Below are 57,671 nucleotides of genomic sequence, written 5' to 3' on the forward strand. Positions count from 1 at the left end.
ATGGCCGCAGCGTTATCACCATCGATAGATCCAAAGTTCCCTTGACCATCAACGAGAGGATATCTCATTGAGAAGTCTTGAGCTAGACGAACAATCGTGTTGTATACAGCTGAATCACCGTGCGGGTGATACTTACCGATAACGTCACCAACAACCCTTGCAGATTTTAAGAATGGTTTATTGTGATAGTTTCCTAGAGTATGCATAGCATACAGACATCTTCTGTGTACCGGCTTCATTCCATCGCGTACATCTGGAAGCGCACGTCCAACAATAACGGACATTGCATAGTCGAGATAACAGTTTTTCATCTCGTCTTGGATGGCGATTGGAGCTATTTTACCGTGGTTATGTTCTTCTGGTGTGTTGTTATTTTCATCACTCATAATTTAATCCAAATTCCTTCTAATTAAACGTCAAGGTTTTTAACGTTAAGAGCATTTTGCTCTACAAACTGTCTTCTTGGCTCAACTTGATCACCCATAAGAACAGAGAATACTTGGTCAGCTTCAATTGTATCTTCAATCTTAACTTGCAGGAGTGTTCTGTTATCAGGATTCATCGTTGTTTCCCAAAGCTGCTCAGGGTTCATTTCTCCAAGACCCTTGTAACGTTGGATGTAAGCACCTTGCTTACCATCAGCGAGGACAAATTCAGCAAAATCTGAAAGGCTATCAAATTCTTTAGATCCAACTTTCTCTCTTTCGAAAATAAATTTAGAACTTACGAACTTTTTAATTCCTTCAAATAAGTTAATTAGATCTGCATATTCTGGAGAATCTAAGAAGTAGCTATTCAATTTAAACTTCTTCGTTCTTGCGGTTGTCTTAACAACAATCTTAACAAGATTTGTATTGTGAGCTGGATCTTCTTCGATTACAAAACTGTAATTTCTTAAAGTTTCCGTTTCGATACTTTTAAAATACTCAGTAAGACTATCTAGTTCTTTTTGAAGAGCTACTTTGTCTTTCATTAATTCACTACTAAGTTCTGTATTTTCAATTAATCTCTTTAGTAAGTGACTATCAAAATGAATATCGTAATCAGTGATTGTTTTCTTATAACTAATATATTTTTTAATCAGTGAAATTACCGCTTCATCTTCTGGTTTTTCACCATCAATTTTAATCGCTGAACCATCAACAGAGTTTGCTACAAGAAATTCCTCAAGTGCTTTTTCATCCTTGATGTAATCTTCTTTTTTACCTTTCTTATATTTATAGAGAGGTGGCTGAGCGATATAAACATAACCTTGCTCAATAAGCTCTGGGAATTGTCTATAGATCAACGTAAGAAGAAGCGTTCTAATGTGTGAACCATCAACATCGGCATCAGTCATAATAACGATCTTATGATATCTAAGTCTTGAGATATCAAAGTTTCCTTTTCCAACACCAGTTCCAAGTGCTTGAACGATCATTTTAATTTCGTTATTTGCTAACATTTTATCGTAACGAGCTTTTTCAACGTTTAGAATCTTTCCCTTGAGTGGAAGAACAGCTTGATGCTTTCTATCACGTCCTTGCTTAGCAGAACCACCGGCAGAGTCACCCTCAACGATATAGATTTCGCATTTAGCTGGATCTTTTTCCTGACAATCGGCCATCTTCCCTGGAAGACCACCCATTTCAAGAGCAGTTTTTCTTCTCGTCAATTCTCTTGCTCTACGAGCAGCTTCTCTGGCAGCAGCAGCATCAACAGACTTTCTAATAATTGTTTTTGCTGTATTAGGATTTTCTTCAAAATATTTTTTGAGAGATTCACCGACAAGTGAGTTAACAATCCCTTCTACTTCAGAGTTACCAAGTTTATCTTTTGTCTGACCTTCAAATTGAAGTTCAGGAAGCTTGATAGAAATAATAGCAGTAAGACCTTCTCTCATATCATCACCAGTTAAGTTGGTTTTGATACCCTTCAGAAGATTATTCTCTTTCGCGTAAGCATTAAGTACACGTGTAAGAGCTGTCTTAAATCCTGAAATATGTGTTCCACCACCTGGAGTGGAAATCGCGTTTGCATATCCAGAAAGTACTTCACTATATGAATCAGTCCACTGTAGAGAGATTTCTACTTCATAATCTTCTCTCGACTCTGAAACATAAATTGGCTTTTTATGAATTACAGTTTTAGCTCTGTTTAGATATTCAACAAATTCAACAAGACCACCCTCGTAATGAAAAGTTTCTTTCTTTTCAGACCTTTCATCTTTGAGAGTAATTTTTAGACCTTTATTTAGGAAGGCCATTTCTCTAAATCTATTAGCTAAAGTGTCATAGTTAAATTCATGAATTTCAAAAATTTCATTATCTGGTTTAAATGTTACAGCAGTTCCAGTTTCAGCTTCATCTTTCAAATCACCTAGAACTTCAAGTGGCTTAGTTGCAACACCTCTTTCAAATTTAAGCCCGTGAACTTTTCCAGACTTTTTAATTTCAAGCTTTACCCATTTAGATAGAGCGTTAACAACAGCGGCACCAACACCGTGTAGTCCACCTGAAACTTTATACGCACTTCCTTCTTCGTTGAACTTTCCACCAGCATGCAGTTTTGTGTAAACAAGTTCAGCTGCAGAAATTTTTTCAACAGGGTGAATATCAACAGGGATCCCACGTCCGTTATCAACTACTGTAACTGAGTTATCTACGTGAATAATAACTTTAATTTCGCTACAGTAACCTGCTAGTGCTTCATCGACTGCGTTATCAACGATTTCATAAACGCAATGGTGAAGACCTCGAAAAGCAGTATCACCAATGTACATACCTGGTCTTTTTCTTACCGCTTCTAGTCCTTCAAGGACTTTAATTTGTGACGCTTCGTACTTACTTCCGACTTTGGAAATAGATTCTGATTGATTTTCCAAGGAAACTCCTAGTGTAAAATTCCTTTTAAACAAGCAACCTCATCAGTGAAGTTATTGCTCAAAGATTGAACCACTTTTGACAAAAATTTGTTTTGCACCCTCAATTTTTTCAAGCTCTTCTTTAAACTTCTCATTGGCAGTCGTTATTAGAACTTGAAATTGACTTTGTTCTAGGTGAGATACAAGCTTCATCCAGCGAAACTTATCTAGCTCTCCAGAGACGTCATCAATTAGTACAATGGGGTACGCCCTAAATTTATACCTAAAGAGCTCTATATAGGCAAATAAGAGGCTCAGATAGCTCATTTTTTGTTGGCCTAGAGAACAAAATTCGAATGAATTGAGGCCATCAAAAAGAAGCACATAGTCATCTTTGTGAACACAATACGTCGTATGCCCAACAATTACGTCCTTTTCAAGACGTTGTTGCAACATATCAAAGATCTGTTGTTGAGAATAACCAGCAACTCTTGTATCGAGAGTTATATCGAGTTCGTGTTGCTCAGAGAAGATCTTTTGGAAAGTATCGCCAATTAATGGAGACACTTCTTGCAGAAATAATAATCTCTTGTCTGTGATGCTTTTAGCATTTTTCGACAATTCAATATCAATAACTTTTATCTGCTCTAAATATTTATTTGGTTTTTTAGACAAGAGAGTATTTCTAAACCTCAAACCTGAATTATAACGGCTGAGAGTTTTTTTATATTCTGGATCCAGCATGGATAGGTGAGTATCTATCCAGTTTCTTCTAAAACTTGATGTATTGTGAAACCCATAAGAATCAAAGGGATTAATAAATACTGTATTAATACCAATTTTTCTTTTTGCTGGTTGGCCATTTAAATACCAATTAGCTGCACCGTTTTCGAGTTTACCTGAATAACTCACAAGTTCATTGTCTTCAGTGTTAAGAACAGAAGAAAATATTATTTCAGGTTTCTCACCATCAATCCCGAGGAATTGTGGAAAACTTGTATTTTTACGAAATGATTTTCTATTTGCTAATACGTAAATTGCTTCCAGAATATTTGTCTTACCATTTCCATTTTCTCCAAGAATACAATTTATCTTTGGTGAGAATTCTATGATGTCTGGTTGCAAGTTTCTAAAGTTTGTAACTTGCAGTTTAGCAATTTTATAATTAGCCATAACCTACAGCTTAAGCGGCATTATAATCCCAAGATAATTTGGTACTGAATTAGAACGAATTATCACTGGGCTAAGTTCGTTGTTAAGTTCTAGAGAAATTTCACCTTCTTCGATAGTTTGAAGTGAATCTAGTAAGAACTTAGCGTTGAATCCAACTTCCATTGGATTACCATTGAAATCTACAGGAATTGTTTCTTGAGCATCACCAAGGCTTGGGTGATTAGCTGTTATTGTCATTTCTTTTTCTTTGATTTGAATTCTTAATCCATTCGATTTCTCATTCGACATGATTTTAATTCTTCTAACAGCATCAAAGAATGATGATCTCTCAACATTTACAACGTATGTAGTTTTGCTTGGTATGATCGCTTGATATTTTGGATACTCTCTAGCAATTAATCTAATCGAGAGAAAGTATTCATCTTCTGCATTGATATACATGAATGATTCATCAACTGAAATTGTAACTTTCTTGCTTGGATAAGATTCAGCAAGCTTTTTAATTTCGAAGACACCTTTCTTTGGAATAATAATTCCATTTATCAACGTTTCAATATTTGTTTGTTCAAGATCAGTTTCAACTAGTGAAAGTCTTAAACCATCTGTCGAAATTGCTCTTAGTTTAGAATCAACTTCGTGTAGGTAAATTCCATTAAGCTGTAATCTTGTTTCATCATCTGAAATTGCATATGACGTTTTTTGGATGATTTCTAATAATTGTTCAGAAGTTAATTTAAACTGTGAACTTTCATTTCCAAAAATAAGTTTTGGATATTCGTCACTTGGATAAATAAGCAAAGAATAGTGAATATCTTGGCAATTTAATTTTAAGACATTTTCACTAGAATCAAGGACTAATTCAATTTCAGTGTTAGGAAGTTCTTTGAGAATATCAAATAAATTCTTGGCATTTACACAAAAGTTACCATGGTTTTCAACAGTTGCTGATAACTTTACTTTTGCAGAAACTTCTAAATCTGTTGCGCTCAATTCTAGATCATTTCCAGTTACTGAGATCAATGTGTAGGTAAGAATTGGTCTAGAATTCTTTTTGTCTACTACAGTTAGAATCTTAGCAAGACTGTTTTTTAATGAATCGCTATTTACTTTGATGCGCATTTTTTTTCCCTCTTAATCGAATTGATTACTTTTATCCCGATAAACACTGAAATTCAAGATCATGATTCTACTTATATATATATATTATTATTAATTATTATATATTATAAGCTGTGAGTAAGTGGATAATCTTGTTGTTTGCTTAGCAGTCTATTGTTTCGCGATTTTGCCATTTTGAATAAGTCTAATAACTTTCTTTTAATGCGGATGCACAATTCGTATATTCTAAATTGGCCATGAATAACTATGCCCATTTTCACACTTTATCCACGGCCTATTCATGGCCTGTAATGTCTAAATATTTTTACTAATTTATTTTCAATTTTGGCCAGTCATTTATCCACAAGTTTTACACATGTTGATAAATAATTAATCAACGGCCTAATGTTCTACGTTTGTATTTATTAACAGTGTTGATAAGTGGTCAATATAACAGTTAAGTATCTGTTTTTGTATTCAATATTTATCCACGGCCGGCCGTGAGTAATACTTTAGTTTTCCACATGGCCGTGGAAAACTGGTTGTTTTGAAGAGATTGTGTGAATAGGCCATGAATAAAAAAAAGGAGCTCTAATTAGGCTCCTTCTTTTTCACATTTAGAATTGGGTATAAGTGTATAAGTTTGTTTATAGTTTGCTTTCGATTGTTAAAACATCTCTTGATAGTCCTATGTCAGACTCTAATCTTTTTGAAATTGTTTTTTCAGCGTGAACAACTGAACTGTGATCTCTTCCACCATAGAAGTTTCCAATTTCTTCTTGTGTTGCATTTACTATCTTTCTTGAAAGGTACATGGCCACAAATCTTGCATTAGCTATATCTTTAGTTCTAGCTTTTGATTTTAGATCTGCAACAGGTATCTTGAAGTACTGAGAAGATGCTTTAGCTACTTGATCTAGCGTTACTTTTTTATCCATATCAAGATCTTTAAGCATTAGTATTTCTTTTACCATCTCTGTGTCGATGTCTACTTTCATCATTTCTGAAAAGGCAGATAGCTTTACTAAAGAGCCTTCAAGTTCTCTGATGCTGTTTTTAACATGACAGGCGATAAGATTTAAAATGTCTTCTGCGAGATACAAATCAAGTTCGTATGCTTTTCTTTTTAGAATAGCGATTCTTGTTTCTAGGTCTGGCTTCTGAATATCAACAACAAGTCCCCATTGGAGTCTTGTTCTAATTCTTTCTTCGATACCGTCAATTTCTTCTGGTGCTTTATCAGAAGTGAAAATCAATTGCTTACCTTTATTATAGAGCTCATTAAAGACGTGGAAGAACTCATTTTGGGTACTTTCTTTGTTTTTCAATTCATGAATGTCGTCAATCATGAGGACGTCGACAATTTCTGAATACTTCTTCTGGAATTCGTGAAGCTTTTTGTCTTTAAGGGAATCAATCATTTCTTTCATGAAGTCTCGTGCTGTAATTAAGCAGATGACGAAATGTGGATAATTCTCTTTTATACCATTGGCAACAGCATGGAGTAGGTGAGTCTTACCTAGACCAGAATTACTGTGAATATATAAAGATGGATACTTACCATCTTTACCTGGATTTTTAGAAATGGCGATCGCCGCTGCATTTGCTAAGTTGTTTGATGGGCCAACAACAAAGTTATCAAATGTTTTAGCTGGATCAATGATCATACCAACTTGTTCTGGATTCATATGATCAATATAACGACTCTCTACTTTAGAGAGCAGATCATCTTTAGTAGGTGTTAAATCTAGAGTAAAAGTAATATCTTTCACAGATTTAGGTTTAGTCTCGTGGACTAAAGAAGGTGTATTTTCACTTGGTCTTGAAGTTGAAGACGTAAGAGTTCGAGATTGCTCATTAACTGAGATATTAACTTTATATTCTTTCCCTAAGGCATTGATAATAGATTGCTCTATTTGCTCCATATTCTTTTGAACCATTGATTTGATTAGGTTGCTAGGAACACGAAATTCAATTGTATCTAATGTTAGATTCGACAGGGATAATGCGCCGTCGAAAAAAGCATTATACTTCTGTGCGTTAACTAATGATTTTAACGAGTTATGTATTTCTGTATCAATTAATTGTAGCTCTTCTTGTGAGAAAAACTCATTACTTTCAACAACTTGTGGCTGTTGCTTCTTCTCTGTCTCTTGAAATAAGTTCGGCTTTTCTTGTGTTTCCGAGGACTTAAGGAATTGATCAAATGGAAAATTATTATTCATTCTACGAATACCTCAAACAGTGTGTGTGATACGGGCTCATTTTTGTAGCATGGCCCCATTCACTTTCCAAATAAAAAGATAATAAAATTGTGCATGGCCAAAAAAGTCACCTTCTTCAAGAATTTTTTGCTCTAGGCCATTGACCTTTTCACAAACGAAATGTAATGGTATCATTTCGTGATTTAAAATTGTAATAACGTTAGTGTTAGTGAGGATATAGCGATGAGTAAAAGAACATGGCAACCTAAGAGAAAGAAAAGAATGAGAGTTCACGGTTTCCTTAAGCGTATGTCTACTCCAGGTGGGAGAAAGGCTATTGCTGCTAGAAGAGCTAAAGGAAGAAAGCAACTTACAGTTTCTACAGGTTCTAAATAAAACTGTGGCCGACAATTGCTTTAGCAAAGATTATCGACTTTTGTCGGCCAGAGATTTCTCTTACCTTAGACGAGGTAGCTCTCAAGTTAAAAACAAGTGGCTCATGGCTTATTTCAAGCCAACCCAGTCCACTAAAGAATCTCCTAGATCGCATTCGCGATTAGGCTTATCTGTTTCTAAAAAAGTAGGTAAGGCTAATATTCGAAATCTATGCAAACGACATGTTAAAGATTTTTTTCGTCAGTCATCTTTCAAATATGAAGGCTATGATGTTCTAGTTTTAGTTTCTCCGATGCTTTTCAAGCGTAATGAAACAAAAGAGCAAGCTAATGATGCTTTAAAATCTGCAATTCCCCATCTTTTTAAATTGATTGAGAAGAATATACAGTCTCGTTAATTTTATTTCACTGCCCAATAAAGAGATTTCCGATCTGCATTCACTATGGTACACAGAACTACCTTAAATTAATAAAGGAGCACATGCTGTGAACGATGATCAAAAACGCACGTTTTTGTTTGTTTTAATCGCTGGTTTAACTCTTTTTGGATGGCAGATGTATTTTGCTCCTGAGCAAACTTTTGTAACTCCAGAAGTTAAAAAAACAGTTGAGAACAAACAAGCTACACAACCAGTTCAACAGAATACAACGACTGCTGAAGAAGTTAAGAATGTTGAAACATCAGAAGTAACTTCTGTAACACAGATCGAAGATAAGGTTGTTACTGTTTCAAATGGTGAACATGTTTTATCTTTTGACAGTTTTTTAAATGTAAAAGACTTCACTAATTCTGAAATTAAATTTCCTCTTTCAGAAACTCTTGGAAAAACAACAACACGTTTTAAAGTGCAAGTTGCAAAAGCTGGAACTAGAAACTACAGAGATCTTCAATTTAATTTCGAAGATGTTAATCAAAATATTGTTAAAGGTTTTGATCCTGTTAATAAAGTAAATCTTGCCCTCACTCTTGGTGAAAGAGGTAAGGCTTACATTAAATTAACTAGTGCTGAATCACTTGTTTTTAGAACATTTTTTGGTGCTGCTGATTCTTCTAAAGAAGAGCATGAAACGAATAATAGAATGGTTCGTCAGTTTTTATATTTCTCTAAAGATGTAGAGAGAATTTCAGTTGGTGATGACTCTACTGGTGAAGGTAGTGTTAAGTGGGCCGGTGTTGATTATAATTATCATCTCTTTGCTTTAATTTTCAAAAACAAACCTAAAACTCTATATAAGGTTTTTGAAACTGGTGAGTACTACGTAGAAACTACTTCAGCGACTAATAGTTTTGAAGGTGAATTAATTTATGCAAAGAAAGATTACGATTCTCTAATCGCTCTTGGTGATAAGTTAGAGCTTTCTGTAGATTTTGGTTTCTTTGGAATTCTTTCTGTTCCAATTCTACGTGGACTACAATTCTTTTATAAGTTTGTTGGTAACTACGGTTTAGCTATTATCATTCTTACGATTGTAATTAGAATGCTGACTTTTCCGTTTCAATACAAGTCTTTCAAGAGTATGAAGAAGATGCAGAAGGTTCAGCCTGAACTTCAACGTCTTAGAGAAAAGTACAAAGACGATCCAGCAAGAATGCAAAAAGAAACAATGGCCCTATTTAAAAAATCAGGTGCTAACCCAATTGGTGGTTGTCTTCCAATGATTCTTCAGATGCCTGTTTTCTTTGCTTTCTATCAAGTTCTTTATAATGCTGTTGAACTTGTCGGTGCTCCTTTTTACTTTTGGATTTTCGATCTTTCTCATAAAGATCCATACTATGTTCTTCCAGTTCTTATGGGTGCTGCAATGTTTGGTCAAACGAAGCTTAATCCATCTGCTTCAGCTGATCCAACTCAGCAAAAAGTTATGCTTTTTATGCCACTAATTTTCTGTTTCATTATGAAGGATTTACCAGCTGGTCTTAACCTTTATATTTTTATTTCGACAATTTTTGGTATTGCTCAACAGCTATTTGTATACAAAACAGTAGATTAAAATATGTTAAACCTTTATGACGATAAGCCCATTATTGCTTGTAGTACCGGTACTAAATCGAATACTGCAATTGGGCTTATTCGTCTTTCAGGTTTTAAAGATATCTTAGACCTCCAAGAATTTTTCTCTCTCGATTTAAATAAAGTTAAAACTCGCTTTGCTCATTACACTGACATTATTTCTAGTAAGGGTGTTGTTGATAGTGTCGTTTTAACTTTTTACAAAGGCCCTAATTCTTATAATGGCGAAAACATTTTAGAATTAGGTGTTCATGGAAACCAATTTAATATACGGCGTATTCTTAAACTCTTTGTCGACTCTGGAAAATTTAGAGCCGCTAAAGAAGGTGAATTCACGTATAGAGCTCTTTTAAATCAAAAGCTTACTCTGTCCCAGGTTGAAGGCCTCGACATGCTTTTAAACGCCAGTTCTGGCCTTATGCTGCAACAAGGACTTGAGACCTTACAAGGGAATCTTCATAAAGAGTACACTGATCTCTATGACAGTTTTATAAAGTTAAAAGGCGCTGTGGAGATTACGATTGATTTTTCTGAAGATGTTGGTGAGCAAGAGAGTATTGATTTATTGAATAGAAACTTTTCACGTTTCTTCAGTATCATCAAACGTTTAAATAATCGTATTCAAGGTGAGTTTGGTGGCCTTACTTCTCCTGAGATTGTTTTAGTTGGCCAAACCAACGCTGGAAAGAGTTCTCTTTTTAATTCTTTGCTTCAAGATAATCGTTCTATAGTTTCGAGTACGGCGGGGACTACACGCGATTATGTAAGCGAGTATGTTTTTATCGATGAAGTAAATTATAAGCTCATTGATACTGCAGGTATTCGTGAAACCGTTGATCAGATTGAAAAGATTGGTATTGAAAGAACTTTTGAAGTTTTAGAAAGAGCTTTTTATAAGATTCTTGTAGTAAATCCAGGTGAGTCAAACTTTGAAGACTTCAAAAAATTGCCTCAAGATTTAGTTTTTGATCTATTAATCATAAGCCATAAAGATCTTGTTGAGGTCGATTACAAAGGGCTCTTCAGTCATTTACCAAAATTTAAAAAATGTTTTCATATGTCTCTTAAAAATGGTCCTATAGAACCAGTTGAGGTTTTTGGTCCTATAGAACCAGACGTGAAAAATGGTCCTATAGAACCAGAGTTTAATACTGCCCCTATAGAACCAATTTCGAAAAGTGGTCCTATGGGACCAGTTCATAGTTTTATTTTTATTGAAGATCAGATTTCATTTAAATTCAGTGAGTTAACGGCAAATAATCCTATTCTATTAGAGAGGCACCGCGATTGCGTAAATAGTATTTATTGTAAAGCTGTTGAGTTTGATGATGTATTACGTAATATCAATGACATAGCTATTATTTCTTCTGAGTTAAACATTCTTGGCAAATATGTTTCAGAACTTATTGGAATTGTAAGACCAGATGATGTTTTAAACGATATTTTCTCGAATTTCTGTATCGGAAAGTAGTTATTTCTCAAATATTCAATTAGTTATAGACAAAAATCCGCTTTTTCATTATTAAAGGGTGAGTTTTTATTTCCATTTTTGTTCCACGTGGAACTATTGCATGTTATCTCTATTGATTATGTTCCACGTAGAACATTTCGGAGTTTTGATGAGTGAAATTATATATGACGTCATGATAGTTGGTGGTGGGCATGCTGGATGTGAAGCAGCCTGGGTTTCTTCTCAATTTGGTCTTAGTGTTGCTATCTTGACTATGCCTGAAGTACCTCTAGCATCGACACCTTGTAACCCAGCAGTGGGTGGAGTTGGTAAAGGGCAAGTTGTCCGAGAGTTGGATGCCCTTGGTGGAATGATGGGGATTGTTGCAGACCGATCAGCTATTCAGTACAGGATACTTAATGAAAGCAAAGGGTACGCTGTTCAATCTACAAGAGTTCAGGTTGACAAGGATTTATATTCTGAGAATGCCGAGAAGTTAATTGCTTCCGTTGTGAATATTGATGTGATCCGAGAGAAGGTCGATTCGATAGCGCGAGATGGAGAATTGTTCCACGTGGAAACATCGAACCGGTCCTATAGGACCAAAAAACTTGTCATGACAACAGGAACTTTTCTAAATGGAAAGCTTCATACTGGTGAGGAGCAAACGAATGGTGGACGAGTAGATTGTAATCCTTCTAAAGGACTTTCAGACTTGTTCAGTGAAATTCAAACACTTGATAAGCGATTTAAGACAGGAACACCTGCTAGATTAGATAAAGATACGATAGACTTTAGCGTAATGGTTGCTCAAGAGAGTGATGGCCGTACTAGAAACTTTCATTTGAATCATGAACCTAATAAGCGTTTTGTTGATCAGGTAGCATGTCACTTAACTCGAACTAATGAAAATACATTAGGCATTATTAGAGATAATAAGGAAAGAAGTCCTATTTTCAATGGTCAGATTCAAGGAATTGGTCCTAGATATTGTCCTAGTATCGAAGATAAAGCTTTTAGATATCCTGATCGCCATAGCCATCATGTATTTGTAGAACCAGAAGGATTAAATGCTCAGACAATTTATCCAAATGGTGTATCAACGAGCTTACCTAAGGAAGTTCAATTAGAGTTTCTTAGGACAATAGCTGGTCTAGAAAAAGTAGAAATTTTAGTTTATGGATATGCTGTTGAGTACGATGTTGTCGATACTTCTAAGCTAAATACTCAGTTGGAGTATATCGATGTACCAGGGTTATATTTTGCTGGTCAAGTCAATGGAACTTCAGGTTATGAAGAAGCTGCTGGTCAGGGAATCGTTGCTGGTATTAATGCTTCACTATCTGTTCTTGGGCGTGAGCCTTTACATCTAGATAGAAACTCATCCTATATTGGAGTTATGGTTGAAGATCTCGTTTCAAATAAAAGAGATGAGCCATATAGACTCTTTACTGCGAGATCAGAGAATAGGCTTTACGTAAGAGAAGATAATTCAGTTCTTCGAATGTATCCATTTAGAAAACAACTAGGACTTTATACTGAATTAGATAAAACTCTCGATAGTTTCGTAGAGGAGTTTGAGCTGCTTTGGGATATGGCAAAGTCTTATGTTTATAAAGCTAATCCTAAAAATAAAGAATACTTTAAAGAGATGGGCTATGGAACACTTCCAGCTAATACATTTATGTTTGAGTTGATTAAGAGATCTCAATTAGAGCCTGTCGAAACATTGGAGAAAGAACTTCTAAATTTTGGACTCTCTTTTAGAGAAGATGTTGTTCGAACAGTAGCAATTAGTTTGAAATATGAAGGTTATATTGAAAGGGCCAACTTTGAAAATGAGAAGGTGATAAGACTTAGTGGTAAAAAAATTCAGTGGCAACAGATTTGTGATTCTGTGAATATTTCAAACGAGTGTCGACAAAGAATCCTTGAAGTGAAGCCAGAGACATTTGGTGGATTACAAAAAATAGATGGCATTAGGCCAGCTACATTAGCATACGTTGCAGGAAATTTATTATAATGAAAGATTTTGCTAAAAGTTATTTGGATATTTTAACTGGTAGGTTAGCAGGGCTTAATCTAACTAGAATTACAACTGAAGAAGAGTTTTATAACAAGCAAATTGTGGATTCACTACTACCGATTGAAAAAAGTGATAAATTTGTAGCTTCGTTAGAGAAGACAGGCATTCTTGTAGACGTAGGTTTTGGTGGAGGCTTTCCATTGTTACCTCTGGCAAAAGCATTGCCTGAAGTGAAGTGTGTAGGTTTTGAAGCTAGGGGTAAGAAGGCTAAGGCAGTTCAATCAATTGCTGATGAACTTGAGTTAAAAAATGTTAAAGCACTTCATCAAAGAATAGATGATGTCTATATTGATAGAAATTGTGTTATTACTTTGAAAGCCGTTGGTACTGCGATAAATTTCTTACCAAAAATAATTACGGATAAAACTGTAAGAGTGTTCTTTTACAAAGGTCCAAACTTTTACGAGCTTGAAGAAGTAGAGCCATTACTAAAAGACTGGAGAATTGTTGAGGAAACTTATTACGACGTCCCTGGAACAGAAGGGAGGATGTTAATAGGTTTCGAAAATAAAAAAGTTCTACATGGAACATTGGTAAAGAAGGCTCAAAAAAAGAAAGACAAAAAACTTGTCAATCTATCTGATCTACTTTAATCCTATTTATAGAAAAATTAGTTTTATTTCTTTGTTCGGGGGAACTAAATGGCTAAAATTATTGCAATGATGAATCAGAAAGGTGGAGTTGGTAAGACAACAACAGCCATTAACCTTGCTGCTTGCCTAGCCGTAGCTGAAAAAAAGACTTTAATAATTGACTTAGACCCTCAGGGAAATGGTTCTGTAAGTGTTGGCTTGGATGCGTCGCAGCATACTGCCTGTAACATTTATCATGCCATGATTGGTGAAGCGAATATTAAAGATGCAATCTATAATACTGAATTACCATTTTTTGATATCTGCCCATCAGATAATAACTTATCAGGTGCTGAGATCGAATTAGTAAGTCTGTTTGCAAGAGAGTCGAAATTAAAACTGGCCCTTGAACAAGTTCAAGATGACTATGACTATATTATTATCGATTGTCCTCCTTCTCTTGGACTTTTAACAGTCAATGCTCTTAATGCTGCAAATGCCTTTATCGTTCCAATGCAGACTGAATACCTTGCAATGGAAGGTCTTGCACAGCTTATTAATACAGTTAAATTGATTAAAAACTCATTGAATCCACAATTAGAAATGGAAGGGATTCTCTTAACTATGTTTGATGGAAGGTCATCACTTCACAAGCAAGTTGCCAATGAGATTAGAAAGCATTTTGAAGAGAAAGTATTCAAAACTGTTATTCCTAGAAATGTTAAACTTGCTGAATGTCCATCATTTGGTAAGCCTATTATTCTTTATGATATTGAATCAAAAGGTAGTGAAGCCTACCTAGCACTGGCCAAGGAACTTATTCTAAAAGATAGAATGGAGGCCTCTCAAAATGAACAAACTGAACTACCAGAGGACCTACCGGAAGTACCTCAATCAGGTTCTGTTAGTGACAACAACGCACAACAATCGTTGCAGTAAATTAGAGGGGAAAAATAATGGCCAAAAAAGTAGCACTTGGTAAGGGTATTGCTTCATTAATCGGATCTTCAAATGAAGACGTAAATGCTAAGCTTAAAGCTAAGATGGCATTAGATGAAATGAATGAGCAACCTGTAAAAGAAGTTATTAAAGAAGTAAGAGTAGAAGGTCCTTCTTTAATTGATATTTCTCAAATCATTACAAATCCTAATCAACCGAGAAAGATCTTTAAAGAAAAAGAACTTGAAGAGCTTTCTGAATCTATTAAAGAGAACGGTATCATTCAACCACTGATTGTTGTGAAGAATGAAGAATCTGGATTTGAATTAGTTGCTGGAGAAAGAAGATTAAGAGCTGCTAAGCTTGCTGGTCTTGAAAAAGTTCCTGCTGTTATTAAAAGAGCGACTGATAAAGATAAGATGGTTATGTCGATCATTGAAAACGTTCAAAGATCAGATCTAAACTGTGTTGAAGAAGCTCTAGCATATTATCAACTAATGGATGAGTTTAACTTAACTCAAGAAGAAGTTGCTAAGAAGCTTGGTAAAGAAAGATCTACAGTTGCTAACTTTATTAGAATTTTAAAATTACCAAGAGATGTAATCGAACTTCTCCAAAAGGAAGAACTCTCTTTTGGCCATGCAAAAATATTAGCAGCTGTTAAAGAAAGAGATAAGTGTATTCGTATTGCAGTTGAAGCAGCAGCAAATAAATTATCAGTAAGAGAAACTGAGAAACTAATTAAAGCTAGAAAGAATACAAAAGTAGCTCAAGAAGATAAGACTCATGATTATTTTCAAGAGAAACTTGATCAATACCGCCAGAAACTAGAGCAAAAAACAGGTTTCCACTTCCAGCTTAATTCAAGCAAGAAAGGTGGTGGACAAGTTGTTCTTAAATTCAACAACGAAGCTGAATTTAATGACATATATGAATTTCTTCTAAGTAAGTAAGAATCTGGTTCTATAGGACCATTTACTTTGGTCCTATAGAACCAAAAAAAGTGGTCCCATAGGACCAGAATAAAAGTTTAAAAAGTGGTTCTATAGGACCAGGCTAAAAAGAAAAGTGGTCCCATAGGACCAAATTTCTATGGAGAAGAGATGGCCAAGGATAAAGGTGATATTTCAGCTATTATTGAAGAGGGTTGCAAATTTGAAGGTAACTTGTCTTTTAATGGTGTCGCAAGAATTGCTGGAATCGTAAACGGAAGTATCTTTTCAAATGACACTGTCATCGTCTCTGATGGCGCAATTATCAATGCTGACATTAATGCTAATGTTATCCTTATAAGTGGTACTGTTAAGGGAAATATAAAGGCTTCTTCAAGAGTTGAAATTATCAAGCCAGCAAGGTTTGAAGGAACAATTACAACACCAAGTTTAATTGTTGAAGAGGGAGTTATCTTTCACGGTACAACAAAAATGCATGACAACAAATAAAGTTGCGTGCCGCGCATAGTTAAAATCTATTTGAACGTTAACAAAATAAACGAAAGAAGCACCGAATTACCTTGACGAATTTAGGGTCAAAGTTTATTCATTAAACTCGAATTCGTAAGATGCATCTATTCTATGGAGTTAGGCCTTTATGGATACTATTATCGGTATTTTTAAGTCACTTGGTGTTGACCAGTCAATTTTCACTCAATTTATCATTGTATGTATTCTTTATTTCATCCTAAGAAACTTGCTTTTCAACAAGTTACAGGAAGTTTTAGAGCTTAGAGAGGGTAAAACTACTAAGCTTGAAGAGAATGCAAACAAGAAATTCATCGAAGCAGAAAACTTAGCTAAAGCTTATAAAGAAAAAGTTGAGCAAGCTCAAACGGATGCTTATTCTGATCTTTCTAAAAAGAAAGAAGAAGTGATCAAAAGAGAAAAGCAAACTATTAAAGCGGCTGAAGCAAAGTTGAACCAAGAAATTGAGCAAAAAGCTCAAGAGTTCAAGGCAGAAGTTGAAGCTAAAAAACAAGAAGTTCTTGGAAATGCTGAAGCTTTAGCAAACGATCTAGTAACAAAATTAACAAACTAATTTTAATAGGGTGAGATATGTTGAAAGTAATTCTTTCTTTAACTCTTCTAGTATCTAATGCATATGCTGCAGGAGATTCTGGAATTGGAAGTTTATTAATTCCTGCGCTTAACTTTGTTGTTTTTGCAGCGATCATTATTCTTGCGGTTAAAGGTCCAATGAGAAAAATGTTTGATGAAAATGCAGTTAAAGTTAAAGAGCTTTTTACTCATGCAGAAGAGAAAGATAAAGAAGCTCAGATTAAACTTGATATGTATGAAAAGAAAATGAGCACAGTAGAGTCTGAAGTAGAAAAGATTTTTACTGAAGTTAAGCAAGATGCAGTTAACTTTGAAGAGAAATATCTTAAAGAAGTTGAAGAGCAAATTGGTAAAATGACAAAGGATGCTCATGCAAAAGTTGAAAGCGAAAAGAACGCTATGCTTAGAGAGCTGAATGCTTCACTCGTTGATGAAGTTATCGCAAATGCGAAAAGCAAAATTGACGCTAATAAAGAATATAAAACTAAAGCAACAAACAATCTTGTTGCTAAACTTTAATTTATTGCAGGAACAGTAAGATGAAAGAACAAAATGTTTCAAAAGCTTACGCGAAGGCATTGATTGAGCTTGGTAAAGAAAGCAAGGTTGACGTTGCACAAGAATTAACAACTTTAAGTGAAGTTATTAATAAGAGTGCAGATCTTGAAACACTTCTTTTCTTAGACGTATTCACAGTTGAAGAAAAGATTGATGTTATGACAAAGGTCTTTGAAAAGATGACTCTTTCAAGCGTTGTTAAAAGCTTTGTTTACTTTCTTATTCAAGAGAAGAGAATTGGTCTTTTCCCACTTATCTTTAAAGAAGTGATCGTTATTGATGATCACGAAAAAGGTTTCCTTAGAGGAACGATTGAAGGAAGTGAAGATCAAGTATCTGATGAATTTAAGAGCAAGCTTATTTCTTATTTAAAAGAAAATGCTGGAATCGAAGCACAACTTGAATATGTAAAAAACGAAAAGATCACTGCAGGTTTCAAAGTAACTGTTGAAGACCTACAGCTTGATGCTTCTCTTGATAACCAATTAGAAAAATTTAAAGAAACAGTATTAAATAACTAATTTCTTAACCACGAGTAGAGGTAAAAGATGTCTATGAACCCAGAAGAAATTACGAGCATCATCAAAGATAGAATTTCTAACTTTGAGACGAAGCTTCAAGTTGATGAAGTTGGTACAGTTCTAACTATCGGTGATGGTGTTGCACGTGTTTTCGGTCTTAAAAATGTTATGGCCGGTGAACTAGTTGAATTTGAAACAGGAACTAAAGGTATGGTTCTTAACCTTGAAGCAAACAACGTTGGTGTTGCTGTTCTTGGTGAAGATCCAAATATTACAGAAGGTTCTACAGTAAAAAGAACTGAGAAAATTGTTGAAGTTCCAGTAGGAGATGCACTTCTTGGACGTGTAGTTAACCCAATCGGTGAAGCTATTGATGGTCAAGGTGAAATCGTTGGTACTGAAACAAGACAAGTTGAAGTTAAGGCTCCAGGGATTATCGCAAGAAAGCCTGTTCACGAGCCAATGCAAACAGGTATTAAAGCAATCGATTCTATGATTCCAATCGGACGTGGACAACGTGAGCTTATTATTGGTGACCGTAAGACAGGTAAAACTGCTGTTGCCATCGATACAATCATCAACCAAAAAGGTAAAGATGTTGTTTGTATCTACGTTGCTGTTGGACAAAAGCAATCAACAGTACGTCAAGTACAACAAAAGCTAAAAGAAGCTGGTGCTCTTGATTATACAATCATCGTATCTGCAACTGCTTCTAACACTGCACCTCTTCAGTTCCTTGCTCCATATACAGGTTGTACAATGGGTGAGTACTACAGAGATAACGGTAAGCACGCACTAATCATTTATGATGATCTAACGAAACAAGCACAAGCTTATAGACAAATGTCACTTCTTCTTAGACGTCCACCAGGACGTGAAGCGTTCCCAGGGGATGTTTTCTATCTACACTCGAGACTTCTTGAGCGTGCAGCGAAACTTTCTGACGAACTAGGTGGTGGATCACTAACTGCACTTCCAGTTATTGAAACACAAGAAGGTGACGTATCTGCATATATTCCAACTAACGTAATTTCGATTACTGATGGACAAATCTTCCTAGAGTCTGACCTTTTCAACTCAGGTATTCGTCCAGCTGTTAACGTTGGTCTTTCAGTTTCACGTGTTGGTGGTTCAGCGCAGGTAAAAGCAATGAAAAAAGTTGCTGGTACTCTACGTCTTGACCTCGCTCAATACCGTGAACTTGCAGCCTTCGCAGCATTTGGATCTGATCTTGATGAAGCTACTAAAAAGCAGCTTGATAAAGGTGAGAGACTTGTTGAACTTCTTAAACAAGGTCAATATGTACCAATGGACGTTATGGACCAAGTAGCAGTTATTTACGCTGCAACTAAAGGTATGTTTGACTCTGTTCCTGTTGTTAACATCAGAGACGTTGAGAAGGATCTTATTGAACACCTAAATGCTAAGCATAGCGATCTTATGACTGCTCTTAGAGCTGAGAAAGTAATTGCTGGTGACAATGAGACTAAGCTAGTTGGAATCATTAAAGATTTCGTAGCTTCAAAAAAATACTAATTAATCTTTGAGAAGGGGAGCGATCCTCTTCTCATCGTTGATTGAGGGGCCGTATGGCGAATATTAAAGAACTTAAAAAGAAAATTAAAAGTACGAAGAGTACTCTTAAAATTACGTCGGCAATGAAACTTGTTTCTGCTGCGAAATTGAACAGAGCTCAACAAGCTATTCAAAGTTCTCGTCCATATGCTGAAGAATTAGAAGATACAATTAAGACTGTATCTGCTCTTGTTCAGGATTACTCGCATGAGTATTTGGTAGAGAAAGAAAATAAGCATTCTGTACTATTAGTAATTTCTTCTAATAAAGGTCTTTGTGGTGGTTATAACTCTCAGCTTTCTAAGAAAGTAAGAACTTTCATTGAACAGAAAACTGACGAGGACTTCAAAGTTTACTTTGTTGGTAAGAAGGTAAGAGAGTTAATTCAAGGCGAAGTAAATGTCGCTAAAGAATATGAATTCGAAAGAACGGAGCCATCTTTTGCAGAAATGCAAGGTGTTGCTACAGAGCTTGCAGGACTATTTAAAACTGGTGAAGTAGGAAAAGTATATATTGCATACAACCTATTTGAGTCAGCAATTAGTTTTGTACCATCTGTAAAACAAGTACTTCCAATGTCTATGGACAAGCAAGAAAAAGAAGAACTTAAAAGCAAGTATCCATTCGATTTCAAGTATCAGCCTTCTCCGGAAGCGATTCTTGACACTCTTATCCCAGAAGCTTTTACAAGTACGTTTTGGACTTGTCTTCTTGATGGTATTGCATCAGAGCACGGTTCACGTATGACAGCTATGGATAGTGCAGTTGGAAACTGTGAAGACGCAATTAGAACATTAACAATTAAAGCAAATAAGTTGAGACAAGCTGCAATTACAACTGAACTAACAGAAGTTGTATCTGGTGCAGAATCTCTCAACGGTTAAGGAGCATAATAATGTCGGAAAACAAAGGTATTGTTAAGCAGGTTATGGGGCCAGTTGTTGACGTTGAATTTCCAAATGGAAAGATTCCAGCGATCTACAATGCTCTTAAAGTTACAAACAAAACGATCAGTGACGTTGAGTACAACCTTGTACTTGAGGTTGCACAACACCTAGGTGACAACGTTGTAAGAACAATTGCAATGGATGCTACTGAAGGTCTTTCACGTGGACTTAACGTTCTTGATACAGGTTCTCCTATTCAAGCTCCTGTTGGACGTGAGTGTCTCGGTCGTATTATCAACGTAGTTGGTGAGTCAATTGATGAAAGAGGAGACATTGGAAACAACAAGTCTTACTCAATTCACAGAGAAGCTCCAACTTTCGAAAATCAATCAACAAAACTTGAGCCATTTTTTACAGGTATCAAAGTTATTGACCTAATTGCACCATACCTTAAAGGTGGAAAAATTGGTCTATTTGGTGGTGCTGGTGTTGGTAAGACAGTTCTAATTATGGAACTAATTAACAACATTGCAACTCAACACGGTGGTTTCTCAGTATTCGCTGGTGTTGGTGAAAGAACACGTGAAGGACGTGACCTTTACGATGAAATGAGTGAGTCTGGAGTTATCGATAAGACTGCACTTGTTTATGGTCAGATGAACGAGCCACCAGGTGCCCGTGCACGTGTTGCTCTTACTGGACTTTCAATTGCGGAATACTTCCGTGACGAAGAAAAACAAGACGTACTATTTTTCGTTGATAACATTTTCCGTTTTACGCAAGCTGGTTCAGAGGTTTCTGCCCTTCTTGGACGTATTCCTTCTGCCGTTGGTTACCAACCAACTCTTGGTACTGAAATGGGTGCGATGCAAGAGCGTATTACATCAACTAAAGATGGTTCAATTACATCGATCCAGGCCGTTTACGTTCCTGCCGATGACTATACTGACCCTGCTCCGGCAACTACATTTGCCCACCTTGATGCTACTACTGAGCTTTCAAGATCTATTGCAGAGAAAGGTATTTACCCAGCGGTTGATCCACTAGCTTCTTCTTCAACAATTCTTTCTGAAGACATCCTTGGTGAAGAGCACTATGCAGTTGCTCGTAACGTTCAGGAAATTCTTCAGAGATATAAAGAACTTCAAGATATCATTGCTATTCTTGGTATGGATGAACTTTCTGAAGATGATAAAGTTGTTGTTGCTAGAGCACGTAAAGTTGAGAAATTTCTTTCTCAGCCATTCTTCGTTGCTGAGCAGTTTACTGGTAACCCTGGTAAATTTGTTAAGATCGAAGATACAATTGCTGGCTTCAAAGCTATTCTTGATGGAGAATGTGACGATCTTCCAGAGCAAGCTTTCTACCTACAAGGTAACCTAGAAATGGTTAGAGAAAGAGCTAAGGAAATCCAAGCTGAAGCAAACGCATAATTAGCTGAGGTTTAAAATGAATAACTATACTGTTGATATTTTGACTCCAAATAAAATTGTGGCAAAAGATATTCCTGCTGAGAATATATTTGTCCCAACAATTAAAGGTCAAATTGAAGTAAAGAAAGATCATACTCATATCGTTGAGAAACTTGCTACAGGTTTAATCTCTGTTATGGGTGGAGCTGATGATCCAGATCGTCACTTCACTGTAACAACAGGTATCTGTAAGGTTCTTGCAGGTAAAGTACTGATCCTTTCGAATACTTCAGAAGAAGCTCATGAAGTTGACGTAGAAAGAGCTAAGCTTTCTCTTCAGAATGCTCAAGGAATGCTTTCTACAACGCTTTCTGACGAAGATATTGTTAAATATCAAAGAAAGGTTGAAAGGGCTAAACTTAGAATTCAATGTGCTAAGTTTGTTCGCAACCGCGAAGTTTAAAAAACCGACAAAATTGCTCTGTTATAAAAGACCTAAGTGTAAAAACTTAGGTCTTTTTTTATCCACCTTGAAAATTTGAATTTCTAAAGCGAAAATAGATGTAATGAAGAAATTATTAGTAGTTAGCTTTCTATTCTCGTTATTAAATGTACAAACTTATGCGTTTGAGAACCTCTCTGTTTTCCTTGATTACTTTGAAAGAAGTTTCACTTCGAAGCATTGGCTTAATGACTATTATTCAAATGTAAGTCCGATTGAAAATAATAAGAATGAAATTGAAAAGAAAGATGATGTAAATGTCGTTGTAGATAGTGTTGCACAAGTTATGGCCGCAACGAAAAAGAAAGCTGCACCGTCGGACAATCTCACAGATTTATTAAGTTTCATTGAAAAGATAGATAAAAAGAATAATGGCATTCAATTGCAGTCTAACTCAGCAATTGAGCTAACACTTTCTTCAGCCAATATTGGAATCAATAGAGGTAAAAGAGTCAATCAATTCAGTGTTACTAATATTACAAATGGTCAGATTAGCTATTCTGAAGAGCAAAAGGCCCTCCTCAATTTCGATAGTAATAATGGTAAGGGAACGATTCGATTTCATGTAGATGAAGCAAAGTACATCCCAACTTCATTTGAAATTTCACTTGAATTTGGACTCAAAGTAGTTGATGTTCCAATTTTTGAAAGAGAAACATATCTTCGATTCTTAGATAAGTATGCGCCAGATGCTTTCGGTGGGGCTTTACTTATAGATCTTTATGACCAAATTGAAAGTACTGAGATAAATGCGCCATATGCTAAGAAGATATATCTAGATTCTCGATACAGAAAGACAACGCAAGATGGTGATTATCGTTACGTATTATTTGTAGGAGTAGACCAAGGTAACGTTCTTGTACAATATATGACAATGGATGGGCTCTATGGCGAGAAAATCGTTAATATTCAAAACGATGAAGTCTTCTATGATTATCCGATCATTAAACAAACAAAGACAAAGCATTTCAATTTATACGAAGAAAGCGTACTTTCTAAAAAGTTACAAGAGCTAAATTTAGGAACGAATAAAGTCGTTCAATTAGGTACATCGAATATAGCAAAAGAAATTGGTATCAATCGATATAGTCTTAACCCAATGACTGAAGTTGTTGGTATGAGAAATATGATTGAATTCAAAAGTAATAGAAAGAGCATTGTGGCAAGTTACCAAGACGAAGCAAATCTTGTAATTCCTTCTAGAGAATACGTCTCATACCTTCTAGATCTCTTCGAGATTGGCGATTTAGAGACTAACTGTGTGGTTGATATAAATCCGGCTAAAGAGATTGAGAGAATCAATTTTGAGGCCCTAGACCACAAAGGTAAAATGCCTGCCGACTTATACTATTTCGACGAAGATGGAATGTTTGATATAGAACCAAGTGAGTTAACAAAAAAAGCATATTTCATTGGTTCAGGCCCAGGTGTTGTATATCTTGAGTTGGAATACAAAGATAAGACAAAGGACTACGTTAAGACGTTTTGTTCAAATGGTAGTTACCTGATTGAACATCTCTGATTCTTCATATGTCTATCCCAATTTAAAGGATATCTCGAAGTTAGGAGCTTTTCTGGAACTTCAGTATATTTTCGACTAGTCAGTTTTAAGTCACTGAAAACGATTTTTTGTGATGAATAGACCTTTTTCTTTTTCAAGAAATGATAATTGTAATACTTAATCATCGGACTACTATTTTTAAGCTTAGAATAGAATGTATGTGGCCTTAAACGACAATTAGTCAGATATGGTCGGATGATTCTATTCTTATGATCTTTCATTAAATCGAATTCATCTTTATAAAAATAATCTAAATATGTAAGAGCATAGACCAGTGCTAAAAACTCACTATAGAAATTTTGAGCTGCGAATCCAATGTGTGGGTGGTCGTATTTTTTTAATATAGTTTGCAAGCTAGCCTTTGGTTGCTTAAGCTTTCGCCTTGCTCTAAGAAAGTGTGTAGGACCGGAGTTATAAGCAGCGACAGCAAGAGGCCATTGTTTTAAAATACGCTTATTCTGTTTGAGAAGATGAAATGCAGATAGAGTAGAAAGAATTGGATTAAGACGTCCATCAATTGTTTTATCCATCGGCATGTAAACTTTGGCAATATAAGGCATGAATTGCCAAATACCAGTCGCCCCAACTTTTGATCTTGCACGAATATTAAAACTTGATTCTAAAAAAGGTATAGCGACTAACTCACGAGGAATATCGAAAAGTTTTGTGTAGTAGTCTATAGTTGCCTTAAAAGGAATGTAGTAGCGAACGCCTGAAGCGATTTTGTCTTGTTGACCAGTTTGAGAACGAATACCACTTATAAGGCGATTATAGAAATGACGGCGCTTCTTTACATTTTTTGGAATTTTGATTCCTTGTTTATTCAAGATAGCAATTATTTGCTTTTCTAATTTTCCTTTCTTTCTATTACGTGAAAGGTTTCTGAAGGCCTGTTTGTATAGTTTAATTTCTTTAGAGACTAATTTGTTTTGATAAAGATACCTCTCGTAGCTATTTTTTATCTTTGATTTGAGATGTTCAAACTCGATAACTTCATAGATTATATTCATTTGATTCTTATCATGAATAACAACAGAAGATCCTGGATATTTTGTGTAGATATAAAACCAGAATTTAGTAGAGTTATAAAAATATTTAGGAACTTTGAAAGTAGATGAAACTCGATCTTTAGGATCATTGATCAACCGATCGAAAATCTTATCATCAATTGCCTCTGTGATTTTAACGTTATCAATAAACGCCTTACCAAGAATTCTGTCAGAAATAGATTCTTCGGAAGTTTTTAATACTTTTTTAGGAACAAGGGCCTGAGTACTAAATGAAAAAAATATAAATAATAAAACTAACTTTCCCATTCGTGATTTCTGAAAACTTCCATTGTTCGTTTATAACCAGCAGCAACTAATTCACTTGTTTTCTTCGGATTGAGAGAGAATGAGTTTCTAAAAAAGATCTTGTACTGTTCGTGTTTTGGAAAGATATCAATAAGATGAACATTAGATTTATAGTCTAACTTTCTCTCGAGAATTGAAAGAAGTTGTTTTCTATGGATTTCATCGAAACGATTAGATTTCATATAATCATTAACAGTATCTAGAATATCTTGTGCATTATTTCTTCTTGTACGAGAGGCAACAATCTTTTTCTGTATCATGAGATAGATTGACTGCATGCAAATAGCAGGAAGACCATAATTAACTAGGGAACCTATCTCATCATGATAGTGATAAGGCGTATGGGTCCAGCTGCTAATGATAAACTCACAACCATTATCAACTGCAACGTGAGTAGAGAGAGTTTCTCTAATTTCTCCATCAATATAATAATCAGTTTGATTGGTAACAGGATTACAAATTGGATAGGGAGAATAGAATGGCGGTACACTCATACTGGCCGTAACAGATTCAGAAACTGGAATTCCTGTGTAGTAACATGCCGTAGAGTCGTGGGCTGGGCTCGGATAGTTATATTTACTGAAGATAACTTTTCTTGAATGATCTAATTGAGTTGCTACAACGAAGAGATCAGCTAAATAATCATCAAAAGATTTCTTTTCACTAATTATGTTTTTGATGATGTAGTCATGTAAGCCTGTCGTTGAAAATATACCTGATAGATTTAAAACAGGATTCAAAAACTTCTTCAACATGAAGGGGAACCCTTCAAGTGGATCATAGAAGTCAGTGTTTCTTCCACCCTTATTTGGATGTTTGAGGCTCAACATGTCTTTATATGTAATAGGCTTAATCTTAGAATTATTCTTATCACCTGTGAATGCTTGAATAATATCGACAGGTCTATAGCCAGAAGCAAAATATAAATTTATGAGAGATCCAGCTGATGAGCCAACATAAGTTGAAATTTCTAAGTCACTAGGCTTTGACTCGTTAGATTTTAAAGAAAATCCCAACTCTTCCAGAGCATGAGCAACGCCTAGGTGCCAGGCAGCAGCTTTAACAACACCACCAGATAGAACTAGGGCGACTTTTTTATTTTTAAAATTATTGAGATCCACTCTTTGCATAAAGTTAAGTATAGCTTGAAGTAGAAGATTCTCAAAATATTACGATTAAGTTTTGTCAGAGAAAGAAGAAAAACATATTATAATGGTCGGTTAAATGGAGTTAGCGTGGAACTAAGCAGGGAATGGTTAAGTATTTCAGAGTACTCTGAGTATTATGGAATATCGACATCAACGATCAGAAGATATATCAAGACTGAACGAGTCAGGTATCAAAAAATCAACGGAAAATTCTTTATTTTTGATAGAATGAAAATGCGCGAGAAATCTAGGGAGTTAGATTTTTCAGTGCTTTCAAAAGATTTAGCTTTAGAGAATGAGATGTTAAAATCTAAAGTAGCTAAGCTCGAAGCAGAATTACGCGAATTACGAGTTCAAATTAATTGATCAACGAAAGAGTATTTAGATGAAAAAAATTCTATGGATTGGACTTTTCTTTCTCACCTTTAATGTATTTGCAGCGCAATCAATGCGTCGTTGTATGTTATTACCTATAAATGACACAATTGGTGGGAGTGTCGGTTTTCAAGTTTTTGAAAATTTAGAAAGATATCTGAAAGATTCTGATTGGTGTTATTACGAATCAAATAGTGAGATATTGAATATACTCTCGGGGTATCGAAACTCGTTAGATGAAGCTCTTGCCAATGAAGATGTGCTGCGAATTCTATCTGAAAAAGCTCAATCCGGTTCTCTTATCAAAGTGAAAGTTAACTTTGTCGCTAAGGGAAGTGAAGTGTCTGTTTCTGTCATTGGAGCAAATGGACGAGACGTCTATTTTATGGAGAAAACATCAGTTGATTCTAAAGATCCAGTTCTTTTGGCCCAGACAGTTAAAAACTGGCTAGAGGTTTATGAAAAAAATATTCCATATGATGGAATAGTAACAGGTGTCCTAGGTAATCAATTTACAACAGACATTGGACGATTGTACGGACTGTTTCAAAATGCAGAAATTGAAATTAGACGAATTAAAAGGAAGAGAAGACATCCTCTTTTAAAAGAAGTTGTCGATTGGGAAACGGTAAAAATAGGTGAAGGAAAAATTTTTCATACAGCTGACACTCAATCACAAGGAAAGATAAACGTTTATGACAGTAAAAAACGTGTGCGAATGAATGATTGGGTCATCATTAAAGAAAAGAGCATCGCTGATAATAATAAGATGTTTGAAGTTAAAAAAGATGATGATTTTAGCTTTGGAAAATTAGGTAATGCTGGAGTTTACTTCAATATTGGGAGTGGATCAGTAACTTACAGTGAAGGAAGCACGACGAATAAAATGAGTGGTCTCCTTCTTGGTGTAAATCTAAAGGCCGAATTATGGGCAACAAGGAAATACTGGGGTGGATTAGAGATTGGCAGAAAGTTTGGTTCATATAGTAAAGATGAAGGTGACCTTCAAAGTGATTCTAATTCAATTAGTTTCGGACACTATAAGATTAAGGCCGGATATAAATATCTACCATTGGGATTTTTCTATGGACCTCAAATTGATGGCTATCTTGGATATGCATCTTATACCTATGGCCTAGATAATCAGACCAATGATGGTATTGGTGAAGTTGAATTTAGTGGATTATTTCTAGGCGCAAGAGGAAGTATTCCTCTGATGAAACTATATAGACTTTATTTGTCACTAGATTTTATGTTAGGACCGTCTTATCAAGAAGAAGTAACAATAAATGGTCCTGATGATAGTTCTTCAAACTTCAATTTAGAATTTGGTGGCTCTTATCAATACAGTCCAAATATGCTAATAGAAACATCTGTAACACATACTAATAGTAAGGCTAAATTCAAAGGTCCTGAAAGAACATTAAAGCTTAAGGATACTTCTTTGAAGATTGGAACTTCATTTAATTTTTAGGAAAAAAAGTGAATCGTATAGTAGAGCTAGAGAAACAAATTCGTCATCACAAAGCATTGTACTATCAAGGTCGTCCAGAGATATCAGATTTTGATTACGATAGGCTAGAAGATGAACTTAAAGAGCTCGCTCCTAATAATCCAATACTTCGTATGGTCGGTTCGCAAATTAGTAGTGAAGACAAAGTTAAACACGATAAAAAAATGCTCTCTTTGGGTAAAACATATGATCCTAGTGAACTGCTCACATGGAAAGCAGAATATCCTGTTGTTAGTATGTTTAAAATAGATGGTATTAGCTGTTCTCTAATCTATGAAGATGGTGAATTAGTAATCGCTAAAACAAGAGGTGATGGTACGTTTGGAGAAAACATTACTTCAAAAGTTATGTGGTTACCTGAAGTTCCTAAAAAAATATCTATTCAAGAAAGAGTTGAAGTTAGAGGTGAACTTTTTTGTACAGAGGAAGAGTTCTTCCATTTATCAGAAGAAATGGAAAAAATCGGTCTTGATAAACCAACATCTCAGAGAAATATTGTAGCAGGTCTAATGGGTCGTAAAGATCGTTTAGAGCTATGTCGTTATTTGAAGTTTAAAGGGTTCGATGTTCTAACTGATGCAATCGATTTTAATTTCGAGATGGATAAATATCACTGGCTTAAAAAAGAAAATTTTGATGTTTTGGAAATTGAATTACATGAAAAGACACAAGAGATTAAAAAAGTTATAGAAGACGCCAGAGTTTTCATGTCTGAAGGTGATTTTCAAATAGATGGTCTCGTATTTGCTTATAATGATTTGAAACTTCAAGAAGAGTTAGGAGAAACAGCTCATCATCCGCGCTATAAAATGGCGTTTAAATTTCAAGGTGAAGCTAAGACAACTGTATTGAAAGACATTCTATGGAATGTTTCTAGAAACGGTATTCTAACGCCAGTAGGTATTGTGAAGCCAGTAGAACTAAGTGGTGCAAAAATTTCAAGAGTAACATTACATAATTATGGCATGGTAAAACAACACGACTTAAAGAAAGGTGATACGATCGAAATTATTCGCTCTGGAGAAGTTATACCAAAGTTCATGAGTGTTATTTCAAGAGGTGATGGTGTTTTTGAGAGACCAGAGCAATGTCCTAGTTGTGACCAGAAAGTTTATATCGAAGATATTAGACTTGTTTGTAGAAATGAATATTGTCCTAGCATAGTTAAAGAATCTATCTTGAACTACATTCAGAAGATTGGCATTGATGATATTAGTGGTAAACGTTTAGAAGAGATGATCAAAATGGACTTAGTTAAGTCTATTGAAGATTTATATAAATTGAAAGAAGAAGATTTTCTAAAGCTTGAAAAAGTAAAAGAGAAATTAGCAAATAAATTCTTTGTTGGAATTAATGCATCGAAGAAAGCTAATTTAATTAAATTTCTTTCGGCCCTAGGGATTACTGGTGGTGCGATTAATAAATGTGAAAAAGTTGTACACGCAGGATTTGATAGTATTGATAAAATACTTTCAATGAGTGTCGAGCAATTAGAGCAATTAGATGGCTTTGCTGAAAAATCTGCCACTGAATTTGTTAAATCAATTCAAGCTAAAAAAGAACTTATCACTAATCTTCGTGAACTTGGTGTTGAAATGAAGCATGAAGTAGAAGATCTCGGTGAACAAAAACTTGAGGGTCTTCACTTTGTTATTACTGGTACGCTTTCAGAGAAAAGATCCATTATTGAAAAGAGAATCAAAGAAAGTGGTGGAAAAACAGGAAGTAGTGTAACTAGTAATACAAATTATCTAGTTTGCAATGATAAAGAAAGTACAAGCTCAAAGGCAAAGAAGGCAAGAGAGCTTGGTATTCCGCTAATCTCTGAAGAAGAATTAAAGGGAATGATTTAATTTAATCACACCCTATGAATTTCTTCGTTTTATAGTCATAACCGTAACACTTATTTAGCTCTCTATATCTGTTAAAAGGAACGTTATATTTCTTTTGCAGATATTTTTTGAGTGTTTGCAATTCATACCAATCCAAAGAAACGGCCATTGGAGAATGCAATTTAACAAGGTTTTTGTCTTCCTCAACTATTGTATCAACAACAGTTGTAATAGATTTTTCACCACGATTAAGATCCCAGATATAATTAAAATCATCTACTACAGCGCTGTAAATATGATCATATTTTTTTCCAGAAAAGAAAACTAAGTTATCATACTGTGTCCTTTCAGCCGTTTTAGAAAAGTTATAAGAACCAGTAATTAATTCTGTTTTATTAGTGTTGTAATCAATAAGAATAGTCTTATTGTGATTCATACGAGTAAACTTAATTGATGGGCTGAAGGCATAGAACTTGAAACGAACAGGAGGATTAACACCTTTGTTGAGTTTCATCCATTCTTTTACAATGTATGGAATCTGAACAGACTTTGAGTTTGGCTTATATTCTTGATTGTCAGCAACAATCTTAATCTCAACACCACGCTTGGCTGCATTCACTACCTCTTGTGCAATCTTTTTAAGATAAAAATGATTAACATTGAGATAGATATTTTTTTTAGCTCGTTTTAATGATTCAATAACTTCATCTTGAACAATCCAAGATTTTGACTTCGTTTTCGTAGAGAGTGTCGTTCCTTCTTTTAATGCTCCAATGTCTGTGTAATCAATGTTTAGGCTTGAAGAAAAAAGATCAACTTTATTATCATCAGAAGCATTAACAGGGATTTCTAAACCTGGAGTTGGTTTGTCATTTTTGGAAATTAAGTCATCTCCACTATTCCACAATAAGGCGAACTCTCTCTTAAACTCTGAAAGAATATTAGAATGTTCTTTGTCTAAATTTGATCCTTCAAAGAAGATAAAGGTTTCATTGAAAGTAGAGGCAGCCTTAGTTGAAAAATTTGCACTGGAATTAACTAGAAACTGATCATCTACGATAACAAATTTTTCATGAAGTTTTCTGTGAGAACCTCTAAATTGCACACATGAAGATTCTTCAATTTCTTTGATTCTCGTTTTAAAGTATCCTGCCTTAAATAAATTTCTATGTACGACAACATTGACCTTAGCTCCATTATCACATGCATTTCGCATGGCAACTTCGAGCTGTTTAACTTTACTAGACCAACTATATATCGTGATATAAGCATATTTTTTCGCGTTACTAATATTTTTATAAATATTATCAAAAGCTTGTGTTCCTTCTCGTGGTGAGAACATTGCAGTAACTTCGCTAGAAGAAGCTGGCTGTCTCGTTATTGATGAACACGCAGTGATAAGAAAGAGTGTGCTTAAAAGTACAAATTTCATAAAAATCCTTATAGAATACATCCATATGACTTGTCGGGAATAGCATTAAAAGGTTGAGAAAATAATGGCCAAGAAAAAAAGTACAGTATTTACATGCAGCAATTGTGGAAATCAGACACCGAAATGGATGGGAAGATGTACTGAATGCGGGGAATGGAATACTTTTGAAGAAGAACTATTCACAAAACCTCAACCGACTAATATTCCCCTAGGTAAGGGTGTTAGTAATAGTGAACCACCTAAAAAAATTAGTGAAATTGAAAAGACTGATTATCATCGTGTCAAAACTGGGATAACTGAGTTTGATCGTGTTGTTGGAGGCGGAGTTGTAAAGGGATCTCTCATTCTTATTGGAGGAGAACCAGGCATTGGAAAATCGACGCTGCTAACAGAACTCATGAGTAAATTATCTGAGAAAAAGGATGGAAATGTTCTTTATGTCTCTGGTGAAGAGTCTGCTGGTCAGGTTGCCGATAGAAGTAAACGTATTGGTGTCGATGAGAGTAGCTTCTATATTTACAACGAAACGAATTGGCAGAAAATTCTCGAACAAATGCACAAGATTAAACCTCGATATATGGTTCTTGATTCAATACAGACGACGGTATCTTCAGATATTCAATCTGCTCCAGGTACAGTTTCGCAAATTAGAGAAGTTACTTATGAATTAATGAATCACGTTAAGGGTAATGGGATCACTTGCTTTGTTATTGGTCATATAACGAAAGAAGGTAATATCGCAGGACCAAAGATTCTAGAGCATATGGTTGATACTGTTATTTATTTTGAAGGTGATCAGTTTGGACAATATCGTATGCTTAGAGCGATTAAAAATAGATTTGGAAATACCAACGAAGTTGGTATTTTTGAAATGAAAGAAAATGGTCTTAATGAAGTATCAAATCCTAGTCAATATTTTCTAGACGATCATATCGAAGGCTCATTTGGTCGAAGTCTCACTTGCATCATCGAAGGAAGTCGATCTCTCTTTATTGAAATACAGGCCCTTGTTGTAGAAAACAAATATGGAAATGGAAGAAGAACAACACAAGGCCTAGACCATAATCGCTTATCAATGATAGTAGCAGTTATAGAAAAGTATATGGGAATTCCTCTTGGAATGAATGATATTTATGTCAACATTGTTGGAAATATGAAAATCACAACAAGAGAAAGCGATTTAGCAATTGTGGCCTCGTTGTTGAGTTCTTATAAATCAAGACCCGTCGATCCTCAAACTGTGTTTATTGGAGAGGTCGGTTTAACTGGTGAGGTACGAAGCGTTCCTAGAATGGAAATGCGATTAAAAGAATTGGCCCAGTTAAATTACAAGAGAGTAGTTACTAGTGTTAAAGTAGCTAAAGAATATGAAGGTAAGTACTCTCTTGAAATTATGGGAATCAAGAGAGTACAAGATTTAGAAAAATTTCTATAGGTATAATTTTTTAATTACATGATTCCAAAGTTCAGTTTTTTTATAGAAATAATCCTTCTCTTTAAGTGGAGAGAAGGTTTTATCTTCTTTCCAAAGGTTCATCACTTCATCAAGCTTTACAGCGCCTGAACCAATATAGGCTCCAAGGCCTGCACCAAAAGCAGTTGTTTCAATAACCTCTGGTCTTATTATGTTTAAATTCGAAAATGTAGATTGCATTTCAAGTAAAAGATTATTTGCTACAGCACCGCCATCTACTTTCAGTGAATTAAGCTTAGTGTTTGAATCTTGCTCGAATGCCTTTATGATATCGTTAATAGAAAGGCAGATCCCTTCAAGACAGGCTCGTGCAATATGAGAGCGACCAGTGTCTCTAGTTAAACCTATTAAGGCTCCTTTAGCATCTGGTTTCCAATAAGGACTACCAAGACCAGAGAAAAAAGGAAGAAAGAGAACATTTTCCATTTCTTCTAAATTCTTTATTGTTCTTGCAAGTTCTTCAATAGCGGGAGAAGTGTCGATAAAGCCAAGATTATCTCTGACCCATTGAACAGCAGCACCTGCAATATAAGAGCTACCTTCTAAGGCGTAATACATCTGTTCGTTGTGCTTGTAGGCACAAGTCGTAAGCAAGCCATTCTCAGAGTGAACAATATCTTCTCCTGTATTTAGTAGTAGGAATGCTCCTGTACCATAAGTACACTTCATATCACCCTTTTTAACACCTGCTTGACCAAAAAGAGCAGCTTGTTGATCACCGAGTAAACAGGTAATAGGAATGCCGTCTGGTAAGAATTGAAGACCTTTTGTTGTTCCGTAATCAGTAAATGAATCGCAGATTTCAGGAAGAGTCGATTGATCAACACCAAGAATATTTAGGAGTTCACTATCCCAGTCACCAGTCTCAAGGTCCATGAGAAGAGTTCTTGATGCATTTGTTGCATCTGTTTTAAATGAAGATTGACCAGAAAGTTTATAAAGAAGATAAGTATCGATTGTTCCAAAACGTAACTTCTTAACTTCACTGTGTTTTTTAACAAGCTGATTATTATTCAGTAACCAATGAATCTTAGTTCCTGAAAAATAAGGATCAAGAGGAAGGCCTGTTTTAGATTTGAAGAGTTCTTCTACACCATCATCTTTTAGAGACTGGCAGAATTTTGAAGTTCTTCTATCTTGCCACACAATAGCTTTTGCCAGGGGAGTTCCATTGAGATCAAATGCACATGTTGTTTCTCTCTGATTAGTGATGCCAATACATTTAATATGATTCGCATCAACATTTGAACTAGATAGAACCTCTTTTACAGACATTTGAACGCTGTGCCAGATATCATCTAAATCGTGCTCAACCCAACCAGGTTTTGGGTAATGTTGAGGAAATTCAAAATTGACCTTATGATCAATTGCAAAAGTTTGAGTATTGATTAATAAAGCGGTCGTACCAGTTGTTCCCTGGTCTATTGAAAGAATGTAATTCATGAACACCTCTAATGTAATTCTATTGTGCTAGTACTGGGTTTTGCGATAATCTTTACGAGTATAGTCCAACGTTTTCCAATATTTGTATTTACACCTGCGAGGAGAACATAGGAGAGACTAATCATTACAAGAACAAGTAAAATGAATTCAAGAAATACCTGACCAGATTGATCTTTATGAATAGGGATTTTTTTACTTGAATCGCTCATAATTGAATTTTTTTTGGTAAAATGCTAATAAATCTTAACTCTATTTTAGAGATAAAAAAGCTGAATACAAATGAAAAAATATTTACCAATTACCTTAGTTTTAATTTTATCCTTAATCGTCATCTTGCCGCAAGTGACGAATGTTTTTCAATCTGTTGCCACTCCAAGTAAGACAGAACAAAAAATTAATTCGCATTATGAAAATAATCTCAAAAAATTGAACTTCACTAATTTGGAAGGTAAGAAATTTTCAAAAGAAGAGTTATCAAATAATGTTGTTATTCTGAATTTTTGGGCAAGCTGGTGCAAGCCTTGTATTCAAGAGTTTCCAACACTCGTGAGTTTAAGAAATAAATTTCCTAAAGAGAAATTAACTATTCTTGCAATTAATAGTGATAAAAGCGATACAAAGAAAGTTATTAAAAAAACAATTGATAAATATGGATTAAACTTTGATATCGTTCCATTTGGCGAAGGAAAGATTACAAGTGAATACCGAATCGAAGGGATTCCTGTAACGATTCTTTACAAGAATGGTAAAGTTGAACGTATCTTCAATGGTGAGGTGGACTTTAATTCAGAAGAATTTCTAGAAAACCTTAAAGACCTTCTAAAGAAATAGCTAAATTTCTGCCCCAGCTATAAGTAACCTCATCTATCTTCGAAACTTTGAAGCAAGTGAACCTTGGTTTAAGGCCAATTTTAATAGCGCCTTGATCTTTGAGATTTAAGGCGTGAGCAGAGTTCAATGTAATTGCTGCCCATAATTCAGCGATATTAAGTTTATAGTGTGGGGCTGCAATAGAGGCGACAAGCAAAAGGTTATCGCAATGACACGAGCCAGGGTTATAATCGGAAGCAATTGCTACCTTTGCACCAGCATCAAGAAACTGACGCGCTTTCGCTTGAGGTTTTCCAAGAAAAAATCCTGTTCCTGGTAAAAGCGTTGCAACAGTCGAACTCTTAGCAAGAGCTTCGATTCCATCAGCACCAGTACATAATAGGTGGTCAGTACTAAGAGCATTGTTCTTAGCAGCTAGGATGGCACCTTTATTATCATTGAATTCGTCAGCGTGACTCTTAACCGGAATATTATAAATACTAGCGAGATCAAATAGTTGTTGAGTATCCTCAGAGTCGAAGTAGCCCTGTTCATGAAAAATATCGACAGCATCGATAATCGATTCTTCACCTAATTTCTTTAAGAGAGGTAAGACAACCTCACTCATATATTCTTTTGAAGAAGGATATTGTTTTGGAACTGCGTGAGCGGCCATATAAGTATTGATGATTTGAACACGATCTTCAAAATGAATCTTTAAGCGATTGATGACATGAGAACATTCATATTCTTTGTCAAAGTTTAAACCGTAGCCACTTTTAATTTCAATTGTACCAATACCATAACTATGAATTCTTTCAATTCTTTGGCGTGCTTGTTCAAAAAGTTCATCGCTACTCAATGAATTTGTGCCGTTCATCGTATTAAGGATACCACCGCCGGCATTTGCTATTGCAACGTAGTCAGCACCGTTAAGTCTCATTGTATATTCTTCAGAGCGATTACCTCCAAAGATAACATGCGTATGACTATCAACAAGTTCTGGTGTTAAGACATGGCCTGATAAATCCTTAGCTTCAATCTCACTGTATTCACTCGGTAGATTATCTGAAGGTCCAACCCAAAGTATCTCATTTTTATCAAAAACTACTGTAGCATTATTTATGATTGAAAGGTCTTCAGGCACAAGTTTACGTCCATCTTTTTCGAAAGCTTTTGTAAGAGTTACGATTTGTGAAAGATTTTTATAAACTTGTACCATGATTAATCCTTAGTTTAATTCACCTGTTTCATTTTCTACGACGCTAAGAAGTTCAAATGATTCAATAAGACGAACAATATTTTCCATGTCCTTGTAGAAAATTCTATCTTCGACGATTGGAGCTACGTGTTTTCTAATAAGCTTTCTAGCAGCTTCAATAGCAGGAGATGATTCAGCTTCTTGGAAGTCTAGTGCTTGAGTATTACAAAGTAACTCAATACCAAGAACTTGCTTAACATTGAAAAGAACTTCATGAAGTTTGCGACCAGATGTAACACCCATTGAAACGTGGTCTTCTTTATCTGTCGATGTTGGAACAGAGTCAACAGAAGCTGGATGACATAGATATTTATTTTCAGAAGTTAAGGCCGCTGCAGTAACGTGAGCGATCATTAAACCACTATTGAGTCCAGACTCTTTAACGAGGAAAGCAGGAAGTTCTGAGAAAGTAGGGTTCATCATTTTTTCAATACGTCTTTCTGATATATTACAAAGCTCAGCAAGGCCCATTGCTAGATAGTCCATAGCAAAAGCGAGAGCTTCTCCATGAAAGTTACCACCTGAAACAACTTTTTTCTCGTTGACGAAAATTAGAGGATTGTCTGTAACAGCATTGAGCTCAGTTGAAATAACTTCTTTTGCGTGAGCAAGTGTTTGGCGACAAGCTCCGTGCACTTGTGGAACACATCTTAATGAATACGGGTCTTGGACCTTATTACATTCTCTATGACTGTCTTTAATTTTGGAACCATCAAGAATTAGATTTAAATTAGCAACAGCATCTAGTTGTCCTGGGTGAGGCTTTAAACTCGTAATTAGAGGATCGTAAGCTTGATCAGTTCCTTGAACACCATCCATAGTCATTGTTGCTGTAATATCAGCAAGCTTCATAATTCTCTCTGATTCATAAACGGCTAGCGCGCCCAGAGCAGCCATAACTGCTGTTCCGTTGATCAAAGCGAGTCCATCTTTTGGACCGAGTACTGCTGGCTTCTTTCCAATTTCATTGATTGCAAATGATGAATTGATGATTTTACCTTCATACTCAACTTCACCTTCTCCAATTAGAGCTAGAGCAATATGAGATAGAGGGGCTAAGTCACCAGAAGCTCCAACAGATCCTTTTTCAGGAACAACTGGATTAATACCATGGTTGATAAAATCACAGATTAGCTGGACGATTTCTGGGTTTACTCCAGAGAAACCTGAAGCAAGACAATTTGCCCTAAGAACCATAATTGCTCTAGTGATTACTGTATTAAAAGCATTTCCTACACCAGTACAGTGTGAACGAATAAGGTTAACTTGTAATTGTGCTAAATCTTTTTGATCAATATGCTTACTTGAAAGGGCCCCGAAACCAGTATTGATTCCGTAAACAGGTTTGCCTTCATTAACAATATCAAAAACAAAGTCTCTAGAACTTTGCATTCTTTTGAGTGAAGACTCTGGGATTACTACTTTAATTTCACCAACTTTAGCGTTAGCAATTTCATAAACTTTAGAAATGGAAAGTGAGTGTCCATCAAGTTCGATCACTTTAGCATCAGATAAATCAACGTTCATTTTTATTCCCTTAATGATTCTATATTTGAAAGATAGTCGTTTTGGTTTCCGTTAAATACATAAGAGCCTGCAACAAGATTGTCCGCTCCATGTGTGACAAGTTTTTGAGAGTTGTTGTTTTTAACTCCACCATCAACTTGTACTTGAAATTTATATTTCTCTTTTAATGGTTTGATAGCATCTAGTTTTTCGTATGTTTCCTCAATAAACCCTTGGCCTCCAAAGCCGGGTTCAACAGACATAACCAACAGCAAATCAATCTCTTCTAAAATATCTTTTGAAATTTCAGACACTGAAGTTTTAGGTTTTATCGAGATACCAACACTTGGGTAAAATTGTTTGGCGTATTTTATAAGTTCAAGGCAGTCATCTATAGCCTCGTAATGGAATGTTATATTGTGAATTCCATAGTCTTTCATCATATCAACATGAAACTTAGGATTGGTTACCATTAAATGGGCATCTAAGGGAAGTTTTGTAATTTGAGATATTCTCTTTATTACTGGACCACCAAAAGTGAGATTTGGAACGAAGTGACCATCCATTATATCTAAGTGCAACCAAGTTTTAGGAGAAGATTCAATTACTGAAATTTCACTTTGGATATTGGTAAAATCACAAGCAAGGATACTTGGAGCAATGATAGTCATGTTAAACCTCAGGGTTGATGATTAATATTTCCTTTGAATTCTGAAGACCATTTAAAAGCGTTTTATCATCACCAGCTTTCTTTCCTTCAAGCTGGATAAATTTAAGTCTGATTGCACAGTCTTTACAACCAACGACAAAGGCATTGTGTTTTAAGTCGAGTTCACCAGCAGGAATGTTACCTGGGAACTTTTCTATTTCAAAAACTTTCAATCGCTTTTTGTTGAGAAAGCAATATGTTCCAGGCCAGGGATCAAGGGCCCTGATTTGGTTTTGAAGTTTCTCAAATGTTGATTCTTTGAAATTGAGAAGGCCATCCTCTTTTTTGAGTGTTGGAGCAAAGCTAACAGATGATTCGTCTTGAGCTGTATACTCTAAATTACCTTGATCAATTTTTGATATGAGAGAATTACAAGAAAGCGCGGCTTGAAATTTGAGTCTCGTATAAAGTTGTCCACCAGTTTCAAATTCCCCAATTGTCAGAGGATCACTAATAATTAAGTCTCCCGCATCCATTTTCTTAACCATCTTTTGAATAGAGACACCAGTTTCTTTATCTCCATTAAGAAGAGCATATTGAATCGGAGCAGCTCCACGGTACTTTGGCAAAATTGATGTATGAATATTGAAACAACCTAGTTTAGGCATATTCAAAACACGAGAACCAAGAAATTGAGCAAATGCTAGTACAACGAAGAAATCAATGTCTTCGTTTTCAAGTTGAGTAAGAAATTCTTCTTCTCTATTGATGTTCTCTGTTTGATAAAGTGGTATTTTCTTACTCTTTGCAAATTCAGCCACTGGTGGTGATTGGACTTTTTGCCCTCTACCAGCTGGACGATCAGGCATTGTAATGACACCTTTCAGATTGATCTGTGGGTGAGTTGAAAGTAGCTCTAGCGTAGGGACAGAGAAATCTGGAGTCCCACAAAAAACAACATTGAATTTTTTCATATGATTAAAGACCTTTCTTCTTCTTAGTTTTTAAAAACTTCTTTGTAAGAAGGTTCTTTTTAAGAAGACTAAGTCTATCGAGAAAAACAATTCCGTCTAAATGGTCATTCTCGTGTTGGAGACAAACTGCTCTGAATCCTTCAAATTCTTGAGAGTGTGTATTACCTTCGAGGTCTTGCCATTCTAAAACGATATGTTCGGCACGTTTTACTTCTTCATAAATTCCTGGAACAGAAAGACAGCCTTCTTCGCAAACAACTTCACCATCTTTTTCTTTAAACACAGGATTGATATAAACCTGAGGATTAAATTCTGAAAGAATATAATCAGTTGATCCATCAGCAAGAGTTGTCTCTTCGCGATTATAGTCAATATCGACAACAAACATACGAATACTTTTTCCAACTTGTGGCGCAGCAAGGCCGACACCTGGAGCTTTGTACATTGTGAAGAGCATGTCTTTAGCAAGTTGTTTGAGTTCATCGTTAAATTCAGTAACGGGCTCAGCAACTTTTTTTAAGACTGGTGCTGGTAGAGTGAATATTTTGAGGCGTTCGCCCTCAAGTTCATAGTTCTGTAAGAAATTTGTTTTTGCATCCATGGTGCACCTTATAACATGCAGACTTTATTAAAGTCTAGCACCCTATTGAGGGTTATAGTCTCTATTTTTAAATAGTATCATTGTTTCTTTTAGTTCAGAAATCTTGCCATTTTTTATGGCGTCAATGATGTGACTAACACGTCTTCTGCGCTTCCAAATACTCCATGTGTAAACTACGTCTGTTTGATCTTTTTGAGATAACTTATCGTAATTATATTTATATGTAAGATAGTAAGACTGATTCTCTTGAACGTACTGTTGAAGTTCGTGTGAATTCATTGAGAGAATTTCACGATTGAAGGCTTCAGAGACAAAATAAGGTTTATGGACGACAGATGCTAGTTTCTTATTTCCAACTATTTCGATAACTTCTCCTGGCACAAGAGGCAAAGTAAAAGATGGTATGAGAACTGTCCATAAGCTACCAAAAACTAACGCTGCACTAAAGAATCGGTACAGATGATTGTTGCGTTGAGTAAAGTGGTAGATAGCAAAAGCGCAAGATGCTATTGCTATGAAAAGCCCAAATAAATGAGAAGGGTTACTATAAACTTCTGAAATTGTGAGGGCCACACCTAAAAAGAAAATTAAAATAACCAAAAAGCCAGAGATGAGATAGTTCGTGAATTGAAATAACCTCTGTCTACGTTCTTTTACTAATCCGAGAAAGCATCCCTTTAAAATTAGTAATAAGAAAAAAGGAATAGAAGGAACCGCATAGTGATGCGACCTTTGGCTTGGAATAAGCCATAGCGTAAAAAAGAATACAAAATTACAGAAAAGAAAAACGTAAAGATTCTCATTTCCTTTTTTAACAGATTCTTTATTGTCGTAGAAATAATAGTAAATGAATGGGCAGAATAACGACCAAGGTAGTCCATAGATTAAGAGACCTTGGAAGACGTGGCGAATTGGATACGAACGTGCCGTAAATTTTCCGACATTCTCTCTTAGAAAAAAGTAGTTAAAAAACTCATCACCAAATCTTAAATAGCAAATGATAAACCAAATTGAGCCGATTAAAAGAGAGAGGCTTAGCCATAAAAAAGTCTTTTTGATTGGCAATTGTTGTTTAGTTAAAAGGAGATAGATACCGTAAAGACCCAGACCCCCTGCGGCCATTACTAATGAAACTGGACCCTTGATTAGTATCGAAAGCCCTGTAAATAGAAACGCCAAGAAGAGAAATCTCTTTTTAGAGGTGTTTAAAAAATCATAGTAATAGAGCGAACCAAGTGCTGTTAGACAAGCTAGTGGCATCTCCATCATAAAAATACGTGTATATTTGAAAAAACAAAAACAGGCCGTGAAAAAGACAAATGCATAGAGCCTAGAAGTGTTAAAGTTTCTCTTACTCCAATCTGCAAATAAAAAGAGATAGAGTAGAGAAGTAAGAACTACACTTAATCTTGAGCTAAAAAGACTTGCTTGACCCTCGAGAAAATAAAATGGGAATGACAGCCAAAAGTGAAGTGGTGGTTTGGACCAATGATGCTCTCCCATATAAAGTGGGGCGATGAAGCTCTTCTCCTGAAACATTTCTTTAGCAATTTGTAGATAGAATCCCTCTGTTCCTTGGCGCAAACCATTTAAGTTTCCTATGTCAAAGATATAGAGAAATAAAACAGTTACTAACATTAATGAAGGAATGAGGAACTTTTTCATCTTTAGCATATGATGGCCTTAATTTAATTTTCGATTCTTTAAAAAGAAAAAACTTAGAATAAAGAGAAATAAAACTGGAACACTGAAAGTTGCCGTATATGGATTGATCTTAGAATTAATTCCAAGCTCAATGGCATAAGAATTCACAAGCCAATAAACAATCGTAAAAACAAAAACAAAAAGAATACTCTTTCCGAATGAACTATTTCTTCTGTTGGGATTAAATATTGGAACACAGGCAATCAAAGCAAATATAATGCAGATAACTGAATTTGATATCTTCTCTAAAAAAAGAACGGTGTACTCATCAACATTTAAGCCAGAGGAAGTAAGGTTGTTGATGTAACTCAATAGCTCATTATATGAAAGAGTTGTAATATCGGCCTCTATTTGCTTAAAGTCAGCAAGGGTTTCTTCGAGTTTGATAACTTCTGAGTCGATATGCTGAGTGATTGGAAAAGTTGTCTCATTGAGCTTTGTAATTTTAATTATGTCTTTAGCAACCCAGTTCCCATCATTATACTGAATTTCTTTAGCAATGAGCTTTTTCGAGAGATGATAGTCACTATTATAATAGAAAATATTTGGCGAAAGAATCTTATTCTTTTTTGAGTCGAAACTAAGAAAAGAGAAGTAATACTCTTTACTCTTATACCAAATGAGACCACTGCCAATTGTACTGGCCTTAAGTCCTTTCGATTGGAGGTTTCTAAATTTGTCATCAGCATCTTCAATGAGATTATGTCGCTGCTTCTTAAAATATGGCTGCATATAGGCGCCAACAAAAAATTGTAAGAGGGAAACAACAAGAGCTACTTGAAAGACATCGACAACATACTTTTTTCTTGAGTAACCAGAAGCAAATATCGCAGTTAACTCATTTCGATTTTTAAGTTTATTGATACTGAAAAGAGATGCAATTAAACAGGAAATAGGGATAATCCTATTCAATGTGATAGGAAGTTCAACGAAGTAATTAAGAAGAACTTCCGCTGCAGTAATATTAGATCTTAGAAAACCTGAAATTAATGAACCAACGGAAACGAGTAAAAGAAAAGCAATAAATGATGCTATAAAAAAACGAATCCACTCAGTAATAATAAGCTTTTTAATTGAATGCATATTTAAATCAATTTATTTATAAAACCAATGATTGGTTTGAAAAGTATTGTGGTTACGAAATAATTTACTCTTGGATGCTTCTCAAGGAAAACGACAAGATTTGGTGAAAAACGATAATATTGCTCGACTCCATAGAAACCAATTCTAGATTTCATCAACTCTCGCTTGAAGCCTCTAAGGTTTTCAAGAAGATCTTCATCATGAGGATAGCAGTGAGTTGCAACATAACAGGCTTTAGAGTTAATTTGAATTCTATTGTAAGCTTCTTGAAAGACTGCAAGGTTATAGGCCTTTCTTCTTTTTACAAACTTTTTAACCATTTGTGCGTTGACGTGTTGAAATTTAAACCCTGTAGAGAATTTAATGAATTGCTCTAAACAACGAACAGATTCATGTCTAAGTCGCGGAGAGCGATCATAGGCCTTAGCTAAATCCCAGTAGGCATGGCTAACAAGAAGGAGTTCTGCAATATCTTTTTCAACATCAAAAAGCTTAGGTGTTAATTTATCTTCTTTGGTTCCGTGATAAGCAGCTAAGGCATTAAGGTAGCCCATGTATTTATCGACGGCCTTTGGAATATCTCCACGTTGAGAAAACTCTTGTGCTCTTTTTAAAAGAGTAAGGCGTTCTCGATATGCTTGAACAATCGCTTGAGGTTTTTTCTCTTCTTCTTGTTCTTCTTCCTGTCCCTTTCCTTTACCTTTCGTCATGACTAGAACCTATAAGAAAGTGAGAAAGAAGTTTCTTTGATATCTTCTTCTTTTTGATTGAGTTTTTCATCTTCAGAAAGAGAAGTATTTTTTAGTGCAAAATTCAGTACTAGTCTTGGTTGTACCCAACCGATTCCAGCACCAGTTGATCTTTCCTTTAGTAACTTATCTTCTGATGCTCCAAAGCGAAGAAAGAAATTATTCCATACTTTCAATTGGAGGGCCGCTCTAACAAGTGAACTTTCTTGAAGGTCTTGATTGTAGTCTGCACCTGCATCAAGCATAATATTGATATAATCTTTTAACGTATATTGAAGACCAACGATTGCACGAGTTTCAAATTCTTTTGCCTTAAAAGGGTCATTTACGACAATACCCATGGCGAGATTTTTGTCAACGAAGTGTGAAACTCCGAATGTTGTAATGACATAGTCCTTGTCTACGCCATCGATAGTATCAGTTATTTTTTTATAAGTAACACCAGATGACGACCACTTTCCAATGGTAGAAGCGATTGAGGCATTAAATTGTTTACGGCTTTCGTTATTATAATCTTGTTTAAAATAACTAAGAGAACCTTTAACATTTCCTTTAGTGTCTGAAGCAATGAAACCATAAGATTTCGATTCAGAATTTGTTGTTTGCGATTGAGCAGTAATATCAGAATTAGATTTCTGAATATAGAGGGCGGATAAATTAAAGAAACCAAGTGTCGCCGGATTTAACATTGTCGCTTCATCGACAAGTGGTGTCGCAATCCCAGTTCCCGCAGTTGATTTCATTCTGGTCGTTTCGTAGTTGAAGATTCTTGCATATGACTTGCTTATAAAAGTTGAAGCAATTAATATGAGGGGAAGGTATTTAAGAGATTTCATAGAATATCCGAGTGTTTTAATCATCCATAATTAATAAAAGGTTAGGATAAGTATAATGAAGATTAGAAAAGCTGTCATCCCTGTTGCAGGAAAAGGAACGCGCTTCTTACCGGCAACTAAACAAGTTCCAAAAGAAATGCTTCCAATTGTGAATAAGCCAATGATTCATTATGCAGTAGAAGAAGCTGTTAATTCAGGAATAGAAGAGCTAATTTTCGTAACTTCGTCTGGAAAAGAGGCCATTGAAAACTATTTTGATAGAAATCAAGAGCTAGAGGCTTTCCTTAAAAAGAATAATAAAATTGAGATGATGGAAGATATTCAACGCATTGGTAAAATGGTTGAAGTCGTATCAGTTCGTCAAAAAGAACAATTGGGCCTTGGACACGCAATTAATTGTGCAAGGGGTCTAGTTGGCAATGAGACTTTTGCCGTCATTCTTGGGGATGATCTCGTTTTAAGCGATACGCCTGTAACACGACAATTAATTGATGTTAGTGAAAGAAATGAAGCGAAGTCAGTGATTGGCGTAATGGAAGTCCCAAGAGAGACAACGAATAAATATGGTATTGTTGATGGTGACTTTTTAAAAGAAGATGCAAAAACTCTTCTTATGAAGCAAATGGTAGAAAAGCCATCTCCAGAAGATGCTCCTACAAATCTCGCAACACCTGGCCGCTATATTCTTAATAAGGAAATCTTTGATTGTTTAGATGAGATTCCTAAAGGAGTTGGTGGTGAATATCAATTAACTGATGCAATTAATCTACTTTGCTCGAAAGATAAAGTTTTCGCCCATATTTTTACAGGGGATCGATTTGATACAGGAAGTATTGCTGGATATTTAAATGCAACTGTTGAATTTGCCTTGAGAGATAAGAAAACTAGGAAGATAATGGAAGAGATCATCAAGGAAAAGATGAAATCTTATAATCTAGGATAAAAAATGAAAGTTCTACTGTGCTATTTGTTAGCAATATCATCATCATTTGCGGCCGTTCCAACAGCTGAAGGCCTTTTTAGAAATCCAAATAATAAAGATGTGACGGGAAACCTTGTCTACATCTCGATGATGATTAAGAAAATTTCTAATAATACGGCTCCAGTTGTTTCTGAAGTACTTAATTCTGGAAATGAAACTCAAAACGTTAATCAAGAAAGTGAAACAACAGTAGAACTACAACCAACAAAGAAAGAAGAGAACTTTTACTTTAAGTTCTTAATAAACAATGAAGAAAATAGACAAGGTGAGATTATCCAGGCTGAGTACAGTGATCAAAGCTTTGTGAATGATAAAATGATTCGTGTTGAACATTTTAAAAACATTTCATCTTTATTAAATAAAGAAGAGATTGTTGAAAGAGAATTATTTTATTCGATACTATCAATGTATAGCCTTAATGACTCTAAACCAATTTCACACCTTTTTAGAAAGTATTCAAAAGACTATCTTACTAATAAGATGATTCTTAATGCAGATAAAGTCAGCTTACTTGATCAGTACAAAAAGTACTTAGTAACAGTTAATGCAGATAGCTCTTTAAAAGAACACATAACTTCACCACTTAAAAGTGAAGATGAAGAAGTTCAAAAGAAAATCAATGAAACATTAAATAAAGAGCTCTATGCCAAATCTGAGCATGTGAAATTAGTTAAAAGAGGAAGTGAGTTCTCTTGGAATGTTAATTTCGATGGTATCGATGCTTACTTTACAAATGAAGAGCACCAACTTGCACAATTAAAGTTGAATTTTAAAGAGACGAAATTAGATCTCTACGCACTTGATTACCTGCTCTTTGACGGCCAACATGAGATGCCTAAAAAGATTTTGATTAAGATAAATGATAAAACTTCATACGAAGTAAGAGTACTTGCCTATAATGACATTCTTTCAAAAAATAAAAATTTTAATGAAAGAGTGACTGAATATTTCAAAAACTTGGCAGAAAACAAAGAGAAATTAACTGGGTTTGAATATTCCAATAGTGGTCTAACTTATTGAAAAGAAGTTAACTAACGTTTTTTTGTCAAGTTATCCGCCATTTGTCCGATATGAGTAAAGAAGTAGGATTTTACTCTTAGAGGACAGAATATGAAAAAATACATTCCCCTTCTACCTGTTCTTGCACTTACTGTTACAAGTGCAAACGGAATTACACCGAGAAGACTTTCGGCCGGAAGTACATTAGGAACTTCGAGTTCTAATAATTATTCTAGTGCAGAAGTTACTAAGCCTGTTTATACAAATGTACGAGGCAGTGTTACTCAATCGTGCTCTAAAGAAGATATGCAACGTAATATCTCTTATGATTTTCTTCGTACCTTGATGGGTGATGAGGATATCAAGATTTTTAAATCAAGAGATGGTAGTCAGTTTAGAGTAATTGTTCCTAATTATATTCAAGCATGTCTAGATCTCAAATATGATGTGATGCTCATGGGGAATGACCACATTGTTAAATTTAGAAATGATTATGACTTTGACTATGAAGAGCTTGCAGAAGAGGGAGAAAGTCCTGACTCATTTAGAAAGCTGTCGATTGAAGATAAATACTTTAGATGTATTGGAAAAAAATATCCTGAACTTATTGATGAGCATACAAGTGCCTTTAATAGAGTTAAGGCTTTTGAAGATGGTCATCTAAGACAAATGACTATCGAACATCCAATTTCTGGGATGGATAAAGATCGAAGTTCTAAACTGTATATTGCCTCACCTGAATACTCAGTATTTAATCAAGCAGTACATGGTAAAGTAGAAAACTATAGACCACCATCGGATAGTGAATGGAAATGTACTTATCTTGAAAACGCATCAGGAGGTCCTCTTGATACGCTTGTTTATGAATCACAAAATGATAAAGAAGCTCGAAAGGCCTATAGTGCATGTCGCTCAAATGAATTATCAAAAGTGATCGATGAGCTTGATCGTTTAAAGAGTGATAATTCTGATATCGGAAATGCTGGACAGCTAATTGCGATTCTTGAAGGAGTAAAAGATAAACTTCGTGAAGAAAAAGCAAATGAGCTTCTAGATCGACTAAGAGAGCTTGAAAATGAATTGATTCCTTCGGATGAAGATCTTGAAGAAGGAAAAGAGCTGGCGATTAATGATAAGCAAGAAGTTTACGAGCTTTTAGAGGATTATAATAAAGTTTTAAAGCAATATGAAAATCTTGTTGTAGATACTGGAATTGTAGATCTTTACGAACTTGCTCATCAACGTTCTGTTGCAAAAACACCTGAAGAAAAAGCTTCTATTGATAAGCGTGTTGCTAAATTAAATGAATTAATCTCTGGGTTTGGTCGCCACAGTGACAAAGATGAATTTAAGTATCTTGTCGATGCTATGAAGAACCACAATTTTGGTATCAAAGCTAAAGAGATCTTTACAGTAAAATCTAAATCAGAAAACTTTGGTAATGTTTATTTTGAAAAAAACAAAAGAGAAAGAGATAAGAAGTTAACTTTCTCTAAAGCAGAAAAAAGTGTAAAAGCTGATATTGAAAGATTTGAAAAGAATGTCCTAACAGAGTGGAGAGATGTTTCTCAACTTAAAAGAGGAAAGGACGCTCCTTTGAAGAGACTTAGAAATAGAATGCAATCTCTACAATCGAGAAGAACTTCACTGATTTCTAATTATCAGCAGAACTATCAAAACGATATGCAAAAATATTGTTACTCTGGGTACAATCAATACTCATGTCAAATGGCGCAGTATAGACAACAGATGAACCAATACTTACTTCAAAAGCAACTTGGAAAAGTACAAACTTCATCGACAAACTTAAATAATCAATATGCAGGTTGGATGAGAATTTATCAAGATTCAATGATGCAAAGAAACCTTGCTAGCGTGAACAATAATGACTCACTAGGTGGATCAGATTTATCTATGTGGGGTTATGATATGGGAATGAATAATGGACTTGGGCCGTTAAATTTAGGTGTTCAACAGCAGAACCAATTTCAGGTTTCGCCCTCAACACAGATACCCTCGAATGTTTTAAGATTTAATCAATAAGAAAAGCCCGCATAAAGCGGGCTTTTTTTTTAGAATTTTATAGATGCGTTTAATTGTAGAAGATATGAGTTATTAGCTTCGTTTACATTTGAAGCATCGTTAGTGAAGGCCCAGTAGTCACCTGCAAAAAGGTAAGCTGCTTGTCCACCGATTGCAACGGCTTCGTTCCAATCATATGTGAAACCTAGATCCACTTCCATTCCTAAGTCATCTTTTTGATCAACGTTTGCAGTTCCAACCCAAGCTCTTCCTTCGTGATTGTAAAAGCCAGCATTCGCTTGAGCAACTTCTTCTGCTTTTGCATAAATAAGAGCTGCATCCCAAGTCCATTTATTTGTCTTATACTGACCTCTTAATTTTCCATACATTGTGTTTGTCACGTATGAATCGTATAGAGAATAAGATTCATCACTAACAGCTCTCATGTTGTAGCGGAAAAGCAAGTTAGCAATTTGAAAGTTCGGGTTTAGATACATTGCTTCGAACGAAGATTGTGTCGCAGATTGACCACTAACTTTACCGGCATCAAATCCAAAAGACCAAGAGTCATTTGCTTGATAGCTTGAAGAGAAGAGAATTGCTTGAGCCTTGTACTTAACGTTATCGCTATTACCATAGACATCACCAAGTTCACCACTCATGATTGGAACTTCAACTTCAAACTTTAATTTATCAAAAGTCTTTTTGAAATAAAGGTCTGTAATCTTAACGTTTGTTTCACCAAAAGCTTGGCTTCCTGCTTCGTCAGCAACTTTACCATTATTAGAGTTTTTCTTTTTAGCGTAGAGAACTCCAAAAGCAATATCATTATCAACATTATCGTAGAAAAGACTGATACCAGTTTCTTTAACTCTATGTGATCTTGTCAGTGATCCATCAGAAGAAATTTTCGCCCAATAAGGTGAGATGAAGAAATTACCAATTTTAATCTTGGCCGTAATTCCGTCTCTTACAAAAGTGTGACGATCCCAAACGTTATCACCAGAGTTTTGGATAGCTCCCATACCCCAGTGAGCAGAGTGGCGTCCAATCACGTATGTTGCAGTATCTGAGTAAAGTTCCATATAAACCTTATTAAGGTTAAGTTGGTTATCAGTACTTGTGTTGTAGTAATAAAGAGCTGAAGCGGCATCGCCTTTTTTCGTTTGGTCATCATTTTCACCAAGTCTACCACCTCTTCCGTATCCCGAAGTGATTTCAGCCTTAATGCTCGCTGAGTCATTCACGATAAGATGTGGATTGAGACGAAAAACATAGCTTTGATAAGAAGCATTTTTTTGGCTTCCACCTGCTAAAGTTACTTCTTGAGACCCAGCAGATGACGTATAAGGTACGTTTTCGCTTGTAGCTTTGATTCTTCTGTAATTGTTAATAAGCGTAGTGTCGACTCCAAAAACTCCGTGCCAGTCGATTGGAAGGGCGTGAGCAGATGTCGCAGTTAGCGCAAGAGCAGCAAATAGTGATTTTGTTTTAAACACGGTCATTCTCTCCTTGGAATGGTGCAATGTAGTCCTTTGGGAAATAATATATGATATTAAAAGTTCTCGTCAAAATCTTTAGGCAAAATGCCATGGAGTGTTGAAACAGTGATTTATATAAGAAACGTTCTAAGATTCATATTTATCCTTATGGGTACTTCTTTTTTAGCATTTAATATCTATGTTACCAAGTTGATTGCTGAAGTTGATCTAACTCCCTTTGAGAAGATTAGGGGAAAAGATAATTTTAAAACAGCAGTCTCAAGCTTTGAAGCAGGTTCTTTCGTTGATAGAGAGGAGTTTGAAAATTATCTTCTTTTTTCATCTGACTCAAGATCGATGGACATCTTATTAGATGAGCTCAAAAGAGAGAGATATTTAAGTGAAGATAAAAATAGCTATTTATTGGAAAAAGACTTTGAAATAGAGGGACTGTTTAGAAACGATTGTGAGGACCTCTATTGCTTTCAATACTATATGTCCTTCGCAAATATTCCGGCGGATATGTGGAAGGGTTTAATTGGAGTTGAAGATAATCGATTTCTTACTCATAAGGGAATTGATCTAAAATCAATTTTAAGGGCCATCATCATAGATATTAAAGAGATGAAAATGGTTCAGGGTGGTTCGACAATTACTCAGCAGCTTGTGAAAAACCTCTATCTAACAAATGAGAAAAAGCTAAGCAGGAAATTGAAAGAAATTATAATCTCCATCTACTTAGAATATAAGTATGAAAAAGAGATGATTCTAGAGCTATATTTTAACGAAATTTACTGGGGAAGTATGTATGGTCTTCGTATGAAGGGAATCTATACGGCTTCATTATTCTATTTTAAAAAGAAACCTCATACCTTGAACCCATATGAAACGGCTATTCTCGTATCAATGCTTAAAGGACCTTCGTATTACAATCCTGTTAGACATGTAAATCGACTCAAGCAGAGAGCAAATATTGTGTATGAGAAGTTGAAGGAGAAATCACTTACACCAATTGTAAAATCATTTCAGTGGGACGATGAACAATGGTCGCGATGGTCAGAAAGTTTAAAATCAGAAACTAGAGCAAAAATTTTGAAATCACTATGGTGGACTAGTACTGAGAAGAGTGATTACGACGAATATGACCGCTATATTTTGAAGCACAAAGCGATCAAACGCCTAGGTGAAATAAAATATGAAAATGTGGCGTTTAAAGGAGTTATTAAAAACCTGCAAACCCAAAAACAATACGGGTTTTATAGTAAGTACGAAAGGGATAAGGAAAAGGCCTTAACAAGTGAGCCTCATCAAATTGGAAGTACAATCAAGCCAATCGTTTATGGTATCTTTCAAGACTTTGGGAAAAAATGGTCCGATAGCGTTGATACTGGTCCTATAGAATTGAAATTGATCTCCGGTACTTGGAGTCCACGCGAAGCGAGTAAAAAAGAGATAGAAAGTGCGACTTTGAAGACGGCACTGCTCATGTCTTTGAATCGACCGTTGATTCGGGTTGCAAACGAAATTGGCTTTGACAAAATTGAGCCATTCCTTGCTGAGTACTTTGAAAACCTACAAAAGCCACTGGCCGAATATCCAGCTCAGCTTTTAGGTGCCATTGAGATTCCAATTTCAAGCTATCTCGATATCTATGAGAAATTTATTAGAAAATCTTGCAAAACATACAAAGAGAATAGCGTTATCGATGTTCTCTCAGATCCAACGATTACGACAATTAGACGAGTTGTAGGGAAGAGTCTTAAAGACATGCGCTTTTTCGGCAAAACGGGAACGACAAATCAAGGGTATGATAATTGGTATGTGAGTTTTGATGGAGTGAATTTAGGTCTCTTTTGGGTTGGATATGAAGGCAAGAGAGATGGAGATGAGCTTAAGCTCTATGGAAGTACGACAGCATTTAAAGTTTTTAATGATTTTTCTCGAGATAAAGGAAAAAGGTTTAACGAGCTTAACTGTGAAATTTTTAATGATTAATTGCGATAAATACTTGCCAAAATCCTAGGCTGGCGTTATATTTCTGATAGTTTCGTACACATTGTTGGGGTATCGACAAGTGGCTAAGTCAGCAGATTTTGATTCTGCCATTCGAAGGTTCGAGTCCTTCTACCCCAGCCATCTTTTTTTCGGAGAAGCAATGAAACGAATAGTCTTAGTTTCTGGTTCATCTAATCCTAAGCTTGCTTCCCAAATCTCTGAACATTTAGACGTGCCCTTGGTAGACCCACAGTTGGTTAGATTTGCTAACGGCGAAATTTATTGTGAAATTGAAAAAAACGTCCGCGGAGCGGACGTTTTTATTATTCAGAGTACTTGTACACCAGTGAATGATAATTTGATGGAATTATTGATTATGATTGATGCTCTTAAGAGAGCTTCAGCATCCTCAATAACGGCTGTCGTCCCTCATTACGGATACTCTAGACAAGATCGTAAGGCATCTCCTAGAACTCCGATTTCGGCTAAACTCGTTGCTGATTTGGTAACAGTTGCAGGAGCTTCAAGAGTTATCACGATGGATCTCCACGCTGGCCAAATTCAGGGTTTTTTCAATATCCCATTTGATAATATTTATGCTTCTCCAGTGTTGATTGATTATATTAGAGAAAATGTTTTCGATACGAACACTATCTTCGTTTCTCCAGATGCTGGTGGTGTTGATCGCGTACGTCATTACGCCAAGAAATTAAAAGCAGATATTGCGATGATCGATAAGCGCCGAACGGGAAAAAATGTAGCTAAGGCCATGAATATCGTTGGTGATGTAAGAGGGAAAAATTGCATTATTATCGATGATATGATCGACACTGCAGGAACACTTATTGAGGCATGTAAGGCCTTGAAAGACCATGGAGCACAGAAGGTTGTAGCTTGTGCAACGCACCCAATTTTCTCTGGCCCGGCCATTGAAAGAATCGTCAATTCAGATGCTCTCGATAAAGTTATTGTTACAGATACAATTCCACTTTGTGAGAGTGCCAAAGATGTTGATAAGATAAAGGTCTTGTCTACAGCTGAAATATTGTCTAAAGCAATTCATAGAACATTTAATAACGACTCAGTTAGTTCTCTTTTTGTTTAGGAAATCGGAATCAACATGACAAAGTTAATCGTTGGATTAGGTAATCCAGGTAGTGAGTATGAGCTTACGAGACATAATATCGGTTGGGATGTTATGGAGAAACTTAGCTTTAGAGATAGAATCTTTTGGAAAGATAAGTTTAAAGGGCTCTATGCAAAATTAGATATTGATGGGGAAGATGTTTACTTTCTAAAGCCTCAAACATATATGAACTTGAGTGGTGAAAGTGTTCAACCTTTAATGCACTTTTTTAAAGTAGAACTTCAAGATATTTTGGTAGTTCACGATGAATTAGATTTACCTTATGGAACAATAGCATTTAAAGATGGTGGTGGTCTTGCTGGTCACAATGGTCTAAAATCAATTGCTGCTTGCTTAGGTAATCAAGCCTTTAAAAGGTTGAGAATGGGTATAGGTCGCCCACCGAGGGGTTCAGTAAGTAACTGGGTACTTTCGACATATTCAGATGATCAAAAAATAGTATTAGATCAATATTTAGAAGAGTCAGCAAAGGCAATCGAGTTATTTATAAAAGATGACTTTGTTAAGGCACAGAGAAAATATAATAGAAAGAAAATAGTAGAATAGAGAGAGGTAACGAATGGCCCTTAACTGTGGTATTGTAGGTCTTCCTAACGTTGGAAAGTCGACAATTTTTCAAGCATTAACTTCAGCTCCAGCTGAAGCAGCAAACTATCCATTTTGTACAATTGAACCAAACGTTGGGATTGTTAACGTTGGTGATGAAAGACTACAAAAACTTGCAGACTTAATTGGTCCTGAAAAAGTAATACCAACAATCGTTGAGTTTGTTGATATTGCAGGTCTTGTAAAAGGTGCCAGTAAAGGTGAAGGTCTTGGAAACCAATTCCTAGGTCATATTCGTCAGGTTAATGCGATCGTTCAGGTTGTAAGATGTTTTGATGATGGAGATGTTGTTCACGTAAACGGAACAGTAAACCCAATCGATGACATTGAAACAATTAATATGGAATTAGCTCTTGCAGACTTAGAAGTTGTTGAAAGAAAGCAGTCTAACCTTCCAAAGCTAATTAAAAATCAAAACAAAGAAATTTCTAGTAAAGCAAAAATGCTTGTTCCTGTTTTAGAAAAACTTGTGGCCCATCTTGAAGAAGGAAAAGCTGCAAGAATTCTAGATCTTAGTGAAGAAGACAAAGAGCTTATTAGCGATCTTAATTTAATTACTCTAAAGAAAACTCTTTATCTTTGTAATGTAGATGAAGACTCAATGAATGATGATAATGACTATGTTAAGCAAGTTAGAGAATATGCTTCAACTGAAGGTTCTGAAGTATTGAAGATTTGTGGAAAACTTGAGTCAGAAATTTCAGCACTTGAAACTGAAGAAGATAAACTAGACTTTATGGAAGCTGCTGGAATTGAAATCTCTGGACTTGAGCTGCTAACTCATGCTGCATATAAAATGCTTGGGCTAAGAACTTATTTTACTGCTGGAGTTAAAGAAGTTCGTGCATGGACATTCAAGGCCGGTGCGAAGGCCCCTGAAGCTGCAGGTGTCATTCACACAGACTTTGAAAGAGGATTTATTAAAGCAGAAACTTATCACTGCGAAGATCTTTTTAATCTTGGATCTGAATCTAAAGTTAAAGAAGCCGGTAAACTTCGTATGGAAGGTAAAGAATATGAAGTGAAAGACGGTGACGTTATCCACTTCAGATTCAATGTTTAATCTTTGATTGCGACTTTAAACGACTCACCCAAAGGCAGGGTGAGTCGGTTTCTATCTTGTAATAAATTATAAAAAAATAAATTTCTATAAATGTACTTCACATAATTTCTTGTTTCTTCATAGGGAATAGATTCAATCATAACGAGCGGATCTTCATCCACAAAATGTCCACGAATCCATCGTTTTACTCTATTTTGACCAGCATTATAGGAAGCGAGCGCTAGAATTAAATTACCGTCAAACATACGAACTAATTTTTTAAAATAAGTAATACCTATTTTTAGGTTTGTTGATGGAGTTTCAAGTTGAGAAGCAACAACGCGAGAGTTGAAATCACGAGCAGTTGCAGGCATGAGCTGCATAAGACCACGAGCACCAACGTGAGACTTTGCTCCTGGATTGAATGCCGACTCTTGTCTGATTAACGAAAGAATAACAAGTGGGTCGATGGAATTATCAACTTTTTTGATTTCTTTTACATATTCAAATGGAAAGAGAAACTTTAGAGAGCGGCTTCCAACGGAAAGTAGATTATCGTTAAATGAACTATGAAGCAGTTTAAAAGTTTGAAGGTATTCACCATTATTATTGAAAGATTGAATTAACCCAATACTTAAAAAGCGCTTAATCTCTTTGTTTGAGAAATGCTTGTATTTACCAAGATTGGTTAGGAGATGTTTTTTATCTGAAGAGAGAACTGTTTGTATTTCTTTTTCTGCATAAGAAGAAAGGTCTAACTTTAGCCAAGTGCTCAAACGAGCAAGAGAAAGATTAAGATCATTAGAAAAATCATCTTTTGAAACAGAATAGAGATCGATTTTATCTTTATACTTTTTAATAAGGCGATGAGGTGAACTATAATTTTCTAGATCTGAGATATATTTCATACTCAATATCGAATAAAAACTTAAAGGACTGTTTTTTGTGATGAGTTTGAAAAGATGCTTTGAGATCGACTGCTGATCAATCTTTAAAAAAGTATAAGCAATCCAAAATTTCAATTTCTCATCAAAAGAAGTGAAGTCATTGAGAAGTTCGAGACTCTCAATTGTTTTGGAAGCGGATTGATAATCTTTGAAAAGAATGTCACTCCAAAGAATATAAAAAATAGTCTGAGAGTAGTCACCCTTGCTAGAGACGTGGAGAGCATGTTTAAAGATATGCTTAGCAGTTGCAGGTTGTTCATCATATAAAGTATTGTACCCAAGCTTAATGAGTGTTTTCCAAGTATATTCTGTATCGAGGTAACGTCTGTTTTCTAAGTGGAAACTGATCATATGATCTGAGAACGTCTTAACCTTAGAGTAATCTTTATTCTTACGTGCAGCTCTAGCACTTTTTTTCATTTTGTTAAAAGCACCAATGAAATATTTCTTATCAGGTCCACCAATGGAGCCTTTCTCTTGAATGAAATTAGTCAACTCTTGATTAAGGGGCAAGTGGTCGAGTAAGCGCTTTGGTGGAATTTGATTAAGGTGAATATAATTCTTAACAACTATCTTTGATAAGAGATCATATGTCTTTTTATCATTCTTTTTGGCACGGGAGAGAATTCGTATAATAAGTTTGAGATGATCTTTTTTACTTTGATGAAAAATCGCTTTAGAAAGAAAAACCTCATCGATACTGTTGATATTTTCTAAATCTTTTAGGCTTTTGTTGATTCGTCGAATCGCTTTTTTCCAACAATAATTTGATAGAAGATCAATAGTCTTATTGAAAATAGGATTTAGCGATTCTTTTGAAACTTTTTGCGTACATCTAATTCTTATCTCTTGAAGAGAAAGATTATTCTCTTTTATTAGTTTTATCTTCTTAATGAGTGGGAGATAACTTGAAAATGGAGAGCTTTTATCAATATTCTTTTCGAGATTACTAAGTGTGTAGTTCTTAGGGGTCGAATAGCGTAGCTCTCTATTAAGATCATAGATACTTTTAGCGATACTCTTATTTTTAGAATCAACTTTAGAATTAATGATGTTGAAAGCATTCGTCGCATTGGGGTGAGGGGTGGCGAAGCTATTAAGAGTATATAAAAAAAGAAGAACGATAAGTCGCATTTAGTTCCGTGGGTTAGAGGTGTTTAGTAAAACGCTCTTGAATTTCATCAAGATTGATGTTGATCTGTTCAATGACAGCTTTTTTATCTTCAGGAATAACGTGAGTTAAATTTTTTAAATACGAGTTCACTTCACTTAAATAAACAACATCCTTTTTGTAATTTTCTTTAATCGTTTCAAAGGTACTATTTACGTCGTCTTCTAGGTCACGAAAGTAATCGCCTTGTCTAAAATAAAGTTTGCCCTCGCTTAATCCTTCACGAATTGAAGAAAGATATTTTTTAAGCTTGTAAACAGGCCCAGCAATCTTGTGAGTAAATAAAATACAAATGATGAATACGAGTACAGAGAAGCCTAGCTGCCAGAGAGCTAATGTAATCATCAATGCTTGTTTGTAATTGCGCAATTCGAGAACTTTTTCAGGATTTGTCGAGGCAATGACATTTATATATTTTTCTACCAGCTCATAGATGGTAAAAGGATAAAAAAGACTCGATATAATAACCAATAATGTAATCATCAGTGAAAATTTCAGCTGAAATTTCGGGTTTACGAGGTATATTCGCCTTCTGTGTTGTGACACTAAGTTCTCCATGGTTTAGGCTACGCATTAATATGATACGAGATGGAGGATATTCAGCTCAAGCGGCTGATTTTTCTGCCCCTTAGTAATTGATAAGTAAGATCAGATTCATTAGAATTTTTTGTAATAAAAGAGGTGAAATATGAA

At 35.4% G+C, this 57,671-nt stretch carries 53 protein-coding genes and 1 tRNA gene (2 of these 54 cut by a window edge); 31 read left to right on the top strand and 23 right to left on the bottom strand.

Features of this window, described 5'->3' with window-relative positions; genetic code table 11:
• The 6 genes from gyrA to HBN50_RS16585 form a co-directional block, all read right to left on the bottom strand.
• On the bottom strand, positions 1-386 hold the start of the coding sequence (gene gyrA / locus HBN50_RS16560) for a DNA gyrase subunit A (protein ID WP_273871888.1). 2,113 nt of this gene lie to the left of the window's left edge; only the first 386 of its 2,499 coding nucleotides appear in the window; its start codon is at positions 384-386; its stop codon lies beyond the left edge, outside the window.
• Positions 387-409: 23 nt separating this feature from the next.
• A complete protein-coding gene (gene gyrB / locus HBN50_RS16565) occupies positions 410-2,863 on the bottom strand; it encodes a DNA topoisomerase (ATP-hydrolyzing) subunit B (protein WP_273871889.1) in 2,454 nt (817 codons plus the stop codon).
• Positions 2,864-2,914: 51 nt separating this feature from the next.
• Positions 2,915-4,015 (bottom strand): DNA replication/repair protein RecF, encoded by a 1,101-nt coding sequence (gene recF / locus HBN50_RS16570; RefSeq protein ID WP_273871890.1) that lies wholly within the window; start codon positions 4,013-4,015, stop codon positions 2,915-2,917.
• Positions 4,016-4,018: 3 nt separating this feature from the next.
• Positions 4,019-5,134, bottom strand: a complete 1,116-nt coding sequence (gene dnaN / locus HBN50_RS16575; RefSeq protein WP_273871891.1) for a DNA polymerase III subunit beta — start codon at positions 5,132-5,134, stop codon at positions 4,019-4,021.
• A gap of 626 nt (positions 5,135-5,760) precedes the next feature.
• Positions 5,761-7,338 carry a chromosomal replication initiator protein DnaA gene (gene dnaA, locus HBN50_RS16580; protein WP_273871893.1) on the bottom strand — a complete coding sequence of 526 codons (1,578 nt, stop codon included), beginning with the start codon at positions 7,336-7,338 and terminating at the stop codon, positions 5,761-5,763.
• 36 nt (positions 7,339-7,374) lie between these two features.
• Positions 7,375-7,512 (bottom strand): hypothetical protein, encoded by a 138-nt coding sequence (locus tag HBN50_RS16585; RefSeq protein ID WP_273871894.1) that lies wholly within the window; start codon positions 7,510-7,512, stop codon positions 7,375-7,377.
• A gap of 48 nt (positions 7,513-7,560) precedes the next feature.
• On the opposite strand from HBN50_RS16585, the gene rpmH reads away from it, so the two are divergent.
• From rpmH to HBN50_RS16670, 17 genes are all read left to right on the top strand, one after another.
• Complete coding sequence (rpmH, locus tag HBN50_RS16590; protein WP_273871896.1) at positions 7,561-7,713, top strand: 50S ribosomal protein L34; 153 nt, start codon at positions 7,561-7,563, stop codon at positions 7,711-7,713.
• 4 nt (positions 7,714-7,717) lie between these two features.
• Positions 7,718-8,110, top strand: coding sequence for a ribonuclease P protein component (rnpA, locus tag HBN50_RS16595; protein ID WP_273871898.1), 393 nt, complete (start codon positions 7,718-7,720; stop codon positions 8,108-8,110).
• An 88-nt stretch (positions 8,111-8,198) separates the two neighbouring features.
• Positions 8,199-9,704, top strand: a complete 1,506-nt coding sequence (gene yidC, locus HBN50_RS16600; protein ID WP_273871900.1) for a membrane protein insertase YidC — start codon at positions 8,199-8,201, stop codon at positions 9,702-9,704.
• Between the two features lie 3 nt (positions 9,705-9,707).
• Positions 9,708-11,195, top strand: coding sequence for a tRNA modification GTPase (locus HBN50_RS16605; RefSeq protein ID WP_273871903.1), 1,488 nt, complete (start codon positions 9,708-9,710; stop codon positions 11,193-11,195).
• A gap of 148 nt (positions 11,196-11,343) precedes the next feature.
• Positions 11,344-13,197, top strand: a complete 1,854-nt coding sequence (mnmG, locus tag HBN50_RS16610) for a tRNA uridine-5-carboxymethylaminomethyl(34) synthesis enzyme MnmG (protein ID WP_273871905.1) — start codon at positions 11,344-11,346, stop codon at positions 13,195-13,197.
• Complete coding sequence (locus HBN50_RS16615) at positions 13,197-13,853, top strand: 16S rRNA (guanine(527)-N(7))-methyltransferase RsmG (RefSeq protein WP_273871907.1); 657 nt, start codon at positions 13,197-13,199, stop codon at positions 13,851-13,853. The genes mnmG and HBN50_RS16615 overlap by 1 nt, the downstream gene beginning before the upstream one ends.
• Before the next feature lie 48 nt (positions 13,854-13,901).
• Positions 13,902-14,771 carry a ParA family protein gene (locus HBN50_RS16620; protein WP_273871910.1) on the top strand — a complete coding sequence of 290 codons (870 nt, stop codon included), beginning with the start codon at positions 13,902-13,904 and terminating at the stop codon, positions 14,769-14,771.
• A 17-nt stretch (positions 14,772-14,788) separates the two neighbouring features.
• Positions 14,789-15,724 (top strand): ParB/RepB/Spo0J family partition protein, encoded by a 936-nt coding sequence (locus HBN50_RS16625; RefSeq protein WP_273871912.1) that lies wholly within the window; start codon positions 14,789-14,791, stop codon positions 15,722-15,724.
• Between the two features lie 150 nt (positions 15,725-15,874).
• Positions 15,875-16,213 carry a bactofilin family protein gene (locus tag HBN50_RS16630; RefSeq protein ID WP_273871913.1) on the top strand — a complete coding sequence of 113 codons (339 nt, stop codon included), beginning with the start codon at positions 15,875-15,877 and terminating at the stop codon, positions 16,211-16,213.
• Positions 16,214-16,361: 148 nt separating this feature from the next.
• Positions 16,362-16,805: a F0F1 ATP synthase subunit B family protein gene (locus HBN50_RS16635; protein WP_273871915.1), complete on the top strand. Its 444-nt coding sequence runs from the start codon at positions 16,362-16,364 to the stop codon at positions 16,803-16,805.
• A gap of 17 nt (positions 16,806-16,822) precedes the next feature.
• The gene (locus tag HBN50_RS16640) at positions 16,823-17,344 is read left to right on the top strand and encodes an ATP synthase F0 subunit B (RefSeq protein ID WP_273871916.1); all 522 of its coding nucleotides are present in this window, start codon (positions 16,823-16,825) and stop codon (positions 17,342-17,344) included.
• A gap of 20 nt (positions 17,345-17,364) precedes the next feature.
• Positions 17,365-17,904, top strand: a complete 540-nt coding sequence (locus HBN50_RS16645; RefSeq protein WP_273871917.1) for a F0F1 ATP synthase subunit delta — start codon at positions 17,365-17,367, stop codon at positions 17,902-17,904.
• 27 nt (positions 17,905-17,931) lie between these two features.
• The gene (atpA, locus tag HBN50_RS16650) at positions 17,932-19,440 is read left to right on the top strand and encodes a F0F1 ATP synthase subunit alpha (protein WP_273871919.1); all 1,509 of its coding nucleotides are present in this window, start codon (positions 17,932-17,934) and stop codon (positions 19,438-19,440) included.
• A gap of 53 nt (positions 19,441-19,493) precedes the next feature.
• Positions 19,494-20,363, top strand: coding sequence for an ATP synthase F1 subunit gamma (gene atpG, locus HBN50_RS16655; RefSeq protein ID WP_273871920.1), 870 nt, complete (start codon positions 19,494-19,496; stop codon positions 20,361-20,363).
• An 11-nt stretch (positions 20,364-20,374) separates the two neighbouring features.
• The gene (atpD, locus tag HBN50_RS16660; RefSeq protein ID WP_273871922.1) at positions 20,375-21,799 is read left to right on the top strand and encodes a F0F1 ATP synthase subunit beta; all 1,425 of its coding nucleotides are present in this window, start codon (positions 20,375-20,377) and stop codon (positions 21,797-21,799) included.
• 16 nt (positions 21,800-21,815) lie between these two features.
• A complete protein-coding gene (gene atpC, locus HBN50_RS16665) occupies positions 21,816-22,241 on the top strand; it encodes an ATP synthase F1 subunit epsilon (RefSeq protein WP_273871924.1) in 426 nt (141 codons plus the stop codon).
• A gap of 103 nt (positions 22,242-22,344) precedes the next feature.
• A complete protein-coding gene (locus tag HBN50_RS16670) occupies positions 22,345-23,802 on the top strand; it encodes a hypothetical protein (RefSeq protein WP_273871925.1) in 1,458 nt (485 codons plus the stop codon).
• Here HBN50_RS16670 and HBN50_RS16675 read toward each other — a convergent pair.
• Both HBN50_RS16675 and HBN50_RS16680 read right to left on the bottom strand, forming a co-directional pair.
• Entirely contained in the window at positions 23,781-25,157 is a 1,377-nt protein-coding gene (locus tag HBN50_RS16675; protein ID WP_273871927.1) for a lytic transglycosylase domain-containing protein, read from the bottom strand. The two genes, HBN50_RS16670 and HBN50_RS16675, sit on opposite strands and share 22 nt — an antisense overlap.
• Positions 25,145-26,326, bottom strand: a complete 1,182-nt coding sequence (locus tag HBN50_RS16680; protein ID WP_273871928.1) for a patatin-like phospholipase family protein — start codon at positions 26,324-26,326, stop codon at positions 25,145-25,147. Before HBN50_RS16680 ends, HBN50_RS16675 begins: the two co-directional genes overlap by 13 nt.
• 105 nt (positions 26,327-26,431) lie before the next feature.
• Here HBN50_RS16680 and HBN50_RS16685 point away from each other — a divergent pair, with 105 nt between their 5' ends.
• The 3 genes from HBN50_RS16685 to ligA are packed head-to-tail and all read left to right on the top strand — an operon-like array spanning position 26,432 to position 30,085.
• A complete protein-coding gene (locus tag HBN50_RS16685; protein ID WP_273871930.1) occupies positions 26,432-26,710 on the top strand; it encodes a helix-turn-helix domain-containing protein in 279 nt (92 codons plus the stop codon).
• Between the two features lie 19 nt (positions 26,711-26,729).
• Positions 26,730-28,193 carry a hypothetical protein gene (locus tag HBN50_RS16690; RefSeq protein ID WP_273871932.1) on the top strand — a complete coding sequence of 488 codons (1,464 nt, stop codon included), beginning with the start codon at positions 26,730-26,732 and terminating at the stop codon, positions 28,191-28,193.
• 8 nt (positions 28,194-28,201) lie between these two features.
• The gene (gene ligA, locus HBN50_RS16695) at positions 28,202-30,085 is read left to right on the top strand and encodes an NAD-dependent DNA ligase LigA (RefSeq protein WP_273871933.1); all 1,884 of its coding nucleotides are present in this window, start codon (positions 28,202-28,204) and stop codon (positions 30,083-30,085) included.
• Between the two features lies 1 nt (position 30,086).
• On the opposite strand, the gene HBN50_RS16700 is transcribed toward ligA, so the two are convergent.
• Positions 30,087-31,496 carry a phospholipase D-like domain-containing protein gene (locus tag HBN50_RS16700; RefSeq protein WP_273871935.1) on the bottom strand — a complete coding sequence of 470 codons (1,410 nt, stop codon included), beginning with the start codon at positions 31,494-31,496 and terminating at the stop codon, positions 30,087-30,089.
• A gap of 64 nt (positions 31,497-31,560) precedes the next feature.
• Between HBN50_RS16700 and radA the strand changes: the two genes are divergently transcribed.
• Positions 31,561-32,931, top strand: a complete 1,371-nt coding sequence (gene radA / locus HBN50_RS16705; protein ID WP_273871937.1) for a DNA repair protein RadA — start codon at positions 31,561-31,563, stop codon at positions 32,929-32,931.
• Here the strand turns inward: radA and glpK are convergent.
• Both glpK and HBN50_RS16715 read right to left on the bottom strand, forming a co-directional pair.
• Positions 32,926-34,413, bottom strand: coding sequence for a glycerol kinase GlpK (gene glpK / locus HBN50_RS16710; RefSeq protein WP_273871939.1), 1,488 nt, complete (start codon positions 34,411-34,413; stop codon positions 32,926-32,928). The two genes, radA and glpK, sit on opposite strands and share 6 nt — an antisense overlap.
• Before the next feature lie 8 nt (positions 34,414-34,421).
• Positions 34,422-34,622, bottom strand: coding sequence for a hypothetical protein (locus tag HBN50_RS16715; protein ID WP_273871940.1), 201 nt, complete (start codon positions 34,620-34,622; stop codon positions 34,422-34,424).
• A gap of 70 nt (positions 34,623-34,692) precedes the next feature.
• Between HBN50_RS16715 and HBN50_RS16720 the strand changes: the two genes are divergently transcribed.
• On the top strand, positions 34,693-35,244 hold the full coding sequence (locus tag HBN50_RS16720; RefSeq protein WP_273871942.1) for a TlpA family protein disulfide reductase: 552 nt from the start codon (positions 34,693-34,695) through the stop codon (positions 35,242-35,244).
• Here HBN50_RS16720 and hutI read toward each other — a convergent pair.
• The 9 genes from hutI to HBN50_RS16765 are packed head-to-tail and all read right to left on the bottom strand — an operon-like array spanning position 35,222 to position 44,586.
• Positions 35,222-36,445: an imidazolonepropionase gene (hutI, locus tag HBN50_RS16725; RefSeq protein ID WP_273871944.1), complete on the bottom strand. Its 1,224-nt coding sequence runs from the start codon at positions 36,443-36,445 to the stop codon at positions 35,222-35,224. The two genes, HBN50_RS16720 and hutI, sit on opposite strands and share 23 nt — an antisense overlap.
• Before the next feature lie 9 nt (positions 36,446-36,454).
• Positions 36,455-38,011 (bottom strand): histidine ammonia-lyase, encoded by a 1,557-nt coding sequence (gene hutH / locus HBN50_RS16730; RefSeq protein WP_273871945.1) that lies wholly within the window; start codon positions 38,009-38,011, stop codon positions 36,455-36,457.
• Between the two features lie 2 nt (positions 38,012-38,013).
• The gene (rpe, locus tag HBN50_RS16735) at positions 38,014-38,661 is read right to left on the bottom strand and encodes a ribulose-phosphate 3-epimerase (protein ID WP_273871946.1); all 648 of its coding nucleotides are present in this window, start codon (positions 38,659-38,661) and stop codon (positions 38,014-38,016) included.
• A gap of 1 nt (position 38,662) precedes the next feature.
• Positions 38,663-39,613 (bottom strand): methionyl-tRNA formyltransferase, encoded by a 951-nt coding sequence (gene fmt, locus HBN50_RS16740; protein WP_273871948.1) that lies wholly within the window; start codon positions 39,611-39,613, stop codon positions 38,663-38,665.
• A gap of 4 nt (positions 39,614-39,617) precedes the next feature.
• Positions 39,618-40,214, bottom strand: coding sequence for a peptide deformylase (gene def / locus HBN50_RS16745; protein ID WP_273871949.1), 597 nt, complete (start codon positions 40,212-40,214; stop codon positions 39,618-39,620).
• 42 nt (positions 40,215-40,256) lie between these two features.
• The gene (locus tag HBN50_RS16750; protein ID WP_273871952.1) at positions 40,257-41,888 is read right to left on the bottom strand and encodes an ArnT family glycosyltransferase; all 1,632 of its coding nucleotides are present in this window, start codon (positions 41,886-41,888) and stop codon (positions 40,257-40,259) included.
• A 9-nt stretch (positions 41,889-41,897) separates the two neighbouring features.
• Positions 41,898-43,001, bottom strand: a complete 1,104-nt coding sequence (locus tag HBN50_RS16755) for an LptF/LptG family permease (protein WP_273871954.1) — start codon at positions 42,999-43,001, stop codon at positions 41,898-41,900.
• Positions 43,002-43,003: 2 nt separating this feature from the next.
• The gene (locus HBN50_RS16760; RefSeq protein WP_273871956.1) at positions 43,004-43,711 is read right to left on the bottom strand and encodes a hypothetical protein; all 708 of its coding nucleotides are present in this window, start codon (positions 43,709-43,711) and stop codon (positions 43,004-43,006) included.
• 2 nt (positions 43,712-43,713) lie between these two features.
• Positions 43,714-44,586, bottom strand: a complete 873-nt coding sequence (locus HBN50_RS16765; RefSeq protein WP_273871957.1) for a hypothetical protein — start codon at positions 44,584-44,586, stop codon at positions 43,714-43,716.
• 55 nt (positions 44,587-44,641) lie between these two features.
• Between HBN50_RS16765 and galU the strand changes: the two genes are divergently transcribed.
• The 3 genes from galU (at position 44,642) to HBN50_RS16780 (ending at position 48,610) form a co-directional block, all read left to right on the top strand.
• A complete protein-coding gene (gene galU, locus HBN50_RS16770) occupies positions 44,642-45,529 on the top strand; it encodes a UTP--glucose-1-phosphate uridylyltransferase GalU (RefSeq protein ID WP_273871958.1) in 888 nt (295 codons plus the stop codon).
• A gap of 3 nt (positions 45,530-45,532) precedes the next feature.
• Entirely contained in the window at positions 45,533-46,588 is a 1,056-nt protein-coding gene (locus tag HBN50_RS16775) for a hypothetical protein (RefSeq protein ID WP_273871959.1), read from the top strand.
• A gap of 90 nt (positions 46,589-46,678) precedes the next feature.
• Positions 46,679-48,610, top strand: coding sequence for a hypothetical protein (locus HBN50_RS16780; protein WP_273871960.1), 1,932 nt, complete (start codon positions 46,679-46,681; stop codon positions 48,608-48,610).
• A 29-nt stretch (positions 48,611-48,639) separates the two neighbouring features.
• On the opposite strand, the gene HBN50_RS16785 is transcribed toward HBN50_RS16780, so the two are convergent.
• Positions 48,640-50,088: a hypothetical protein gene (locus tag HBN50_RS16785; protein ID WP_273871962.1), complete on the bottom strand. Its 1,449-nt coding sequence runs from the start codon at positions 50,086-50,088 to the stop codon at positions 48,640-48,642.
• Positions 50,089-50,238: 150 nt separating this feature from the next.
• Here HBN50_RS16785 and HBN50_RS16790 point away from each other — a divergent pair, with 150 nt between their 5' ends.
• The 5 genes from HBN50_RS16790 (at position 50,239) to ychF (ending at position 54,881) form a co-directional block, all read left to right on the top strand.
• On the top strand, positions 50,239-52,065 hold the full coding sequence (locus HBN50_RS16790) for a transglycosylase domain-containing protein (protein WP_273871963.1): 1,827 nt from the start codon (positions 50,239-50,241) through the stop codon (positions 52,063-52,065).
• A gap of 65 nt (positions 52,066-52,130) precedes the next feature.
• Positions 52,131-52,206 (top strand) — tRNA-Gln (locus HBN50_RS16795).
• 19 nt (positions 52,207-52,225) lie between these two features.
• Positions 52,226-53,170, top strand: a complete 945-nt coding sequence (locus HBN50_RS16800) for a ribose-phosphate diphosphokinase (RefSeq protein WP_273871965.1) — start codon at positions 52,226-52,228, stop codon at positions 53,168-53,170.
• A gap of 15 nt (positions 53,171-53,185) precedes the next feature.
• Positions 53,186-53,758 (top strand): aminoacyl-tRNA hydrolase, encoded by a 573-nt coding sequence (pth, locus tag HBN50_RS16805; protein ID WP_273871968.1) that lies wholly within the window; start codon positions 53,186-53,188, stop codon positions 53,756-53,758.
• 13 nt (positions 53,759-53,771) lie between these two features.
• A complete protein-coding gene (ychF, locus tag HBN50_RS16810; RefSeq protein ID WP_273871969.1) occupies positions 53,772-54,881 on the top strand; it encodes a redox-regulated ATPase YchF in 1,110 nt (369 codons plus the stop codon).
• Here the strand turns inward: ychF and HBN50_RS16815 are convergent.
• Positions 54,878-56,941: a lytic transglycosylase domain-containing protein gene (locus tag HBN50_RS16815; RefSeq protein WP_273871971.1), complete on the bottom strand. Its 2,064-nt coding sequence runs from the start codon at positions 56,939-56,941 to the stop codon at positions 54,878-54,880. The two genes, ychF and HBN50_RS16815, sit on opposite strands and share 4 nt — an antisense overlap.
• Before the next feature lie 13 nt (positions 56,942-56,954).
• Entirely contained in the window at positions 56,955-57,461 is a 507-nt protein-coding gene (locus HBN50_RS16820; protein WP_273871973.1) for a hypothetical protein, read from the bottom strand.
• A gap of 205 nt (positions 57,462-57,666) precedes the next feature.
• Here HBN50_RS16820 and HBN50_RS16825 point away from each other — a divergent pair, with 205 nt between their 5' ends.
• Positions 57,667-57,671, top strand: the beginning of a protein-coding gene (locus HBN50_RS16825) for an Mrp/NBP35 family ATP-binding protein (protein WP_273871976.1). It continues 1,147 nt past the right edge of the window; only the first 5 of its 1,152 coding nucleotides appear in the window; it begins with the start codon at positions 57,667-57,669; its stop codon lies off the right edge, out of view.

This window comes from Halobacteriovorax sp. GB3, assembly GCF_028649655.1.
GTDB lineage: Bacteria > Bdellovibrionota > Bacteriovoracia > Bacteriovoracales > Bacteriovoracaceae > BSW11-IV.

Excerpts from the sequence above, each read along its gene's own strand:
- recF (WP_273871890.1), bottom strand. The coding sequence starts at position 4,015 with ATGGCTAATTATAAAATTGCTAAACTGCAAGTTACAAACTTTAGAAAC.
- dnaN (WP_273871891.1), bottom strand. The coding sequence starts at position 5,134 with ATGCGCATCAAAGTAAATAGCGATTCATTAAAAAACAGTCTTGCTAAG.
- dnaA (WP_273871893.1), bottom strand. The coding sequence starts at position 7,338 with ATGAATAATAATTTTCCATTTGATCAATTCCTTAAGTCCTCGGAAACA.
- HBN50_RS16585 (WP_273871894.1), bottom strand. The coding sequence starts at position 7,512 with ATGATACCATTACATTTCGTTTGTGAAAAGGTCAATGGCCTAGAGCAA.
- rpmH (WP_273871896.1), top strand. The coding sequence starts at position 7,561 with ATGAGTAAAAGAACATGGCAACCTAAGAGAAAGAAAAGAATGAGAGTT.
- HBN50_RS16605 (WP_273871903.1), top strand. The coding sequence starts at position 9,708 with ATGTTAAACCTTTATGACGATAAGCCCATTATTGCTTGTAGTACCGGT.
- mnmG (WP_273871905.1), top strand. The coding sequence starts at position 11,344 with ATGAGTGAAATTATATATGACGTCATGATAGTTGGTGGTGGGCATGCT.
- HBN50_RS16615 (WP_273871907.1), top strand. The coding sequence starts at position 13,197 with ATGAAAGATTTTGCTAAAAGTTATTTGGATATTTTAACTGGTAGGTTA.
- HBN50_RS16620 (WP_273871910.1), top strand. The coding sequence starts at position 13,902 with ATGGCTAAAATTATTGCAATGATGAATCAGAAAGGTGGAGTTGGTAAG.
- HBN50_RS16625 (WP_273871912.1), top strand. The coding sequence starts at position 14,789 with ATGGCCAAAAAAGTAGCACTTGGTAAGGGTATTGCTTCATTAATCGGA.
- HBN50_RS16630 (WP_273871913.1), top strand. The coding sequence starts at position 15,875 with ATGGCCAAGGATAAAGGTGATATTTCAGCTATTATTGAAGAGGGTTGC.
- HBN50_RS16635 (WP_273871915.1), top strand. The coding sequence starts at position 16,362 with ATGGATACTATTATCGGTATTTTTAAGTCACTTGGTGTTGACCAGTCA.
- HBN50_RS16640 (WP_273871916.1), top strand. The coding sequence starts at position 16,823 with ATGTTGAAAGTAATTCTTTCTTTAACTCTTCTAGTATCTAATGCATAT.
- HBN50_RS16645 (WP_273871917.1), top strand. The coding sequence starts at position 17,365 with ATGAAAGAACAAAATGTTTCAAAAGCTTACGCGAAGGCATTGATTGAG.
- atpA (WP_273871919.1), top strand. The coding sequence starts at position 17,932 with ATGTCTATGAACCCAGAAGAAATTACGAGCATCATCAAAGATAGAATT.
- atpG (WP_273871920.1), top strand. The coding sequence starts at position 19,494 with ATGGCGAATATTAAAGAACTTAAAAAGAAAATTAAAAGTACGAAGAGT.
- atpD (WP_273871922.1), top strand. The coding sequence starts at position 20,375 with ATGTCGGAAAACAAAGGTATTGTTAAGCAGGTTATGGGGCCAGTTGTT.
- atpC (WP_273871924.1), top strand. The coding sequence starts at position 21,816 with ATGAATAACTATACTGTTGATATTTTGACTCCAAATAAAATTGTGGCA.
- HBN50_RS16670 (WP_273871925.1), top strand. The coding sequence starts at position 22,345 with ATGAAGAAATTATTAGTAGTTAGCTTTCTATTCTCGTTATTAAATGTA.
- HBN50_RS16675 (WP_273871927.1), bottom strand. The coding sequence starts at position 25,157 with ATGGGAAAGTTAGTTTTATTATTTATATTTTTTTCATTTAGTACTCAG.
- HBN50_RS16680 (WP_273871928.1), bottom strand. The coding sequence starts at position 26,326 with ATGCAAAGAGTGGATCTCAATAATTTTAAAAATAAAAAAGTCGCCCTA.
- HBN50_RS16690 (WP_273871932.1), top strand. The coding sequence starts at position 26,730 with ATGAAAAAAATTCTATGGATTGGACTTTTCTTTCTCACCTTTAATGTA.
- HBN50_RS16700 (WP_273871935.1), bottom strand. The coding sequence starts at position 31,496 with ATGAAATTTGTACTTTTAAGCACACTCTTTCTTATCACTGCGTGTTCA.
- radA (WP_273871937.1), top strand. The coding sequence starts at position 31,561 with ATGGCCAAGAAAAAAAGTACAGTATTTACATGCAGCAATTGTGGAAAT.
- glpK (WP_273871939.1), bottom strand. The coding sequence starts at position 34,413 with ATGAATTACATTCTTTCAATAGACCAGGGAACAACTGGTACGACCGCT.
- HBN50_RS16715 (WP_273871940.1), bottom strand. The coding sequence starts at position 34,622 with ATGAGCGATTCAAGTAAAAAAATCCCTATTCATAAAGATCAATCTGGT.
- HBN50_RS16720 (WP_273871942.1), top strand. The coding sequence starts at position 34,693 with ATGAAAAAATATTTACCAATTACCTTAGTTTTAATTTTATCCTTAATC.
- hutI (WP_273871944.1), bottom strand. The coding sequence starts at position 36,445 with ATGGTACAAGTTTATAAAAATCTTTCACAAATCGTAACTCTTACAAAA.
- hutH (WP_273871945.1), bottom strand. The coding sequence starts at position 38,011 with ATGAACGTTGATTTATCTGATGCTAAAGTGATCGAACTTGATGGACAC.
- rpe (WP_273871946.1), bottom strand. The coding sequence starts at position 38,661 with ATGACTATCATTGCTCCAAGTATCCTTGCTTGTGATTTTACCAATATC.
- fmt (WP_273871948.1), bottom strand. The coding sequence starts at position 39,613 with ATGAAAAAATTCAATGTTGTTTTTTGTGGGACTCCAGATTTCTCTGTC.
- def (WP_273871949.1), bottom strand. The coding sequence starts at position 40,214 with ATGGATGCAAAAACAAATTTCTTACAGAACTATGAACTTGAGGGCGAA.
- HBN50_RS16750 (WP_273871952.1), bottom strand. The coding sequence starts at position 41,888 with ATGCTAAAGATGAAAAAGTTCCTCATTCCTTCATTAATGTTAGTAACT.
- HBN50_RS16755 (WP_273871954.1), bottom strand. The coding sequence starts at position 43,001 with ATGCATTCAATTAAAAAGCTTATTATTACTGAGTGGATTCGTTTTTTT.
- HBN50_RS16760 (WP_273871956.1), bottom strand. The coding sequence starts at position 43,711 with ATGACGAAAGGTAAAGGAAAGGGACAGGAAGAAGAACAAGAAGAAGAG.
- HBN50_RS16765 (WP_273871957.1), bottom strand. The coding sequence starts at position 44,586 with ATGAAATCTCTTAAATACCTTCCCCTCATATTAATTGCTTCAACTTTT.
- galU (WP_273871958.1), top strand. The coding sequence starts at position 44,642 with ATGAAGATTAGAAAAGCTGTCATCCCTGTTGCAGGAAAAGGAACGCGC.
- HBN50_RS16775 (WP_273871959.1), top strand. The coding sequence starts at position 45,533 with ATGAAAGTTCTACTGTGCTATTTGTTAGCAATATCATCATCATTTGCG.
- HBN50_RS16780 (WP_273871960.1), top strand. The coding sequence starts at position 46,679 with ATGAAAAAATACATTCCCCTTCTACCTGTTCTTGCACTTACTGTTACA.
- HBN50_RS16790 (WP_273871963.1), top strand. The coding sequence starts at position 50,239 with ATGGGTACTTCTTTTTTAGCATTTAATATCTATGTTACCAAGTTGATT.
- HBN50_RS16800 (WP_273871965.1), top strand. The coding sequence starts at position 52,226 with ATGAAACGAATAGTCTTAGTTTCTGGTTCATCTAATCCTAAGCTTGCT.
- pth (WP_273871968.1), top strand. The coding sequence starts at position 53,186 with ATGACAAAGTTAATCGTTGGATTAGGTAATCCAGGTAGTGAGTATGAG.
- ychF (WP_273871969.1), top strand. The coding sequence starts at position 53,772 with ATGGCCCTTAACTGTGGTATTGTAGGTCTTCCTAACGTTGGAAAGTCG.
- HBN50_RS16815 (WP_273871971.1), bottom strand. The coding sequence starts at position 56,941 with ATGCGACTTATCGTTCTTCTTTTTTTATATACTCTTAATAGCTTCGCC.
- HBN50_RS16820 (WP_273871973.1), bottom strand. The coding sequence starts at position 57,461 with ATGATTACATTATTGGTTATTATATCGAGTCTTTTTTATCCTTTTACC.